Origin of the sequence: Lactiplantibacillus dongliensis, from assembly GCF_005405105.1 — a bacterium.
Classification (GTDB): Bacteria; Bacillota; Bacilli; order Lactobacillales; family Lactobacillaceae; genus Lactiplantibacillus; species Lactiplantibacillus dongliensis.
In genome coordinates this window covers 57,672-101,705 of record NZ_BJDK01000010.1, presented here as the reverse complement: position 1 = coordinate 101,705, position 44,034 = coordinate 57,672, and the positions used below count along the sequence as shown (strand labels likewise).

Below are 44,034 nucleotides of genomic sequence, written 5' to 3'. Positions count from 1 at the left end.
TAAATCCAATGAACTATTAGAGAATATCACGCAACGTCTAAGCTGTTAATTGATTGATTATTTATATAATACGAGGTTACGTTGATATGATGCCAGGCTATGTCTCGTCAATAACCGTTTCTAAAGATGGTAAGGCTCATTGGGGAGCTAATCCATTTGTCTTTTTGAAAAAGCTTTCTGCTAAGCAACAGAAAAAGAATGCTAAATCTAAGCAAGCTGTGACGATTCATGGCAAGTTAGACTATTATGTTAAGGGGTCTACCAAAGATCGAAAGGTTAAATATACAGTTAAAGGTCTAGTAGGTACTAGGGTTAAAATCAAGGCGCCTAAAGTGGCTGGCTATAAGTGTGCCAAGAAAAAAATCTATGTTGGTATTATAGATAAAAAGACAGGTTTTACCGGGGGTAGCATGCAACTCTATGTTAAAAAATAGTGAGGGGGCGCATATTAAATGAAACGACTAGTTAGGCTATTAGGCATAACAGTAATCGCGAGTGGGGTCATGGTACTGGACCTTGGCATTAACACGCCAGTAACCGCCCAAGCAGCAGTGAAGACTCACAAAGTAACGGCATTGCCCAAAACTTTTCGTGGTCATTGGTACACGACTGGTGGCAAAATGTTTAACAAGAAAGTAAGCGGCAAGAAGTTTGGTAGATCTAAGTATCGCAAAAGTCACGATAAACAGTCCATGTCAGCGACCAGTGAACAGTATTTTACACCCTATAAGGTCAGTGGTGCTGGGACGTATAAGAATACCATCTATCTGCTAAATGGTGAGGGGATAAATACGATTCGGCGGACGACGATTAAGGGTAAAGCTGTATTGATTAGCTATAATGAGCAACAGCACGGCACTGGTTTTACGATCTATACCAAGTCAAAAAAATCTAATTTACAACGAAACATTGGGGGGGTCTAACCCGTTTGGTATGGCTGTAACTGATCGAAAGACGGCCAAGGAAAATCGGACTTTTTATAACAAGATTAATCCAAAGGTAAAAAGATATTTAGGTAAGGCAGTTGTAAAAAGACATGCTAGTGGCGGCAAAACTGGTATGTTTAAAGGGATTAACATCAACTCCTATTCGGCTTATTATTTTTGGGAACGAGTCGTCAACAACTAAATCTATGAAGGAATCGGGGACAAAAAATCCTCGATTTTTTTATTTTAAAGTCGAAATAAGCACCCTTTGATGAAAAAGAATTTCTTAAAATCCGATAATTTTTGAAACTTTTTTGATAAATCGTGACAATATTCTTTAATTAACATTCTTTTTTTGGTACGATAATGACGTAGTTAAATTTGGGAGGCAAAACATCTTATGAGTAATGAAAAACCACAAATTGGCGTCATTGGTATGGCTGTCATGGGTAAGAACTTGGCTTTGAACATTGAAAGTCGCGGTTACAAGGTTGCGATCTTTAACCGGACCGGTTCTAAGACTGAAAAGGTTGTTAAGGATCACGCGGACAAGCAATTAGTCCCAAGTTATAAGATTGAAGACTTCGTGGCATCCCTTGAAACGCCACGTCGGATTATCATGATGGTCAAAGCTGGGAAACCAACTGATATGGTCATTGATGAATTATTACCATTATTAGATAAGGGCGATGTTTTGATTGATGGTGGGAACACCAACTTCAACGATACGATGGCTCGTAATGCTCGCTTAGACAAGTCCGGCATTAACTTTATTGGTATGGGTGTTTCTGGTGGTGAATTAGGAGCCTTACAAGGCCCTTCATTGATGCCAGGTGGCCAAAAAGAAGCGTATGATTTAGTTGAACCAATCTTGAAGAAGATTGCGGCTAAAGCGCCTCAAGATGGCGAACCATGTGTCACTTATATTGGCGACAACGGTGCCGGTCATTACGTTAAGATGGTCCACAACGGGATCGAATACGGCGATGAAGAATTAATCGACGAAAGCTACAACATTATGCGTAATGTGGCTGGGTTATCCGTTGATGAAATGTCCGACGTCTTCACTGACTGGAACAAAGGCGAACTCAGCAGTTACTTAGTTGAAATCACCGCTGATATCTTGTCACGTAAAGATGACTTAGGCGACGACAAGACGAAGCCAATCGTTGACATGATCTTAGACCGTGGGAACAATAAAGGGACTGGTAAGTGGAGTTCCGAAGATGCTTTGAACGTTCAAGTACCACAATCAGTGATCACTGAAGCCGTTTATGCCCGTTACATCTCAATGATGAAGAACGAACGGGTTGCGGCTTCTAAGAAGTTAGCTGGTCCTAAGAACGATGTGAAATTACCAGCCAAGGAAGAATTGGTTGAAAAGATTCGCCAAGCCCTCTACTTCAGTAAGATCATGAGCTATGCTCAAGGCTTCGAACAATTACGTTTCGCCGCTGAACATTACGGCTGGGATTTGAAGTTCGGTGAATTAGCACAGATCTGGCGGGCTGGCTGCATTATCCGGGCGCAATTCTTACAAAACATTACCAATGCGTTTGATAAGAAACCAGACTTAAACAACTTATTGATGGATGATTACTTTGCTGATATCGCTGCTAAGTATCAACAATCAACTCGTGACGTCTTAAGCTTGGCCATCCAAGCTGGCGTTCCAGTGCCATCGTTTAGTGCTGCTTTGTCATACTATGACTCATTCCGGGCCGAAGTTTTACCTGCTAACTTGTTACAAGCACAACGGGATTACTTTGGTGCCCATACCTACGAACGGACTGACCGTGAAGGCATGTTCCATTACACTTGGTATGAAGAACAATAAAAATCACGATTAATTGAAAACAAGCTTGAAACGCACCTAATCATTAGGTACGCTTCAAGCTTGTTTTTTTCGTTAGGGTTAAATTACCAGAATAGGCCACTTAAAATGGTTGTCGCCGCCACGCCCCAGTAATATTCAGAGGTTCGGGCTGTTTGGTTGTAGAGCGTTGTTAAGGCTTGAATCGGGTGATTCATGTGGGCTCGCATGGCGTTGAGGGCAACGGCATTGACCCGTGAAGCGGTTAATAGGACATTTTCGTACTTAGCAAGTTCCATCGCACACCTTAATAAATGGGCGGCTAATTCAGTGTCTTTAGCGACCTCGGGATCATTATAGGCAACGCAAATTTGTTGCAATAGGTGCTCAGCTTTTGGATCTTTTAACATGGTCATCATCCCCCGTCTGACCAGAGTATAGCACCATGATACCCAAATAGGTACTGGGGTGATCAAGTATTCAAGCTTGAAGTGGTCACTTTTGTATCGAACATCTGTTTGCGATATAATTAGATTATCATGCTAAACGGAGGTGTTGGCGGTGCGCCAAGAATCATTATTCAAACCGGAGCGGGGGACGAGTAGCCCGCTAGCTTATCGAGTCCGGCCGACGACCTTAGATGGGTTCAAAGGTCAGGACCATTTACTCGGGCCGGGTAAACTATTGCGGCAACTTATTGCTGAAGACCAAATCCCATCACTGATTTTTTGGGGGCCGCCGGGGGTTGGTAAGACCACGTTGGCTGAAATCATTGCCCAACAGACCAAGTCGCACTTTATTACATTTAGTGCCGTGACCACTGGCATCAAAGAGATTCGGCAGATTATGGATGAAGCGGAAGCTAATCGGGATTTTGGTGAGCGGACCATCGTGTTCATCGATGAAATTCACCGGTTCAATAAAGCCCAACAGGATGCTTTTTTGCCGTACGTTGAACGTGGCAGTATCACTCTGATTGGGGCAACGACTGAGAATCCGTCGTTTGAGATTAATGCGGCACTATTGTCGCGTTGTAAGGTATTAGTGTTAAAAGAATTAACCCCGGCTGCGTTAGTCGAGATCCTACAGAGTGCGCTTAAAAACGAGAATGGGTTTCCTAAGTTGACCGTACACCTACAGCCTGACACGTTACAGTTGATTGCGGAATTTGCCAATGGGGATGCCCGGATGGCGTTAAACACACTGGAGATGGCCGTTTTAAATGGTGAGCGTGATGGCGAATCCGTCACGGTGACGGCGGCTGGATTACATCAACTGATTAACACCAAGTCGTTGCGCTACGATAAGAATGGTGAAGAGCATTATAATTTGATTTCAGCGCTTCATAAGTCGATGCGCAATAGCGATGTCGATGCCGCCATTTATTGGCTGATGCGGATGTTAAAAGGCGGGGAAGACCCGTTGTACATTGCGCGGCGCCTGATTCGCTTTGCCAGTGAAGATATTGGGTTAGCTGACCGGCAGGCGTTGCCGTTAGCGGTGGCCGTTTATCAAGCTTGTCAGCTGATTGGCATGCCCGAGTGTGATGTGAATCTGACTGAAGCGGTGGCTTATCTATCATTAGCCCCGAAGTCGAATGCCTTATACATGGCGAAAGCGGCGGCTCAAGCAGATGTTCGTGCGAAAGGCAATCTGCCGGTGCCATTGCAGATTCGCAATGCGCCAACCAAATTAATGAAAGATTTAGGTTATGGCGATGATTATCAATATGCGCATGATACCGCGGCTAAATTAACCAATATGACCACGATGCCGCCGGAATTAGCGGGACAGACGTATTATGAACCGACTGATCAAGGCCAGGAAAAGGCGTGGCGGCAACGATTAGCTGCGATCAAAGCTTGGCATGCCCAACATCCCGATGCCCCGAGCGATTAAATTGCTTTTTAGTCAATAACCGTTAAAATGAGATTTAGATTAAGGTTCCTACAGCTTTCAGTGGTAGGAAAATTAGCGTATTCATGTTAAAATAACATGTTGTACCTGTTGATGAGGCGTCGTTCTCATTAAACATCGTGAGTACGCTTGTTAGATAAGTTGAATATTAGGAGTGACTAAAAGTAAATGAGTCGAATATTAATTATTGAGGACGAAAAAAATCTCGCCCGCTTTGTCGAACTGGAATTAAAGCATGAAGGTTACGACATTCAAGTTGAATATAATGGTCGTAAGGGATTGGACGCGGCTTTAGGTGAAGACTTTGACGCGATTCTGTTGGACTTAATGTTGCCCGAATTGAACGGGCTAGAAGTTTGTCGCCGGGTGCGGGAAGTTAAGAACACCCCAATTATTATGATGACGGCGCGTGATTCTGTGATTGACCGGGTTTCAGGGTTAGATCATGGGGCTGACGATTATATCGTTAAGCCATTCGCCATTGAAGAATTATTGGCGCGGCTCCGGGCTTTACTACGGCGGATTGATTTGGAAAGTGAACAACAAAGCACTAAGCAAACAACGGTCACCTATAAAGATTTAACGATTGAAAAGGAAAACTTAGTCGTTAAACGTGGTGATGAAGTTATTAACTTAACTAAGCGTGAATATGAGCTTTTATTAACGCTAATGGAAAATATCAATGTCGTTTTAGCTCGAGACGTCTTGTTAAACAAGGTCTGGGGTTACGAATCCGAAGTTGAAACTAACGTGGTCGATGTCTATATCCGGTACTTACGGAACAAGATTGATCGTCCTGGTGAAAAGAGTTATATCCAAACCGTTCGTGGGACAGGTTACGTGATTCGCTCGTAATGTCTGAACCAACAGCAACAACAACGGTGACGACACCGCGACCAAAGAAACGTTGGTCATTGAAGTGGAAATGGGCGCTGGGGACCGCAATTGGGACCGCGCTCCTTTTTATTTGTTTTTCAATCTTAGTGTATAAGAGCTTCACGAACCTCTTAATGCGCCAAGAACAACGTGACGTGGTCAGTGCCGTGACAACGGTTCAGCAATCATTGCGGACTGAATCGACGGGTTTAACGATTAAGTCCGTCGCTGCCAAGCTACAGCCGGAAGCCAATATTGAGCCGGCCTCTGGGATGGAAGCCCGTAAGCACGGGGCGTTACAAACGAAGATCTTTTCAGACTCAGAATTGACCGCCTTGTCGCGGACGAATTTGGCCGTAACTGTTTATGATCCCAAAGGCGTTACGCTGTACATTTCACGGCAGGATGCGCATGAGTTTAAGAAGAGTGCTTCACGTCAGTTGTCGATGATTGGGCATGGGAGTGCGTCCGAGTTAGTTGGTCGCGCGCCCATCTATGCCGCCAGTCATCATAAGCTGATTGGGTACGTCCAGATTACCGATAATTTAGCGGATTATCATAATACCACGCATAATCTGATGTGGATTTTTATTGTAATGACGCTGATTGCCATCTTTGGCTCGACATTGTTAGGGTACTTCTTAGCGGCTTTCTTATTACGACCAATGCGTAAAATTACGCAGACGATTAATGCGGTCCAAGATGATCCGCAGACGGATTCACGGGTACCGGCGCTTAATCGTAACGATGAGTTATCTGATTTAGGGACACTCTTCAATGATATGTTGGACCAGATGCAACGCTATATTACCCAGCAGCAGCAATTCGTGGAAGATGTCTCCCATGAGCTGCGGACGCCGGTTGCGATTATTCAAGGGCATATGGAACTCTTGAATCGTTGGGGCAAGGATGATCCGCAAGTTTTGGCGGAATCTTTGACGGCCTCGTTAGCTGAAACCAAACGGATGCAAAGATTGGTTCAAGAAATGCTGGATCTATCGCGAGCTGAACAGTTGGAGATTAACTTTAGCCATGAAACGACTGATGTTCAGAAGTTGGTCACGCAGGCGTTTAATGATTTTAAGATGATTCATCCTGATTTCATTTTTACGTTTGACGATGATGTGAAACAGCCGGTTTATGCGCAGATTTATCGGAATCATTTGGAACAGATTTTGATTATTCTGTTGGATAATGCCGTTAAATATTCCACGAAACGCCAAGAAATTCACCTGTCGTTGTCGACGGATATTCGCTATGTCGAAGTGGCGGTTCAAGACTTTGGTGAAGGGATTTCCAAGGATAACTTGGACCGTGTCTTTAATCGCTTCTATCGGGTTGATAAAGCCCGTAGTCGGGATAAGGGCGGTAATGGGCTCGGCTTATCGATTGCCCAACGGTTAGTTGAAGGCTATCATGGTAAGATTAGTGTTGAATCCGTGGTTGGGCAAGGCTCAATCTTCCGGTTCCAATTGCCAATCTTGAAAGATTCCAAATTGTTAGCCAAGGCGGAAGCTGATACAAATGCGGTTGAAAAGATCGCTAAGTCAGAGTTACCAGCGGGGATTAAGCCGGCAAGCCGCGATCTTGATGAGCCACCGTTGGATGATCATGAACATGCAGATAAATAAAAAATAGAAGTGGTAGTCAGGCAGTTTGTCTGGCTACTTTTTTGGTTACTCTGGGCAGTTGAGCTATCTTCTGTTAACATTAAAGGGTTACGTTTGGTGCTAGTTGAAATTGCCACCTGCCGGTTGGTTCCTAAAATGCTGGAACGCCATGGGCCATTTTGAAGCCAAACCCGGTCTTCAAAACTGACCTTGGCCTAAGTCCGAGCAGATCATTCGCACTAAGGCCAACGACACGGCTGAGCATTTTAGGAACCAACCTCTCGGCTAAATGACTGAACTTAAAATAATCAATCATTAATTTTTCAGTCCCGTTAGTTAACGTCGAGCGGGCCAGAATTGGCTCAGTGGTGTCGTTTATCTTGGTCGGTGACTTTCCGACCTAGATAAAGCCCGGCTTGGAAGACCGTTCTTCGGCTTCCAAACGCGGCCACCACGTTCCAGCCGATTCTGGACCAACCAGAGTGGCAATTTAATCCAACTAGCACCAAGTGTAAGGGGTGTTAATGACTTCGAGGGGGATGTTTTAATTGAGTGACCAACCAACTTATCAGCCGATGACGCTGAAGTTGTTTTTAGAGTTTATTCGCTTGCCAACAAAATCGGCGAGTGCGGTGCCGTGGGTGATGGGGGTCTTATTTAGCTGGTATTATTTTCATACGGTTAATTGGCTGAGTGCGGCAATTTATTTAGTCGCACAAATTTCAGTGGCGTTTTTTGTGACGGGATTCAATAATGTTCAGGACTATCGGTTAGCGGTCGATACGCATTATCGTGATACTTACAATATTATTGGGCGCGAACATTTATCGCCGCAACAGGCGTACCGGTTAATGTGGAGAACGCTAGCATTGGCTTGTGGGTTAGGGTTGATCCTAGTGTTACGGACGAATCTGTTACTACTCTTCATGGGAGCCGTTGCGATTGCCATCAGTATCTTGTATACGGCGGGACCCGTACCATTTTCTCGGTTTCCGGTTGGGGAAGTTCTATCTGGCTGGGTGGAAGGCTTTGGCGTCTTTTTTCTCACCATCTATATGAGTGTGACCCCAGCAACTTTGATGGGAATCACGATCAACTGGCCAGCCTTCGCGGTGGTGGGCAATCTCAAAAATATTTTGATCTTACTCTTAGTTGGCCTCCCCAATGTGATTTTAGTGGCCAACATTATGTTAGCGAACAATATTGGCGACGTGCCACAAGATATTAAGAATCATCGCTACACCTTGCCGTATTATTTAGGCCATACACGAGCGATGCAACTGTATCGGGTCTTAGTTTTTGCCAGCTATGTACCGGTGATTATCAGTGTGGGGTTGCAGTTGTTACCAATTTATCAACTGGTGACGCTGGTCGCGATTCCGAAGTTGATTAAAAATGTCCGGTTATTCAATCAGACTCAAGTACGTGAAAAGACCTTCTATACGGCACCCCAAAACTTGATGTTATTTCAAGGCTTGCAAATGTTAGGCTTGATTTTAGGGCTGGTTTTTGGCGGTTAAATCCGCATGATAAGGTTTTCACGTCAACGAAAGACTGTTATAGTGGAATAGCAGTAAATTTATTCAGGGGGCGGACCGGTTGTCAAACGAAACCACATATCGGCCAATGACAGTTAAGATCTTCTTGCAGTTCATTCGGCTGAATGCTAAAGCGGCGAGTGTTGTGCCGTACTTTATTGGTATTTTATTTTCTATTTATTATTTTCATGCATTTAATTGGGTTAATTCGTTAATTTATTTAATTGCCCAAGTGTCAATCGCTTTATTTGTGACGGGGTTCAATAACGTGCAAGATTACTTTTTAGCGGTCGATCTGCATTATCGTGATACGTATAACATTATTGGGCGGGAACATTTATCACCCAAGCGTTCCTTGCATCTAGTGCTATGGATGTTAGCGACTGCCATTGTACTTGGCATCGTGCTCGTTTTCAAAACGAATTTGCTATTATTATTTATGGGAGCGGTGGCCATTGGGGTAGCCGTCTTCTATACTTACGGGCCGGTACCATTTTCACGTTTTCCATTAGGGGAGCTCTTATCTGGGACGGTTGAAGGTTTTGGGGTGTTCTTCTTAGCGGTCTATATGAACGTGGCCACCCCAGTTTTGATGGGCTTTACGTTCAACTGGCCACACTTTGCCGTTGTCGGGAACTTGCAGAACATCTTGGTGATGATCTTAGTTGGTTTACCTAACATCTTCTTAGTCTCTAATATCATGTTAGCCGACAATATCTGTGACTTGGACCAAGATGTCCGTAACAAGCGTTATACGGTGCCATATTATATCGGTAAACCGAAAGCTTTGCGGACATATGATACGCTGGCATTGTTAGCTTATATCCCAGTCTTGATTAGTGTTGCGTTACAATTATTACCACTTTATCAATTACTAGTACTCTTGGTTTTACCAAAAATGTTGAAAAATATTAAAGCGTTCAATGCGGTTCAGATTAAAGAAACCACTTTTAATACGGCACCGCAAAACTTGATGATGTTTCAAGGGATGCAATTGATTGGCTTAATTATTGGCATTATTTTTTAAAGCAGGCCACTAAAAAAGGCAACTACCGTCATTGGCAGTTGTCTTTTTAGTTGTACTCATTAATCGCGATGATGGCGTTGCTGTTTACCAGCATTCCGGCCTTCATTTGGATGGGCATTGCGATTTGATAATTGATTGTCGACAGCCTGTTCCGTTGCTTGGACGGGTTTAGCAGTCACGGGAGTACGAGTCTTGATTGGATGTTTCTTCAATTCAGCCTCAACTTCGCGACGAATCCGGGGCCGGAAGAAGTTGATAATCAACGTTTGTAAGCAGGCGAATAACCCACCAACGAAGAAGTACAAGCCTAAACCAGCAGGCGCAGACATCGTCACGAACAAGATCATAACTGGACTCAAGACTAACATTGTCCGCATGGTCTTCTTTTGTTCTGGCGGCAAGCCGATCATTGACAAGTAACCTTGGGCCAAGTAGGACAAGAACGCTAAGACGGCTAACAAGAAACTGGATTTCCCTAATGGAATGCCAACAAAAGTGGCACTGGAAAGTTCCGGTGAGAACCGAATCGCGTAATATAAGGCCGAGAAGATTGGAAATTGGATCAGTAACGGTAAACAACCGATCCCACCAGTCATACTAATACCATTGTCCCGATAAAGCTGCATCATTTGGTTGCTAACCGCCGTTTTTTCTTCGGGGGTCTTAGCAGCCTTTTGTGCGGCTTGAATTTTCTTTAATTCAGGTTGGACCGCGGACATCTTTTCTTGTTGATACGTTGATTTTCGTTGTTGATTGACCATCATTGGTAATAAGACCAATCGTACCAACACTGTTAACCCAATAATGGCCCAACCGTAGTTGTTACCGAAAAGGCTAGCCATCCATTGCATGACGGCTTGACCGGGCCGGGCGAGGTAGTCATAGACAAAGCCATAAGGTTTACCGGTCTTTGTAGTTTGCACACAGCCGCTTAAGAACAGCGCCAAACTGGACAGCGCCAATGTAACGGTGAGGCCTTTTTTATTTTTCAATTGCTCATAATCCCCTTTATTTTTAATCATATAAACTAGATGATACTAGAGACCACCCGGGATTTCAATTAGTTATCCGAAAATTATGGTAGTTTTGGGGTTCCGCTTCGTGGACGGTTAATTGGTCGACGCGACCAAAATCCGTTGGTGATTGGCGAATCACGTCGATAAAGACTTGCACACGCTGATCTTCACCTTCTGCTTCAATAAACACGGAGCCGTCCATTAGGTTCCGAACGATACCGTTAACGCCGCACTTATCAGCGGCGGCCTTAGTTGCCCAGCGAAAGCCAACGCCTTGAACGCGGCCACTGGCTTGCAGTGTTACTGCTCGCATACTGTCACTTCCTATCTATCAAATGTCTACATTATATAATAGCATGGAAATGGACGGTTGTGATGGTTAGAAGTGGGTGGTGTTAGCTAAAATTACCGCTTACCAGTTGATTTTTTAAATGCCGAAACGTTATGGGTCGGGTTTAGGCCTGGCCTTTTCAAAACTCGCCTTGCTCTAGCCGCTCGTACTAAGGCCAACCAGCGTGGCAACTTAATCCAACTGGGACTAAGCATATGCTATACTTAACGTTAATGAGATTCGGAAAGAATTGGAGCTAAGTTAAACATGGAAAAAATTAATTCATTACAAAATGCCCACGTTAAGATGTGGAAGAAGTTACAAACGAAAAAAGGTCGTAAGCAACAAGCCTTGTACTTATTAGATGGTTGGCACTTAGTCAACGAAGCGGTAAAGGCCAAGGTCTCGATAAAAACGTTACTGATTACGGAGAAACAATTGGCAACTAATCCCGACTTGACCAAGTTTCCAGCCGTGATTGAGATTTCAGAAGAAGTTGCTAGTCACATCAGTGCCACCGTGACGCCACAAGGGGTCTTTGCCTTGGTCAACTTACCGAAAGCAGCCGCTGACCCGCTGGCTAACTTAGATTTGTCGCGGCCCTGGTTACTATTGGATAATGTGCAAGATCCTGGCAATATTGGGACAATGGTTCGCACCGCGGATGCCGCTGGCTTTGCGGGGGTGGCTTTCGGGACGGGGACGGTTGATGTTCACCAGCCTAAAGTTGAACGGGCGATGCAGGGAAGTCAATTCCATTTGCAATTATTGAGTACGGATCTCACTGATTTAGTGGCCCGTTTTCATGCTGAAGATAAGCCAGTGTATGGTTCTGAACTGAATCCGGAGGCGGCCCAATACTTAGATATTGATGCCCCGGCCAGCTTTGGTTTAGTGATGGGTAACGAAGGCAACGGCATGAGCGACGAATTATTGGCATTGACCGATAAGAATCTGTATATTCCAATCAAAGGTCGCGCTGAATCCTTAAACGTCGCCATCGCGGCCGGTATTTTGATGTTTGGGTTATATCGGTAGCTTGCTGGTGCTTAAACTGCTTGATGGATTGAAAGTAGATTACGATTGGGCGACTCATTAATGCTGACCCAACCAGAGTGGCAATGAATCACTAACCATAAGTTAGTTAATTTCCAACCGGAATTGAACAAAATACTTTCAAATTCACTTACTTTTTAGTAGAATAGCGGTAGTTATTAGCAAAGGGAGCTTTCAATGAAAAACAAGGTATGGCAACAAGATTCCGAATACGTGGCAATTGTGGCTGATTTATTAGCACAACCAGCCGTGCAACACTTGGCCGACTTTACACAACACCACCATTCGAATCGTTTAGATCATTCAATTGCAGTTTCATACGATAGTTACTTATTGGCAAAAAAATGGCACCTCAACACGACCGCGGTTGCGCGCGGCGGGTTATTACATGATTTGTTTTATTATGACTGGCGCGAAACCAAGTTTGATCTGGGGTCGCATGCCTTTATCCATCCACGGGTCGCTTTGCGGAATGCAGAAAAGTTAACCAAACTAACACCGATGGAAAAGGATATCATTTTAAAGCATATGTTTGGGGCGACCTTGGCCTTGCCAAAGTACCGTGAAAGTTTGTTAGTCTCTTTAGTCGATGATTATGAAGCAGAACATGAATTTTTTGGACCATTACGTACGAAGGTGGCCAAACAGTTAGACCGGTTTCGGGGGAAAGCCTCCGCTGAATAGCCGGTCAGCAGGACGTTTTTGGAGGTCATGAGAATGTCAGAAATGATGCTAGATACGGTTGCAGACACGACCGCAGAATCCCAATTTGAACTGTGTCCGAAATTTGAAAAGACGTTTTCCATCTTAGGTAAGAAATGGAACGGTTTAATTATCGATGTCTTACTTGAAGACGGACCACAGCGGTTTAAAAATTTAGCGCGCCGGGTACCGAAATGCAGTGACCGGGTGTTAGTTGTGCGCTTAAAAGAATTGGAAGAAAATGGCATCGTTAGTCGCGTGACCCATGCCGATTCGGCGTTGATCGAATACCGTTTGACCGCTAAAGGGGCGGACTTACGGCAGGTGATGAACACTGTCCACAATTGGTCTGATAAATGGTTTAGCCCAGCCCAAGGTTAATTGCACTTGACGCTGGCGTTGGTTTGCCATAAACTGGCATATGTAAACAGAAAAGCATTGACGAGAACTAGTAGCTAGTTAGCGGCGTCATAGGGACGAGTGTCATCGATTGTAAGCACTCCGGCGACCAAGATTAGTGAATTCACTCTCTGAGCTGAAATTGGGCGTTTAAAACAAATAATTTTCCGGTCTCCCGGCCGTTATTCGGTGAAAGTGCGTTGGCTTAGGTGAACTAGGTCGACGAACAAGGGTGGTACCGCGATGACCTCGTCCCTTTTAGGATGAGGTCTTTTTTGTGTCTAAACGCGATTATAAAATTTGGAGGAACAGTATGAGCTTACAAGATCGGTTAACCGAACTACGCGACCAAGGCTTGGCAGATATTAAGTCTGCGGATGTCTTGAAAAAAGTCAACCAAGTCAAAGTAGATTTACTTGGTAAAAAAGGTCCCATTACCGAAGTTTTACATGGGATGCGGGACTTAACACCAGAAGAACGTCCTAAAGTTGGGGCTTACGCAAATGAAGTGCGCGATAAGTTACAAGCGGCGATTGACCATCGCCGTGATGAATTGGAACAAGCGGCTGTTAATAAACAATTAGTGGCGGAAACGTTGGACGTCACCTTACCTGGCCGTCAAGTGCCCCAAGGTCAACCCCATGTGATTACCCAGATTATTACCGAACTCGAAGATTTATTTATCGGGATGGGGTATCAGATCGTGGATGGGGATGAAGTTGAAGAAGATTACTACAACTTCGAACGCCTGAACTTACCTAAAGACCATCCAGCGCGGGATATGCAAGATACGTTCTATATCACCAAGGATGTCTTATTACGGACCCAAACGTCAGCGGATCAACCGCGGTCACTGGAAAACCATGATTTTTCTAAAGGGCCGTTAAAAGTCTTATCACCAGGCCGCGTTTATCGGCGCGATACCGATGATGCGACTCATTCACATCAATTCCACCAAATTGAAGGATTAGTCGTTGATAAGCACATTACGATGGCCGACTTAAAGGGGACGTTGACGTTAGTTGCCAACGAACTCTTCGGCGATCAATTTGAAGTCCGCTTGCGGCCAAGTTACTTCCCATTTACGGAACCTTCCGTTGAAGCCGATGTCACTTGCTTTAACTGTAATGGGAAAGGTTGTGCCATCTGTAAACAAACGGGCTGGATTGAAGTCTTAGGTGCCGGCATGGTGCATCCACACGTCTTAGAAATGTCCGGGATTGATCCGGAAGTTTACGGTGGGTTTGCCTTTGGCTTAGGCCCAGATCGGTTTGCAATGTTGAAGTATGGCGTTGATGATATCCGGAATTTCTACTTAAACGATGTCCGGTTCTTGTCACAGTTCTATAAGAAAGGTTAGGACGTCCAATATGAGAATTTCTTATGCGTGGTTACGAGATTATTTAAAGCTGGATTTGCCAGCCGATGAATTAGCAGAAAAAATTGAACGGACTGCTGTCGAAGTCGACGGTGTTATCCGCCCAAGCGAGGGCTTGAAAAAAGTAGTCGTTGGGCATGTCTTAGAATGTGTGCCGCATCCTAACTCCGATCATTTACACATTTGCCAAGTTGATGTTGGCGAAGCTGATCCGATTCAAATCGTTTGTGGTGCGCCCAATGTGGCGGCTGGACAAATGGTGATTGTGGCCTTACCAAACTCTTGGATTGGTGGTCACACGAAGATCAAGCGCAGTAAGATGCGTGGTGAAGTCTCTAACGGGATGTTATGTGCGTTGGATGAATTAGGCTTTGATGAAAAGCTAGTGCCCAAAGAAGTTGCGGATGGCATCTTTATCTTGCCAGCCGACGCTACCCCTGGCGAACCGGTCTTCTCCTATTTAGGGATGGACGATGAAATCATTGACATGTCGGTTACGCCTAATCGTGGTGACATGTTGAGCATGAACGGCACAGCTCATGAATTGGCGGCTATTTATGACCAAACCCCAACGATGCCTAAAGTTGACTTAACTGAAGATGCAGCTGATTTGGCTGATGATGACTTGAACATTACGGTTCAAGCCGATGAACAAGCGGTGCCACAATACAAGATGCGGTTGATCAAGCATGTCACAATCAAGCCAAGTCCATTATGGCTCCAAATTCGCATCTGGAATGCTGGCATGCGCCCCATCAATAATGTGGTCGATGCCACCAACTATATTTTGATGCAATACGGCCAACCTTTGCATGCGTTTGATTTCGATCAATTGGATGCTGGTCAAGTTAATGTGCGTTTTGCGAAAGCCGGCGAACAATTAACGACGTTGGATGGTGAAGAACGCGACTTGTTAGCAACTGATTTAGTTATTTGCAGCAATGATAAGCCAATTTGTTTAGCTGGGACGATGGGTGGTTTGGCGACTGAAGTTACTGACCAAACCACGAGTATTGCCTTAGAAAGTGCGATCTTTGATGCCGTTAAGATCCGGAAAACGGCGCACAATCATAACTTGCATAGTGAAGCATCGATGCGTTACGAACGGGGCATTGATCACGGTGCGACCGAAAAGGCTTTAGATGCTGCCGCAGCGATGATTGCCAAGTTAGGTAATGGGACCGTCACTAGTGGTGTGGTGGTAGGTCGCGATGAAGACGTTAAGCCCGTTGAAGTGGCAATTACGTTAACGCGAATCAACCACGTTTTAGGCACCGACTTGTCATTAGACACGGTTAGTGACCTCTTCAAACGGCTTGACTTCCCAACCACTGTAACGGACGATACTTTCAACGTGACGGTGCCTTCACGTCGTTGGGATATTCATATTCCAGCTGACCTGATTGAAGAAGTCGCTCGGTTATACGGCTATGATAACTTACCATCGACGTTACCAACTGGACAACCAACCATTGGTAAGTTGAATGAAACCCAACAAGCCATTCGCGATGCGCGGAAATTAATGGAAAGTGCCGGTTTAACACAAGCGATCAGTTATTCATTGACCACGGACAGTAAAGCGCGGGCCTTTGCCTTACATGCGAGTGATGTGACGACCTTAGACTTCCCAATGAGTTCTGAACGGACCACGTTACGGTTGAGCTTGATTGCCGGATTATTGGATGACTTAGCCTATAACAATGCCCGTAAAGAACAAGATGTGGCCTTGTATGAACAAGGGCGGGTCTTCTTCAGCCAACCAGAACAAGTTCGCCCTAAAGAAGTGGAACATTTAGCTGGTGCGATTACCGGTTCGATGGTTAAGACTGCCTGGGATACGGCCGCTACACCAGTTGATTTTTACCAAATCAAAGGTATTGTGGCTGGTTATCTGAAGAGCTTAGCCTTGGTTGATCCGATTAGTTACGTCGCGACCACGGCCCATGCTGAGATGCACCCTGGTCGGACCGCTGATATTTATGTTGGCGACCAGTTAGTTGGTTTCGTCGGTCAGATTCATCCAACGACAGCCAAAGCTTATAAGATTCGCGAAACGTATGCCTTCGAATTGGACTTGGCGGCCTTGATTGCTTTGCCAAAAGCGCGTCAACAATACCAGCCAATCTCGAAGTTCCCAAGCATTACCCGGGATGTGGCGATGCTAATTGATGATACGGTCACTAATGCCGATATCGTGGCCTTGATCCATGACAAAGGTGGGGCTCACTTACAAGATGTCCACTTGTTTGACTTATACAATGGTAAACACGTGCCAGAAGGTAAGAAGTCCTTAGCTTATACGTTGACATATCAAGATCAAGCCGCCACGTTGGTTGACGAAGATGTGACTAAAGCCTTTGATAAGGTCTTGAGTGCTTTAACTGAAGACTTAGGTGCTGAAATTCGTTAGTGAGCGTTGATTTTTGCCACGTTGGTTAGTAGTGTTCTGGCAAGTACCTAGTCACAAATGAGTTTAAAAATAGAATTTCCAAGTAACAGCTCGTAACGATGAGGTTACGGGCTGTTTGCTTAGATTACAATCGCACTAAAAAAAGTTAAAAGTCTTGAAGAGTTCGTGCAATGCACCGGTCGTTTTTGTATAATTGAAAAGATGAATAATTAGATGGAGGGGCGAAACTTGAATAACGACCAAAACAAACCGGATCAATCTGATCCGCAAGACCACGGCACGACCGAACAGGCCAAACGAGTGGTCCAGAAGCAACGTAAATCATTTTCCAAGCATGTCATTGGTGGCGTTATTGGGATTTTAGTGATTTTATTAATCATTGTCGGCTTTTTAGGTTATCGATACTTTGATAATGCGACCCAGCCGTATAATCGGCATGATAATCAAGTGGTTCAAGTTGATATTCCTTTTGGGGCCAACAGCAAAAAGATTGCGGAAATTTTGCAATCCAAGAAGATTATCAAGAGCGGCTTTGTGTTTGACTATTGGACGAAAGCCCATAACTTGTCGAATTTCCATGCCGGTTATTACCAATTAAAGCCGTCGATGTCGTTGGCGCAAGTGGCGAAAGCCTTGAATAAAGGCGGGTCATCCGAACCAATTCAGAGTTCAACGGGGCGGGTGTTAATCGTTGAAGGTAGTCAGATCAAGACGATTGCGAACACCGTTCAAAAGCAGACCGACTTTACGTCGAAAGAATTCTTAGCGTTAATGAAGGATCAGGCTTTCATTAAGTCTTTAGCACAGAAGTATCCTAAGCTGTTAGGCTCTGCGATGCAAGCTAAGCATGTTCGGTATCGCTTGGAAGGTTACTTATTCCCAGCAACGTATCGGGCTGATAAGAAGACAACGTTGAAGCAGCTGGTGACGCAAATGGTTGGCAAGACCGATGCGGAATTGGAACCATATTATAAGCAGATCAAGAAGTCGAAGATGTCGGTTCAAGAGATTATGACTTTAGCCTCATTGGTTGAACGTGAAGGTAGTACGACGAAGGATCGTCAGATTATCGCCGGGGTCTTCTTAAACCGATTAGCTGCGAAATGGCGCCTAGATTCTGATATCTCCGTGTTCTACGCGATTAACTCAACGAAATCAACGTTGACGAATAAAGATCTTCAATCCACCTCGCCTTACAACCTCCGTTTACACTTGGGTTATGGGCCAGGACCGTTCAACAGTCCAAGCTTAGTCTCCATTAAGGCCGTCTTAGATCCAGCTAAACGTAGTAAGGACTACATGTATTTTGTGGCTGACTTGAAGACTGGTAAAGTCTACTATGCCAAGGATGACGCGGGACATGCGGCGAATATTCAAAAAGTTGCCAAGCACAATGAATCTAGTAATTAAAATCGAGGCTAATTAATCAAATGAGTGAAACTAAACATCGCCGGCCCATCGTTATTGGTGTGACCGGGGGCTCTGGTAGTGGGAAAACGACTGTCAGCAAGGCCATCTATAACCAATTATCAGGTCAATCGCTACTAATCTTGCAACAAGATTCTTATTACAATGATCAAAGTGACATGACGATGGCTGAACGCCGCGCCGTCAACTATGACCATCCGTTGGCGTTTGATACCGACTTGATGATCGATCAAATCAAGACGTTATTACGCTACGAACCCATTGAAAAGCCGGTCTACGATTACGAACAGTCTACTCGTAGCAGTGAAACCATCCATCAAGAACCACGCGACGTGATCATTGTCGAAGGGGTCTTGATCTTAGATGACCAACGGCTACGTGATTTAATGGATATTAAAGTGTTCGTTGATACCGATGACGATATTCGGATTATTCGCCGGATTCAGCGGGATATTAAGGAACGTGGGCGGACCCTTGATTGGGTGATTGAACAATATTTAGCGACCGTTAAACCGATGTATCACCAGTTCGTTGAACCTACGAAACGTTATGCCGATATCATTGTTCCTGAGGGTGGCGAAAACGAGGTGGCCATTGATTTGTTAACGACGAAAGTACGTTCAATTCTATAAACCAGTGACTGTGGCGGGCAAATTTTTGCTTTTAGAGTTTACAATTAAAATCCGGCATGGTAGGCTGGTCAATGTTAACGATTTAATGAAATAGAGGAGTGGAACAAGTGGCTGAAGATAAAACATACCCAATGACGGCGGAGGGGAAAGTCAAGCTCGAACACGAACTTGAAGACCTTAAGATTAACCAACGCCCAGAAATTATTAATCGGATTAAGATTGCCCGGAGTTATGGCGATTTATCCGAAAACTCAGAATATGAATCAGCAAAGAATGAACAAAGTTTGCTTGAAAACCGGATTAAAACGGTTGAACACATGTTACAATACGCTGAAATTATCGATAGCGATCAGATCGATGCAACCGAAGTTTCAGTTGGTAAAGTCGTGACTTTTAAAGAATTACCCGATGAAGATCCTGAAACCTACACCATTGTTGGTGCGGCTGAAGCTGATCCGATGGAAGGTAAGATCTCAAATGATTCACCAATTGCCAAGGGCTTGATTGGCCATCATATTGATGAAGAAATCAACATCAATATTCCAGCTGGCTCCATGAAAGTTAAAATCTTAAAAGTTGAAAATGCTTAAGTTTTGCTGACAACTTGAACTTAAAAGCGCGCCTCAATTAGCTTGATAGCTAACTGGGTCGCGCTTTTTTGCGGTTAAATGTAGATGATGGTGATACTTCCTAATGAGACGCCACCAGTCAGATAAAGGACTGGTCCCGCCGTACCTACGTCGGGTTTACCATCATCAAAGTTGGCTAGGCTGACATCGAGATCACTCTTAACTTGCCAATTCTGCGGGATATAGAGTTCAGCGCTACCGAGCGAGACATCAAGCTTGATGGTCGCCTGATTATCCTGCAATTGCACGTCATCAAAGTAAACTTTGACGCCCCCCATAGCGACCGTGATGTTAGCGGCACTTAAGTTGGCACTGTGTAAGTAACGAATCGAACTCGTCATACTGACGTTGATGGCCGCGATATCATCGTTAATCGTTGCCTGATCAGTATGATCGTCGTGAAATTGACGGTGGTGATGATGGTAATAACTGTGACCACGCGCCCAATGTTGCCAGCGCCGAGGAAAAATTAAGGTTAAACCGAAGCTTAATAGTAGTCCCGCGACAATCATCGTCCACGGGGTTAAAGCGGTAATCCCAAGTGGCCGCGCGTAAATGACGGCTAAAAAGACTAATGACATGATGATACTGAAAAAGTCTAAGTAGCGTAACCCTTTAATTAAAAATCCCGCTAAGACTAAAGTTAAAAATAGGGTGAATAGGTTGACACTAATGGCCAGTAAGCCTAATTGATTCGTAATTAGGAGTCCCGCACCAATGATTAAAAAGCCACCCCAAAACCAACGTGGTTGCATAAGCATTACCTCTTTTTCTCTAAAGTTTGTTTTAGTTGTTTGTAATAGCGTCGTGACGCGTAAAGCTGTTTCGGTGAATCTTGAAACCCAATCAGATTACCAGTCAGTGATTTGGTCAGTGCATAGATTGCGGCGGTATTAACAATTGCTGATTTAGAGACGCGTAAAAATGTTGATGGTAGTTGCGCTTCTAATTGATACAGCCGGGTGGTCGTGGTGTAAACGGCCGTGGTGGTGTGTACGCGAACGACGTGTCCGTCAGCTTCGAAAAATAAAATAGTTGTGACTGGTAATTGTGTGGTCTGCCCACGCTGTGAAACGGTTAACGTAGCTGGGGACTGATCAACTTTTTTTAGGGCGTCAATCAGTTCAGCAGTCGCCGCTTCGGCAGTAGGAACGTGCAACGTTAGTGTCGGTTCCGTTAGCCGCGGGTCGACCTGAATGTGCAGTTGCAAGCGTCCCACCTCCTTGGTGTTATTAGTACACCATAATTTAAAGGACCTGTAAATACTTTTAGCCTGAGTGGTCATTAACGGGGCATAAGTGGTCACTGGCTTTGTTCAATAATCGGCAAAGTTGCTTTTTAGCCTTGAATAGTGGACAATACCTGTAAACGATTACACTGATGGGGTGACAACATGCAAATAACAATTACGGATGCAGCTAGCAAATGGTTTCATGATGATATGGGGGTGACAACGGGCAATGGGGTCCGTTTTTATGGCAAAACTTATGGGAAGACCGCGGTCCATAGTGGCTTTTCAATTGGGGTCATGCGTGATGATGACCCGCACAAACCGATTACGACGACGGCTAAAGATGGCGTGACGTATTACGTCAATGATCGGGATGAGTGGTTCTTTAAAGGCTATGATTTGACGGTTGATTATGATGCGGATAATGACGGCCCTAAATACGAGTATCTTGCAAATCATGAAGGGTAAATTGACCGTCTCCGTCGATCAGCAGATTCGCGATGGGGCGGACCTGCAGCCTAGGTCCTCGACACGGCGAACCTGCTGGTCACTACGACCAAAACTGATTTTGGTCTGGCTTTTGAAACTTTTGTACTAAGGTCAACAGTGTGACTGAACACTTTAGTTAGTTTTACTGATTAAAGTGAACGGTCGTTAATACAGGCGTACTTAACGTCGGGCGGTCCAGAATTGGCTCAGTGGTGTCGTTTGACTTAGACGAGTGATCTTCTCGGCTTAGTCAAAGCCCGGCTTGTGAGACCGAACTGTGGCTCGCAAACGCGGCCACCACGTTCCAGCCAATTCTGGGCCAACCAGAGTGGCAAATTTAGCATGACATACAAAAAATGTGTTACAAAATCATTATCGATTTTGTAACACATTTTTTTACTAGCGATTAATCAGTTTTGCGACGGCGTTTAACACCAAACCAAGCAAGGGTCCCAACTATCCCGATGCCGCTGGCGATTAAGCCAGGAACCAGTAATGGTGGCCGATACGTTAAGGTGACCTTGTGTTTACCTTGACTTAACGGCACGGCGACAAAGGTATGAATAACTTTCTTGGTGGCGACGGGCTTGCCATCAACTTTGGCATGCCAGCCAGCAGAGTAGGGGATCGTCGTCATTAAGACTTGGTGTTTTTGCTTAATATTGATTGTCCCAGTCAACTTGCTGCTGGAATGCTTAGTGATCGTCCATGGTGACTGTTGTAGCTTGCGTGCAGACTTGGCAAATTGTTGATTGTCAAGTTTGTAAAGCGTGAAGTTTTGCAACCACAAGGACGTTTTCTTCATTTGAATCCCAAAGGTAACCGTCTTACCTTTACTATTAGTGGCCACATTGACCGCAATCGTATGGCGATAAGTTGGGTATTGTTTGAGTTCTTTGCCGTTCAGATAAAAGCTGGCGTTCGACGGTGTGAGATTCTGTCCCAGTGTAATGTAGTAAGAATCATTCGTCTGCGGCGTGAATTTAAAGTAAATTGAGCCGGTCTTCGCCAAGTTTTGCTTATTAACGACTGAACCAGTTAACGTGACGACTTTCTTCACGTTTTGGAAGACGACCTGATCAAAATTCTCCGCTGAAATCAGCGCGGAGGTTGATCGATTGGCTAACGTTTGATAGAGCAGCTCTTGACGCGCCACGGGATCACCGGTCGTTTTGGATACTTTAAGCTTGAGAATCTTATCGTTGGCACCAAAGCCTAAGCCTAGTGCGTAAGGATTCTTGTAGACGGTGGCCTGACTATTACTCAAGGTAATTTGCTTGCTGTAATGCTGCAGGTCGGGCTTGGTACTCGTAACGGGAATATAACTATTGTAGTTGTTATTGTCCGCTTGGGCACTCGGTACCGTCTTATCCATAAAGTATTGCATATCCAGTAGTGAATCGGTTATTAACGTCCCGTTAGAATAAGTGACGACCCCATCACCATCCGGTTGGCCAATCGAGCCGAAGAAATTCGGGATGATGCTTTCAAAGGTCGAACTAAAATGATCAGCGCCGTTATAAGCGGCTTGCAAGGGATCATCCTTAGTCCGGGTGAACGTCTTACCAATCCGATAGAAGTTGTGGTCTTGTTTTTGAATGCCACTGACAGTCGTGTCCAAGGCTTGTGTATACTGGCCGAATTCAGCTTGTGACACGTAAGAAATATTATTTAGCGACGCCACTGCATTGATTGTCATGTCAGTCGCAACTAGTAATAAGGCGACGACTTGATACAGCCACAGTCGGCGTTCTTTGGGCAACACAAGTAAGACCAATGAAATGGCGGCTAAGCCAACTGTAATCATGAGATTAGCGGCATCGACATAGCTCACGTGTTTTAAGTTTAAGGCGACGGTGATCAGACCGGCAGCAATTAAGCCTAACGCGATAACCGCCTGCCACAACTTGATGGTTAGTTTCTCAGTCAATGTCTGTGCTGCAATCCAGACGACCCAGAAGCTAAAGACAAAGGAGAAGCGGTACGGATACCAGACTGGAAATTGATCGGCGTGCCAGAATAAGTCCAGCGGGCCGTAACAAAATGACAAGAGTAAGAAGGCCGTGATGAGACCGACACTGACTTTTAAGGACCATTTGAATTGGCGACTTAAGAAGAAGACGATAAAGCCAATGATGGCTAACCAAGCAATGTAAACATTGGGTTGTCCAGCAGGCATCTGGTCAAAGTTGAAGCTGCCAATCACGTACTTGGCAAGCATCTTCCATGGCTTGTATTCAAATTTCCAGCTGATTTTAGTCACGTTATACTGGGCTTTACTTTGTAGCAACGCATAGAGTGTTGGTAATAGTAGCCAAGCTGATAAAAGTACTGAAAGCAGCCCACCCCAAGCAAATTTAGCGGCTTGGATCAACATCGTTTTAAAGTTTTGCCAATATTTGGTGGCCGCGTAAAGCCAGTAGAGACAACTAAAGAGGATGACCATGTAACCCATATAATAGTTGTCAATCAGCATGACCGTTAACCAGCCGGCAAACCAACGAATCTTGCCGGTCTTAAATAAACGTTCAAGTCCGAGAATAACTAGTGGTAAAATAGCAGTAGTGTCTAGCCAGATTAAGTTCAACTGGTTAGCAACCATCCAGCCCATCATGGCATACGCGGTACTGAAAATTGGCACGAGCCAGCCGCGTTGGGTACGGGTCTTAGTTAATAGCCAGGCGAATGCGAGACCGGCGCAGCCATATTTTAATATGGTCATTATGAAGATCCCAACGGTAATCGATTGACCTGGGAAGGCCAGTAAGATTAAATTAAAGGGACTCATTAAGTAGTAGGCCCAGACGCCCATCATGTCGCCCCCGATGGTCTTCGAGAATGAATAGAAGAACGCACTCGGGTCGTGCAAGAGGGTGTGTCGGAAGTAGGAGAAGAGATCAACGTATTGTTGCCCCATATCGACGGTCAGCAGACTGCTGGAACCAAAGGGCGCCATGTGTCGATAAATAAAATAGCCGGTCATTAATATTAATGGCAGCCAAAAACTTAGCCAAAGCGGCCAAGTACGCTTGTCAAAAATACGACGGATTTTCAAAATGCCACCTCAATCTTTTTAAAATATTCAGCCAATTATTTAGAAAAATCAAAAAAACATTAAAATCTAGAATAACGGCTGAAATTTTTATGCCTATCGTATAGAATAGCATAAGTAGCGCAATTATCTAGGATTGCTAGGGGCATCTGACGAAATTTTGTTAAATGTTTACTAAAGTTTAAGAACGGGAGCTTGAGAATTGAAACTGTTTAAAAAGATTTCTGCAAACCGTGACCCTAATAAGTCACATATTCCTTTTCGATTGAATTTTTTATTTTTCATCGTCTTTCTGTTGTTTGCAGCCTTGATCGGTCAGTTAGCCTATTTACAAGTTGATTATGGTCAGAAGTTTGCAACCGAAGTTAACTCCGCTAACAACACGACGGCCACGGCGAGCGTGCAACGGGGGTCAGTCTATGATTCAACCGGCCGGGTCTTAGTTGGGAATAAGTCGCATCAAGCGATTCAATATACCAAGGGCCTGAATGTGGCGGCTGATAAGATGTATACGATTGCCACTAAGCTGGGTCAATACCTCACAATTTCAACGTCGAGTTTGACGGATCGTAATCGGGCGGATTATTACTTAGCTAACAAAACCAACCTCAAGGCGGTGGCGAAGCATGTTAAAAATTCGACTGATTCCGATGTCTTGTATGACCGCGAAGTGAAATATACGGAGCAAAATCTCATTAAATCGATGACGTCCAGTGAAAAGAATGCGGCGGCTATTTATGCGAAGATGAGTGGCGCCTATTCCTTGTCAACCGTCAATCTGAAGTCGACCGGGGTTTCAAATACCGAGTTGGCTGAGATTGGGGAACATCAATCCGAAATGCCCGGGGTCAAAGTTGGGACAAGTTGGACACGGAGTTATCCGAACGGAACGAGCTTGAGTAGTGTGCTTGGGGCGGTTACGACTGAAAAGCAAGGGCTGCCAAGTGATGATGTGAAGACTTTGTTGGCAGAAGGCTATTCTCGGGATGATTCCGTGGGTCAAAGTCAATTGGAAAAGCAATACGAAAACGTCTTAAAGGGGACGAAATCTCAGACTGAGGTGAAGACCCAAGATGGCGTGATTCAAAAAGAAATTAAGAAATATGGTGGTCAAAAGGGTGATAACCTGAGCCTGACCATCAACTCGAAGTTCCAAAAAGCCGTTCAAAGTATCATGATGTCGCAAACGAAATCTGTTGGGAGCGGTAATCCTTATCTACCAGGAGCTTATGCTGTTGTCTTGAACCCGCAAACTGGGGCAATCTATGCCTTAGCTGGGGCGAGTCGTGATCTGTCGACAGGTAAAGTCACTGAAAATGCTTTAGGAACCATTAACCAAACCTTCGTTATGGGGTCGGTTGTTAAGGGTGCCACGGTTATGGGTGCGTTACAGTCGGGTGTCATCACGCCAACTAGCAGTACGATGACGGATACCCCAATTAAGTTGGCTGGGACGGCAACCAAGAGTTCTTGGTTCAACAAGTCTGGGAGTGCCAGCATTCCATTGACTGCTTCAGAAGCAATGGAAGTTTCTTCTAACTCGTACATGATGCAGTTGGCGATGAAGGAAGGTAACTTTAATTATGCTTCTGGTCGGGGCTTGACGATGTCAACGTCAGTCTTCTCTAAATTACGTGGCTACTTCAACGAATTTGGCTTGGGTGTAAAGACTGGGATCGATCTACCAGGTGAAGCAACCGGGTTCCAAGGGGACTCAAGTCGTAAAAGCATTGGTAAAGCGTTAGACTTGTCCTTCGGGAACTACGATGCGTATACCACGATCCAAGTTGCCCAATATATTGCCACGATGGCTAACGGCGGCCGCCGGATTGCGCCACACATTGTGTCATCGATTACTGGGACTAACGCGGATGGTTCACAAGGTAAAGTGCAAACTAACGTGACGCCGCGCGTCTTGAATACTGTTGATGTGCCATCATCGTACTTTGATGTCGTCCAGAAAGGGTACTACTTGGTGGTTCATGGGACGAGTGCTTATAAGACGGGGTCTGATTTAGCTAGCTTGTCACCACAAGTGGCCGCCAAGTCTGGGACGGCCGAAACGTTCCATGGGTCGACTTCAACGGAAACCTTGAGTCTGGCAACTTATGCACCATACAATAATCCAAAAGTTGCTATGGCGATTGTCTTCCCCGGGATTTCTAGTGGTGGGGTTGCTAACACCACGACGGCTAAGTTAATCTACAAAGAGTTCTGGAAGTATTATTCTAAATAAAAAAATCACTGCTTTTAATGTCAGTATCTTAATTGATACTGGCATTTTTTAACCATTAATGGTATAGTAATTCAAGTTAAGGGTTCCGGCCCTGTATTATGCGAATGAGTTTGGAGGGTCAACAACATGCGGGTACACATTACACTTGAATGTACAGAATGCCATGAACGTAACTACTTATCTTCAAAGAACCGTCGGAACAATCCGGATCGGGTTGAATTTAAGAAGTATTGTCCACGGGATCATAAAGTAACATTACATCGTGAAACGAAATAACAGCAGGGTAACCTGTTGTTTTTTCTGCGACATTGTCAGTTGGCAATGTGACGCTCATTTGTTGGCAAATGCGGGTTGGTCTTCCAATCACGCCTGTTGATGAATGAGTTTTTTTAGTTTTAACCTAAAATAAACTGGGGGCCCGACAAATGGAGAAAAAAGCCTTTCGACAACAGCAGATTCAACGATTAAGCCAGCTCACTGAAGCTGACCGTGACCAGCAGAATGCGTCTTTGCAACAGCAGTTGTTTGCAACTGACGCTTGGCAACAGGCTCAGACGGTGGCCATCACCATTAGTAGTGCTATTGAAGTTGCGACGCAGCCATTGATTGAAGCAGCTTGGCAAGCAGGTAAGCAGGTTGTCATTCCGAAGACCTTACCACATCGGCAGATGGCCTTTATCCCGTATACGTCGACCAGTCAGTTGGCGCGGACTAAGTTTGGCATTTTAGAGCCGACTGCGGGTGACCCGGTAGCTAAGGCTGACATTGATGTTATCTTAGTGCCAGGCTTGGGCTATAGTCGAACGGAACATGCTCGCATCGGTTTTGGCGGCGGTTACTACGATCGCTATTTGGCAGATTATCCGGGTACTAAACTAACTTTGGCTTACCGCGAGATGGCGTTTGATCACGCCGAATGGCCAGTCGATGCGTATGATATTTTATTAGATGAGTTATTAGTAGCAGAGGATGGTGTTAATGACAGAGATTAAACGATGGTGGCAGACGCAACCAGCCGTGACCCATATCTTATTAGGACTCACTGTGGCGGTCTTTTTAGTTGAATGGCTATTAGGCGGCAGTACGGTTTCTTACGTGCTATATATGTTGGGCGCTAAGAATGATCAGGCGATTATAGCTGGCCAATGGTGGCGCTTGTTCACGCCGATTTTCTTACATATGGGTTTGATGCATATTGTAGTCAATGGCGTGGTGATTTACTTTATGGGGATGCAGATTGAAGCACTGTTTGGCCATTGGCGGATGTTATTACTGTATCTACTAGGTGGGATCAGTGGCAACGTGATGAGCTTTGCGTTGTCACCGAATCAATCAGTCGGCGCTAGTACCGCTATTTTTGCCCTGTTTGGGGCGTTCTTAATGGTTGGCGAGTCTTTCTGGGAAAACCCGGTAATTCGACAATTAACGCGGCAGTTCTTACTTCTGACAGTCATGAATTTGGTCTTTGATATTTTCTCAACGGGGATTGATATCTGGGGCCATGTCGGCGGATTAGCGGGCGGTTTCTTATTGGCTTACGTTGTCGGGGTGCCGCGGATCGGTCAGATTCCACGGACCAAACGAATTCTGGCAGGGATTACCTTAGTAATCGCATGGATTGCGCTAGTAAAATTAGGTTTTACAAACTGGCAATAAACTGTATAATTAATCGAGGATATGCACATGAAGACACTTTACGATGTCCAACAATTACTGAAGAAATTCGGCGTTTATGTCTACGTGGGCAAGCGGATTTGGGATATTGAGTTGATGGCGATCGAGATTGATCATTTGTATCAAGCTGGGGTCATTGATGCCAAGTTGTACGCTCGCGTAAAGGTCGTCTTGAATCATGAGCACCGAGTAGAAGCAGCACATGAGCAATCAGCTGACGGTGATGAGCACCGTTAACTAGGGCTTTAGTAAGTTGATATTCGGCAATAACCAACACGACTGGTTGATTCAGTCGCATCACTTAGATGGAGGGATTTTGTAACATGGATCGCAAATTAATCGGAGTCGACCTTGGTGGGACGACTACTAAATTCGCTATTTTAACTGAAAATGGTGACATTCAACAAAAGTGGAGCATCGAAACAACGATTTTAGATGAAGGGGCACACATCGTGCCCAACATCATCGACTCTATTAACCATCATATCGACTTATATAAGATGGATAAGTCAGACTTCGTCGGCATCGGGATGGGAACTCCTGGGACGGTTGATCTAGACGCTGGGACCGTTATCGGCGCCTACAACTTGAACTGGAAGACCTTACAACCTGTTAAGAAGCAGATTGAAGCTGGAACTGGGATTCAATTTACTTTGGACAACGATGCGAATGTCGCTGCTTTGGGCGAACGCTGGAAGGGCGCTGGCGAAAACGGTAACGATGTTGTCTTTGTGACCCTTGGGACTGGTGTCGGTGGCGGTGTGATCGCTGGCGGCCACTTATTACACGGGGCAGCTGGCGCGGCTGGTGAAATCGGTCATGTGACTGTTAAACCAGATGGCTATATGTGTACTTGTGGCAAGCGCGGTTGTTTGGAACAATATGCTTCCGCAACCGGGGTTGTGCACGTTGCTCGCGATATGGCTGAAGAATTCTCTGGCGTCTCAAAGTTAAAGCAACTCTTAGATAATGGTGAAGAAATCAGTTCTAAGATTACCTTTGATTTAGCTAAAGAAGGCGACGTCTTGGCACAAAGTGTTGTTGACCGGGTCAGCTTCTACTTAGGCTTAGCTTTAGCCAACGTTGGTAACACGATGAACCCGTCATCCATCATTATTGGTGGCGGGGTTTCCGCAGCCGGCGACTTCTTATTACGTCAAGTCGACCATTATTTCAAACAAAACACATTCCCAACCGTTCGTAACACGACTGAATTGAAGTTAGCGGTGTTAGGTAACGATGCTGGGGTTATCGGTGCGGCTTCATTAGCGCAACGGTTTATCTAAACTAGATACTGATTAAGTCTGGAGATTGAGTTCTTCAGGCTTTTTTCGTATTGAAAAATTTTAGGATTAAAGCAGTTTTGATGTTCAAAAATGAATATGACGCTTGGTGCTAGTTGGTTTAACCTGCCACTCTGGTTGGCCCAGAATCGGCTGGAACGTGGTGGCCACGTTTGGAAGCCAAGGAGCGGTCTTCCAAGCCGGGCTTTATCTAAGTCGGAAAAAGCGCCGACTAAGATAAACGACACCACTGAGCCAATTCTGGCCCGTCCGCCGTTAGTTAACGGATATTAAAAAATAAACGATTGATTATTTTTAATTCGGCTATTTAGGTAATCAGCAGGCGGTAATTTCAACTAGCACTAAGCGTGGATATGGTATTTATAATGATTTCTAACAGTTGGCACGGATCGAATGACAATTAGTGTCTTTTTATAATAGGTCTGACTTGCCCCCGAAAGTCAGCGTAAAAAAGGTATCTCCCCAGTCTAAAGTGGTTGATGGATTCAATGACTTTAATAATGTGAACTCGTTTAATCAGTTAGCGAATGGTTTTTGATCATAACCAACAATAATCAGCCATCGCTTTAGCGTAGGGCGGGCTGGATGATGCTCAGTGGTGAAATTTCACTTGAGCGGGTGGTTTTCCCGGTCTAGTGAAAGCCCGGCTTGTGAGACCGCACTGTGGCTCACAAACGCGGCCACCACGTTCCAGCATCAATCCAGACCAACCGGAGCGGCATTATCAGCACGTTCGGTCATTGTCTTGAATTGTTCAAGTGTAATTAATGTCAGGGTTTACAAACCGCGGTTTACAGGGCTGCAAGATATGTGTAAAATATAGAAGTAGAAATTAGGAGGGATACTGTGGTTTTAGGTGCGATTAGTGGTTTGACTTATGTCAACATCGTTTTGCTGGTCTTAATTGCGGCTTATTTTATTTGGTCATTATACAATTATATTCGGCGGCGGCAAGTGTCAAAGATGTTAGAAGAAGATGAGTTCCAAGCAGGGATGCGTAAGGCTCAAGTGGTTGATTTGCGTGAAAAGAAAGATTTTGACGCGGGCCACATTTTAGGTGCGCGGAATATTCCGTTCACGTCGTTAAAGATGCGGATGAATGAATTACGGGCAGACATGCCGATTTATCTTTACGATCAGACCCATAGTTTGAGTACCCGGGCCGTAGTTTTGTTAGCTAAAAAAGGCTACAAAGAGTTATATATCTTGAAGCCCGGCTATGCAAAGTGGGAAGGTAAGACGAAAAAAGCGAAGTATTAAAAAAATGGCGGCCAGAACAATGCTCTTGTTCATGCCACCATTTTTTTGTTTAACCGTTATGAGCACTACGGCTTTTGCGTAACGCACGTTTGCGGTTTTCTTCAAATTTGTTTTCTTGGTCTTCAATTGGATCAACGACCTGCTTCTTGAACGATAGTACGGAACCGATAACGGCGCCGGCAGTTGCGACAACGCCGAATAAGAAACCGCGTGTAAATGATTTCATAGTTAGACCCTCCTAGTAAGTTCTTAGTTTCATTATGATTGTTTTGCGATTAGATATCAATATTAAAAGCTTGAAATATTTTGGGGTAAGTAGAGGTGGTCACATGTTAACACAGATTATTGCTCATCGCGGCAGTAAGGGGACTCGGCCGGAGAATACCTTGCCATCCTTTGCGGCGGCGCTAGCGGATGGGGCCGATGGGATTGAAACGGATGTCCATTTATCAAAAGACGGTCATCTCATCATCATGCATGACGAACGGGTCGATCGGACAACGAATGGCGAAGGCCGGATCGTTGACCTGACGTTGGCCGAACTCAAGCGTTTAGACGCGGGGGCTAAGTTTGATGCCAGTTATGCTGGGACCCGTATTCCAACGTTGGATGAAGTCGTGCAGTTGTTGATTGAAAAAAAGTTCACGGGTATTTTTAATTTAGAATTAAAGACGAATAAGATTCATTACGACGGAATTGAAGCCTTAGTAGCTGATTATTTTAATCATCATCAGGTCCCGTTCAAATTGGTCTATTCGAGTTTTTATGGTAAATCCATCGAACGGCTGCATGCTTTACAACCGGAAGCCGAATTCGATAGTTTATTTCAGACAAAATTCAAAACAGCTAAACGGCTACATGCAGAACAAGTGATTATTGGCTACCATCCAGATATTCGTTGGGTGCGACGTCACTGGCTGCTATTGCCCAAAGTACAGTTGCGGCCCTGGACGGTGAATACCGAACGGGATATGAAGTTTTGTTACCGCCATCGTTTTGCCGGGTTAATTACGGATTATCCGGGTTTAGCATATCGGTTGCGCATTAAGATGCAGGGAGGTTAATCGTGAGTCAGAAAGTGTTATTAATCGCCGGACCCACTGCGGTCGGTAAAACGGCGCTCTCATTAACATTAGCAAAACAATTTAATGGGGAGATCATCTCAGGGGATTCGATGCAAGTTTATCGGCATCTGGATATTGGAACTGCCAAGGTCTTGCCAGCAGAGCGGGCGGGTATTCCGCATTATTTAATTGATATAAAAGCCGTTGATCAGCGTTTTACGGTCGCGGAGTTTGTGACGCGGGCGACGGATCTGATCAATCAGATTCAATCCCGGGGTAAGTTACCGATTATTGTTGGCGGGACTGGTTTTTATTTGCAGTCTTTGTTAGCTGGCTATCAATTTGGACCGACTGAAGCTGCCCCGGACATGGCGTATCGGCAACAATTGTTCGATTTAGCGGCGGCAGAAGGTCCAGACGCCGTTTGGCAGCAGCTACAAGCGATTGATCCAGTGGCAGCGGCCACAATTGAGCCGCAGAATACGGTCAGAGTGGTGCGTGCCTTAGAGTATCAGCGGACGAGTGGCCAGTTATTTTCCGCGCAGGCCGATACGCCCGCCACGGCTTTAGATGCGCTGACCATCTGTCTAACCGCTGATCGTCAGCTGGTCTACGATCGCATTAATCAGCGGGTTGATCAGATGATGACGGCAGGTTTAGTCGCTGAAGCTAAATGGCTCTATGATCAAGGTGGTCGTGACCTGCCCGCCGGTAAAGGGATCGGCTATCATGAGCTATTTCCATACTTTGTTGGGCAGACCGACTTGGCGACAGCCGTTGACCTCATTAAGCAGGATTCACGGCACTATGCCAAACGTCAGCTGACCTGGTTCCGCAACAAGATGACGGTAGACTGGTTCAACTTATTGGAACACCCCGACCAGCAGCAAGATATCCAAGCCCAGTTAGCTAGTTGGTTGAACTAAAAATAAATTGGTATACCTAATATAAATGATGTGATATTTTCTTACATGTATGATTGACATTCTGGTATGACATTGCTAATATTAACCATGTATTAAAGAGGAGGGTCGTCATGAAGGAAAAGGAATTGCGTCGTTCGTTAGCTGTCCTACCAATTGGTACAGTTATGAAGTTAGCTAATTTAACCGCCCGACAGATTCGTTATTATGAAGAACAAGGGTTGAGTCATCCGGAACGTAACGCCGGTAATCGGCGGATGTTCTCCTTAAACGATGTAGATCGCTTATTAGAGATCAAGGATTATTTAGCTGATGGGATTAACATCGCTGGCATTAAAGAGATTTATGCCCAGCAACAGCAAAAAGCCGAACAACAAGCCGCTGATTTAGCGCGGCCATTGACTGACAACGATGTACGCCAAATCCTACATGACGAGTTTCTGAATATCGGGGGCTTTAAGTCCAAACATGGTCCAGAATTTCCGACTCATTAATTCGTCTGCATCCATTAGTCAATCAATTTAAGGAGCGATTTGCATGGCAAAACAGCAGTATACAAAGGACGACATTCGTAAGATTGTTAAAGATGAGAACGTTAACTTTTTACGTTTAATGTTCACTGATTTATTTGGGACCATCAAAAACGTTGAGGTGCCCGTATCTCAACTAGATAAGTTATTAGATAATAAATTGATGTTTGATGGTTCTTCAATCGACGGGTTCGTTCGGATTGAAGAAAGTGACATGTATTTATATCCAGACTTATCGACTTGGTTAATCATGCCTTGGAATACTGAACATGGGAAGATTGCTCGGATCATCTGTGAAGTTTACACGTCCGACCGCCAACCATTCGAAGGTGATCCACGTAATAACTTGATCCGGGTCTTAAGCGACATGCGTGATGCCGGCTACACGGCTTTCAATATCGGGACAGAACCTGAATTCTTCTTATTCAAGATGAATGATAAGGGTGAACCAACCACTGAACTTAACGATAAAGGGAGCTATTTTGACTTGGCCCCAATGGACTTAGGTGAAAATTGCCGGCGCGATATTGCCTTGGAACTCGAACGCTTAGGCTTTAATGTCGAAGCTAGTCACCATGAAGTCGCTCCTGGCCAACATGAAATTGACTTTAAGTATGCGGACGCCTTAACGGCCGCTGACCATATCCAAACGTTCAAATTAGTCGTCAAGACGATTGCGCGCAAGTACAACTTATGGGCAACCTTTATGCCAAAACCATTGAATGGGGTTAATGGCTCCGGGATGCACGTGAATATGTCCTTGTTCCATGATCAAGGCAATGCGTTCTACGACAAGAGCGAACAAGATGAATTACAATTATCAACCGATGCCTATCACTTCTTAGGCGGCTTGATGAAGCATGCACGCAGTTATACGGCGGTGACTAACCCAACCGTTAACTCATACAAACGTTTAGTTCCTGGCTACGAAGCCCCAGTTTACGTGGCTTGGTCTGGTTCTAACCGTTCACCAATGATTCGAATTCCAAGTGCCCGTGGCTTGTCCACTCGTTTGGAATTACGGAGTGTTGATGCCTCAGCTAACCCTTACTTAGCCTTTGCAGCCGTTTTGGAAGCTGGTCTTGATGGGGTTAAGAACAACATCGAACCACCGAAGAGTATTGACCGGAACATTTACGTGATGAACGAAGACGAACGGCAAGCGGCTGGAATTGAAGACTTACCATCAACGTTGCACAATGCGTTGAAGGAATTCCAGACTGACCCAACCATGAAGAAGGCGTTAGGACCACATATCTATCAAAGCTTCTTGGAAGCTAAACGCTTAGAATGGGCGTCATATCGTCAACAAGTTAGTGAATGGGAACGCGAACAATACATGGAATTGTATTAAACGCGCGTTTGCTTAAAGGAAGTCCTGTTAGGGGCTTCTTTTTTTCGGATGAGTTAAATGACAATCGAAATCGACGTAACTTGTTATAAAATTGAAAAATTACCAGCACAAACCTTTATTATTGGCTGGTTTTTCGGTAACATGAGTATTAGAAACGCAATTCAGCAATTTGCCAATTATCAATTGATTGCAAGGAGATTATCATGGAAAAACAAAGTCAGCCTGATCTTGAACAAAATGAACAAGATCAACCTACGCGCGAGCTAACGAATAGCTTACAGCAAAAACTGGACTATTTATCAACGCTGCGCCAAGCAATTTCGGCTGGTGATGACCGATTGATTTACGAATTGATCGATGGTGACCATTATCATCAAGCCTTATTAAATGAAGAACCAAATCCCGCCCGCAATACGCAGGTCAATTTGATTACGGATGTGCATCCAGCAATCAGCCATTATTTAAGTACCAAGCTCATTGATTATTTGGCCCATGAATACCCGTTCTTTTATTATGAAGAGACCCAGCTCGGCGAGTTCCAGATTTACTTTGGTAACTGGTGGGATCGGCGGCGGTTTGGTAAGCTTAACGCGTTAAAAGTCGCCTTTGAATTCAGCCAAGAGGAATTCAACAAATTACAAAAAACGTTTGAATTGGCAGCCAGCCACAAACGATTCAATACCGATGCGATTCAACGGATTTCAGCGGCTAATGATCAATTGCAAGCGTTGATTGATGCCCAGGGGGATCGTGATCAGCAAAAAGATAAATTACGGCAACAGTTAAAGGAAAATGGCCAACGGAATTCATTATTTGATTCTGGTCGCATTAAAGATGAACGCCAACAAATCATTGATCAACTGACTAAGTTAGCTGATCAAGATGAACAGGCCAACAATGCCCACGCCACGATGAAGGACAACGAAGCCAAGATTTTGACCCTTTCTAAGGAGGACACGATTTTGGCTTATGAAAAACAAGCCATTGAAAAATCCTTCAAGAGTTTTGAAAACTTTAATGAGCGCAATCGTAGCCTCTATGTTGACTACTTGACCACGCTGATTGGAAAGGCACAGGTCGATGCTGATGACGAATGATGCTAAAAAAATTGATTCGGCAACGCTCAGTACCCATGGTAAGTTGTCGATGTTTAACGAGGGACTTAAAAGCGGGCTAGCGAACGGTCAAAAGTTCACCAAGTTAATGGATCAATTGATTGATACGAACGATGGGGAAACTTTGTTGGCCGCGGCTAAGGAATTGTCTGACTTTAAGCTGGACTCCGCGTACGTGACGTTCCCACATCAATATCAAAATGCGGACTACTATCTGATCTTTATGAGTCGGTTGTTAGGGATGCATGATGATGAGCACGCCATCTTAAATACCCGGGCGCACAGCGAATCACTGTACCATGTTTTTAATGAGTTGTCCGATGATTATACGTTCTTGTACCAAGTTGTCGATAACGATAATGGCGGGGCTTACTATCATGAGCAGACGACCGGTGAAAACTTGTTCTATATTCATTTGGAACGCCGGTTGCTGCGGTTTAATAGTACCGCTTTCACAAATTTATTTATTAACAAATTATTGTTAAAAGGCGTTGGGGTTGACCAAATTAATACCGTGCTTGCCACTTTAATTAACTTTGGTCATTATTTACAAGATGACTTCGGTTTTAACGTCGACTTCAATATCTTGGATGTGGCCAATGCGGCGAAGTACGAATTACATGAGGCTGATTTGAGTGGGGAAGTCGTTGATAAGTTGTTTGTGACGGCGGCTAAAAATGACTACATGTTGCAAAATTCACCCCATGGGCATGGCGCCCAGATTCAATTACCAGGAAACTTGTTGATCGACATCTTTGATGCTGGGTCGGCTGGGACTGCCAAGTGGGTCATCACCGTCCATGATGATGATCAACGCGTGTCGTGGTTTGACGTCTTATTACACTTTGACTTCATGCGTGACTGGTACTTAGAAAATATTGAGTCCTTGGCGATTAAAGCTGACCCATTAGTTTTTGCGTAGAGGTGTGTTGATGTTAGATTTAACGAAATTACAACAACAATCGATTCGATTGGATCAAGACATTACGGCCAAACAAGCGATTCACTGGCGGCCGGCCGAACGCCTACAGAATGCGATGGTGTCGTTAGATGTTGAGCTGGCTGAAATGGCCAACACGTCCGAATGGTTCAAAGTTTGGAAGATTCATAAGGGCAAGGCCGATGCGGGTAAGACGCATCGTGAGACCCTTTTAAATGAATACGTCGATGCGATGGATTTCTTCTTCTTAGTCGCCGCGATTCAGCAGTGGACGCATTTGATGCCACTGACGGCCGATGCCTTGACTGAGCTGGGTGACAAGCAGGCGACTGATTTAAATAAGCAGTATTTGGCAATTAAACATTTGCTGTATGATGCTTATTTCGATCATCGTCAAGTGAGTTATCAGCATGCTTGGCATGTCTTTTTGAAGATTGGATTGGTTGATTTTGGCTTTAAGCAGGACGAGATTCAGGCGGCTTTTGAAGCTAAGAACCAAGTGAATGAAGAACGACAGGAAAATAATTATTAAAGGAAGTGCGACTGGCTGGGGCTGGTTGCACTTTTTTGTTTATACATATAGAAGTATTGGGCAAAATAGTTTACAATAGTGTTTTTTAACACAAACAAAAAAGCAGGAGCCACCGTAAACGTTGATTTAACGGGATTCCTGCTTTTTTGAAGTGTTCTAATTTATGCGAATATGTCATGAGTGAGACTTGAACTCACAACCCTCCGCTTAGAAGGCGGATGCTCTATCCAGTTGAGCTACCATGACAACAACAGATATAATTATAGATAAGAACGTTCGGACTGTCAATTTTTATTTGAAAACAATTACGATGACAATGCCTTGTAAGATGGATTCTTAGTTCGTGTGAATAGTGTTATTTGAGACGTGGTTAATTTTGTTTGCTGATTGATTTCATTTAAATCGTCCCTACATACGTGGGGAATACACGAAATTCAAGCACTACGAAGAAGTTGACGAGGGATCATCCCTACATACGTGGGGAATACGTCTTTTGCGGCTAATAGGCTATTTAAACTACGGGATCATCCCTACATACGTGGGGAATACCCATCGCTAAGGCGTCTTTTTTTGTCATCAAAGGGATCATCCCTACATACGTGGGGAATACGTTTCGGCAGCGGTCTTAATCGCGTTCCAGACAGGATCATCCCTACATACGTGGGGAATACCTAGCTTGTCCTTACGGTACTTGGCGTTATACGGGATCATCCCTACATACGTGGGGAATACACTAAGAGATCCTTGATATAACAGCATTCTGATTTTGCATAACTGCCAAAATAAATCAGTTTGCACCTAAGCCAATCTATTGTCTAAAGCATACCCTAGCAATAAATTATTGACAATAGTTTAAAGAACCTTTTTCAACTGAACAGGTTTTATTGTTTCTCCAACAGATTAAATTCCATCTGTAATTAGTAATGGTTTGATGGTGATGAGATACATATTTTTCTTTATCAAAAGTTAATTATTTTTGTCGTTTAATCCTGGTAAAGGCGAGCGACATAGGACGACGTTATCCTACCAAAATAATTGTGAGTTAATATAAACAAATTTGATTACCGCCAATACATAACGATGAATTGTTCTCGTTACAATGAGCGATATAAGCCAGTTTAACGGTAGTCCGATGACGAGTAAATGATTGATGCTATAATAAGATTTATTAAAAAGGAGGAGTTTTTAAGATGAGAAAATTTATAAAAGCTGGTTTGATGCTGGTACTAGGCTTGACATTAGTGGCACCGGGGATGACTACTCCAGCTAATGCAGCTAGTAAAGTAAAAGTTGTCTCGACGTCTAAGATTGCGAAGAAAGCCTATCATGGTAAAAAAGGGTACATTTACAGCAGCGCCAAGCTAACTAAGAAAAAGCATAATATGAAGAATTATAAGTATACGACTTGGTATGGCACTAAGAAAGCGACGATTAAAAGGGCTGGTAAGAAGCGAGCTTCTTTAACTTATATTAAAACTGGAAAGAAAAAGGGCTGGATTTATAGTAAGTATTTGACTGCTGGTAAAGCACCAATTAATAAAAATAAAAAGTTGAAAGATGATATTGCTTCGTTTAATAGAGCGGCTATGTTAGGGGATTCCGGGTTTCAGTATTTTGTGAATTTTTCAGCTAAGAACTATGAAGAATTGGGCAATAGTCTTGGTTATGATGGGCTAGGTCAATATAATGGATCTACTGAAGAATTAACGATGACAAGAAAAGCCCTCTTAGGTATCTATGATATATTCAAGGGGCGTTTCTCAAAGATTCAAAATGCAAATTTAAAAGCAATGGCAAATGATTTGGAAAACTTTTCAATTTCGTCAGACAATGACTTAGCATCAGAAAAATTAAGAAGTTTTGCAGAAACGTTAGAAAATTTAATTCAATCGCTAGACTAATTTTAAAAGGTTAATATAAAACTGAAAGACTAAGGGTGACTTAGTCTTTTTTGGTATAATGTTTCGTTCAATAACTTAAGAAACATTAAAGAATCCAAACATTTCCCAAAACTAACAAAAAATTAGTACATTTCCCTTGAAATATTCCTGTAACATAACGATAATATAAATGTAACAGGGAAGGAGAAACGCTTATGGGTCCAGTATTAGCAATTGTCGGCATTATTGCCATTGCCGGTGGCGTGCAATATTATACAAACTTTGTTGCTAAGGAGAATGCAAGCAGTAAACATTTTACCGCCTCCCGTAATAACCGCTAGGCATTCGGGAGTTTCTTTAGTAACCGCACACCGTGCACGTTAATTACAATCAAACAATCAAAAAAAGAACTGACCATTAACTGGCCAGTTCTTTTTTTGATTGATTACTTGATTTTTGGGGTTGCTTCGATCGTTTCAGTTTTACCAGCAGCAAAACGTTGGATCGCAGCAGTTTGCTTTTCGCGACGAATCCGCTTTTGCTTGTCAGCAACTGGACGACGTGATGCCCATGTGTTATATGGTTTACGTACTTCAGTCATGAGAGAAATTCCTCCTTCTTTTAGTCCAATGATAATTATTGTAAAGCATAAACGACATATATTGCAACTAAAATTAAGAAAAAACCGATTTTTTTTGAAATTAATGGTTAAATGATGAACGCTTTATCAGGTTTCGTCTTGATTATCGCAATAAATAGACGACTTTTACTTTTGATGTTATATTTATTTTAGAAAGTAGGGAAGTCGAATGAGTCATGAGATTGATCCGCGCGTGGATAAAACCCGGCGGCGGTTGCGACAGGCGCTAATCACGTTGCTGCAAGACCATAAAGTTGAAAACATTTCGGTCCAACAATTAACATCCACAGCCGAAGTGACCCGCGGAACTTTTTATTTACATTATAAAGATAAATCTGATTTTGTGAACCACGCTTTAAATGATTTGGTGACGGAATTATTTGAACAGGCGATTGTGACGGTGGCGATTAGTGAAGTCATTACGAACCCGGCTGATCCGTTACGGCGTGTCCAAGTCCTCTCTTTATCCAAGGCCTTAACGTACATCGATCGGCACGCCGATGCGTTTAAGACCTTATTGTTGAATCAAAGTCAGTTGGCTGTTAATCGGCGGATTGATGAGCAGCTGAGTGATTGGATGCAACGATTCTATCGTGATTTTGAAGATCAGTTTGCCGATTTGGAGGTTCCGGTCAGCATTCAGATTGCGTACTATGTGTCTTCGACAGTCGGCTTGATTACTGACTGGTTGGCGAATGACATGATCTATACGCCGCGATATTTGACTAAATGTATCAAAAAATTACATCATTTAATGACGGTTGGTAATATTACCTTTACTGATTTTTTTGTGCAGTAGCATTTATAGCTTGACTACTGGCCAGTAATTTGATAATATTTTCATGTTGTATTTGTGGACTTCTGCAGCTACAACCGCACGAGTTGAGTCTTAAGTTCAGCAATGACGCTTAACTTGGCGAGTCTAAGTGATTCATAATTTAAGGAGGTGCACAAACGTGTACGCAATTATTGTAACTGGTGGTAAACAATATAAAGTTGAAGCAGGCCAAGCAATCTATGTTGAAAAGCTTGATGCTGCTGCAGGCGAAAAGGTTACTTTTGATCAAGTAGTCTTTGTCGGTGGCGATTCAACCAAGATCGGTACCCCTACTGTTGATGGTGCGACGGTCGAAGGTACTGTTGAAAAACAAGGCCGCGAACGTAAAGTGATTACTTTCAAGTACAAGGCTAAGAAGGGCCAACATACTAAGAAAGGTCATCGTCAACCATATACCAAGGTAACGATCGACTCAATTAACGCATAAATAAGAAAGTAGGCATTACTTATGATTCAGGCCATGATTACTCGCAACCCAACTGGTCAAGTCACCAGTTTTCGTTTGACGGGTCATGCTGATTCAGGTGCTTATGGACAAGACATCGTTTGCGCAGCGGTTTCGGTGTTAGCAATTAGTACAATCAATGGGATTGAACAAGTTGCGCACCTCAAACCAGCGATTCAAAGTGATGAGACTAACGGCGGGTTGTTGATTGCAGATTTTACTAAGCTCGACTTAGCAAATTCGCAATTACAAACGTTGCTGGCGAGTTTCACACTCGGATTAAACGATGTGGCCACGAACTATGCGGATTATATTCGGGTTCGTGAGCAAATACGATAACCACATTTCGGAGGTGGACTTACTATGAAAATGGATTTGCAATTCTTCTCTCACCATAAAGGTGGCGGTTCTACTGCCAACGGTCGTGATTCAGCTGGTCGGCGTTTAGGTGCCAAGCGGGCTGATGGCCAAACTGTTAAAGGTGGTAACATCCTTTACCGTCAACGCGGGACGCATATTTACCCTGGTGTTAACGTTGGCCGTGGTGGCGACGATACATTATTTGCAAAGGTTGACGGTGTCGTTCGTTTCGAACGTAAAGGTCGCGACAAGCGCCAAGTTTCAGTTTACCCAGCAAAATAATCTTTTGAAAGAGCCTCTGCGTGAGGCTCTTTTTTTAACGCTTAGCACGACCAAATTTAACGAAACTGCGCGTTATTGCCGAAGTTTGGTATAATGGACGGTGTTAATGATGGGAGTGACAACATGTTAAGTCGAATTGCACGCTTACAAGCTAGGTTTGACCAGCTTAAGATTGACGCCTTTTTAGTCGCCAGTGATAGCAATTTACAATATTTAACCGCCATGCCGGATTTGGCAGGTGCCGGTTATTTATTGGTGCTACATGACACCGTTTACTTGATTACCGATTCTCGGTATCAGACGGCGTTTGCAGATCAGTATGACGATCAGCATTTGATCATCACCCGGGACTATCTAGCTGCGGTCTGTGATGTGATTGCGCAGACGCAGACCGGTGTGATGGGCTTTGAAGATGACTTACCTTATCAGGCTTATAGTTATCTGGATGAGAACCTCACCAGTGACCTCGTTGCTTTACCAGCGGTAGTCGATCAATTACGTGAGACTAAAAGTGCCGCTGAGATTGACGCTTTACGTGCCACCGCACAATTGGCCGATGCCGGTTTTGAGTATGTCACCAGTCTCGTACGGCCAGGAATGCGTGAGATTGATGTCAGTAACTTGTTAGATGCTTTTATGCGGTCACGTGGTGCTAGTGGGCCATCTTTCACGACAATCGTGTTAGGTGGTGCGCGGGCCGCGTTGCCGCATGGCACAGCCTCGCAGGCCCGGCTGACAGCTGGTCAACTAGTAACCTTGGATTTTGGGTACTTTTTGAATGGCTATACCTCGGATATGACCCGGACTTTTGCCCTCGGTGAACCCGATGCAAAGCTCAAAAGGGCTTACCAAGTCGTGCAATCGGCGCAACAGGCCGTGATTGACCAAGTTCGTCCTGGTGCGATTGGGGCGGATCTTGATCAGATTGGTCGTGACTTAATTACGGCCGCTGGCTATGGTGAAGCCTTTAACCATGGCATGGGCCATGGGATTGGGTTAGCGATTCATGAAGCCCCGTTAATTTCAAAACGCAGTCCGGAAATGTTAGTTGCCGATAGTGTTGTGACCGTAGAACCGGGCGTTTATTTCCCAGATCTCGGCGGGATGCGAATCGAAGATGACATTTTAGTCACTGCGACGGGTCACGAACGGTTAACGCAAGCAACCCGCAATTTACTAATTTTGTAACAAGACAGTTGCCACAACGGCGCTCACTTGTTATAGTAATAAAGATATCTTCATAGGAGGACTTTAAATGATTTCAACAGCAGATTTTAAAAACGGTTTAACAATTGAAGTAGACCATGCCATTTGGCGTATCGTGGAATTCCAGCACGTTAAGCCTGGTAAGGGTGGCGCCTTTGTACGTTCAAAGCTTAAGAACTTGCGGACAGGTGCCGTTCAAGATAAGACTTTCCGTGCCGGTGCTAAGATGGAACAAGCCCCAATCGAAAAGAGCACGATGCAATATCTTTATGAAGATGGTGACAACTATGTCTTCATGAACACGGATACTTACGAACAAATCGAAATTCCTGGGGACCATATTCAAAATGAATTGAAGTTCTTGAAGGAAAACATGGAAGTTCAAGTAACCTTATATAACAACGAAGTGTTAGGAATTGAATTACCTAATACCGTTACGCTTGAAGTTTCTGATACGGAACCTGGCATCAAAGGGGACACCGCTTCTGGTGGTTCTAAGCCAGCAACGTTGGAAACTGGTGCGATTATCCAAGTGCCATTCTTCGTTAAAGCGGGCGACAAGTTAATCGTCAACACCGTTGATAGCACTTACGTTTCTCGGGCTTAAGGTGATCTAGTACCGACAAACATGGAATTGGAGGAATGTCAAAATGGCTGAAAGTAGCAACATTACGTTACAAAGTAAAGAACCCAGCTTAGGACAAATTCAAATTGCACCTGAAGTGCTTGAGATAATCGTTGGTATCGCGGTAAGCCAAATTGATGGCGTCAACCGCATGCGCGGCTCGATTTCTTCCAGTGTAAATGAGTTGTTCGGTCGCAAGAAGAGTCTTGGTAAAGGTGTTAAGTTAACGATTGTCGATGATCGTATCAGTGTCGATGTCTATGCTTACTTAGATTACGGCGTGTCCGTACCGAAAGTCGCTTTAGCGATTCAGGATAAGATTAAGCAACAGATTTTATTCATGACTGATTTGGCCTTGAGTGAAGT

The 44,034-nt window shown here is 44.3% G+C and carries 48 protein-coding genes, 1 tRNA gene, 1 CRISPR repeat array and 2 other annotated features (1 of these 52 cut by a window edge); of the genes, 40 read left to right on the top strand and 9 right to left on the bottom strand.

Translation table 11 applies throughout. The features are described from left to right. Positions 1–86: 86 nt before the first annotated feature. The 3 genes from FFM80_RS05375 (at position 87) to gndA (ending at position 2,763) form a co-directional block, all read left to right on the top strand. Positions 87–434 carry a hypothetical protein gene (locus tag FFM80_RS05375; RefSeq protein WP_137639859.1) on the top strand — a complete coding sequence of 116 codons (348 nt, stop codon included), beginning with the start codon at positions 87–89 and terminating at the stop codon, positions 432–434. Positions 435–452: 18 nt separating this feature from the next. Continuing rightward, positions 453–923 carry a hypothetical protein gene (locus FFM80_RS05370; protein ID WP_137639858.1) on the top strand — a complete coding sequence of 157 codons (471 nt, stop codon included), beginning with the start codon at positions 453–455 and terminating at the stop codon, positions 921–923. Between the two features lie 403 nt (positions 924–1,326). Further along, positions 1,327–2,763: an NADP-dependent phosphogluconate dehydrogenase gene (gene gndA / locus FFM80_RS05365; RefSeq protein WP_137639857.1), complete on the top strand. Its 1,437-nt coding sequence runs from the start codon at positions 1,327–1,329 to the stop codon at positions 2,761–2,763. An 83-nt stretch (positions 2,764–2,846) separates the two neighbouring features. Here gndA and FFM80_RS05360 read toward each other — a convergent pair whose 3' ends face one another. After that, positions 2,847–3,149: a bacteriocin immunity protein gene (locus FFM80_RS05360; protein WP_137639856.1), complete on the bottom strand. Its 303-nt coding sequence runs from the start codon at positions 3,147–3,149 to the stop codon at positions 2,847–2,849. Positions 3,150–3,300: 151 nt separating this feature from the next. Here FFM80_RS05360 and FFM80_RS05355 point away from each other — a divergent pair, with 151 nt between their 5' ends. The 5 genes from FFM80_RS05355 to FFM80_RS05335 all read left to right on the top strand — a co-directional run bounded on the left by FFM80_RS05355 (position 3,301) and on the right by FFM80_RS05335 (position 9,707). Continuing rightward, complete coding sequence (locus FFM80_RS05355) at positions 3,301–4,638, top strand: replication-associated recombination protein A (RefSeq protein ID WP_137639855.1); 1,338 nt, start codon at positions 3,301–3,303, stop codon at positions 4,636–4,638. Positions 4,639–4,824: 186 nt separating this feature from the next. Further along, positions 4,825–5,511: a response regulator transcription factor gene (locus tag FFM80_RS05350; RefSeq protein ID WP_137607436.1), complete on the top strand. Its 687-nt coding sequence runs from the start codon at positions 4,825–4,827 to the stop codon at positions 5,509–5,511. Beyond that, positions 5,511–7,163, top strand: coding sequence for a HAMP domain-containing sensor histidine kinase (locus FFM80_RS05345; RefSeq protein WP_137639854.1), 1,653 nt, complete (start codon positions 5,511–5,513; stop codon positions 7,161–7,163). The genes FFM80_RS05350 and FFM80_RS05345 overlap by 1 nt, the downstream gene beginning before the upstream one ends. Positions 7,164–7,690: 527 nt before the next feature. Continuing rightward, complete coding sequence (locus tag FFM80_RS05340) at positions 7,691–8,662, top strand: UbiA family prenyltransferase (RefSeq protein WP_223877303.1); 972 nt, start codon at positions 7,691–7,693, stop codon at positions 8,660–8,662. A 106-nt stretch (positions 8,663–8,768) separates the two neighbouring features. Continuing rightward, positions 8,769–9,707, top strand: coding sequence for a 1,4-dihydroxy-2-naphthoate polyprenyltransferase (locus FFM80_RS05335; RefSeq protein WP_137639861.1), 939 nt, complete (start codon positions 8,769–8,771; stop codon positions 9,705–9,707). Between the two features lie 59 nt (positions 9,708–9,766). On the opposite strand, the gene yidC is transcribed toward FFM80_RS05335, so the two are convergent. Both yidC and FFM80_RS05325 read right to left on the bottom strand, forming a co-directional pair. Then, the gene (yidC, locus tag FFM80_RS05330; RefSeq protein WP_137639853.1) at positions 9,767–10,699 is read right to left on the bottom strand and encodes a membrane protein insertase YidC; all 933 of its coding nucleotides are present in this window, start codon (positions 10,697–10,699) and stop codon (positions 9,767–9,769) included. 64 nt (positions 10,700–10,763) lie between these two features. Next, on the bottom strand, positions 10,764–11,036 hold the full coding sequence (locus FFM80_RS05325) for an acylphosphatase (RefSeq protein ID WP_137639852.1): 273 nt from the start codon (positions 11,034–11,036) through the stop codon (positions 10,764–10,766). 285 nt (positions 11,037–11,321) lie between these two features. Between FFM80_RS05325 and FFM80_RS05320 the strand changes: the two genes are divergently transcribed. From FFM80_RS05320 to greA, 8 genes are all read left to right on the top strand, one after another. Beyond that, positions 11,322–12,092: a TrmH family RNA methyltransferase gene (locus FFM80_RS05320; protein ID WP_137639851.1), complete on the top strand. Its 771-nt coding sequence runs from the start codon at positions 11,322–11,324 to the stop codon at positions 12,090–12,092. Positions 12,093–12,287: 195 nt separating this feature from the next. Beyond that, positions 12,288–12,794: an HD domain-containing protein gene (locus FFM80_RS05315; protein ID WP_137639850.1), complete on the top strand. Its 507-nt coding sequence runs from the start codon at positions 12,288–12,290 to the stop codon at positions 12,792–12,794. 33 nt (positions 12,795–12,827) lie between these two features. Then, entirely contained in the window at positions 12,828–13,193 is a 366-nt protein-coding gene (locus FFM80_RS05310) for a winged helix-turn-helix transcriptional regulator (protein ID WP_137639849.1), read from the top strand. A gap of 48 nt (positions 13,194–13,241) precedes the next feature. Next, positions 13,242–13,471 (top strand) — a binding site (T-box leader). 53 nt (positions 13,472–13,524) lie between these two features. Next, the gene (gene pheS / locus FFM80_RS05305; RefSeq protein WP_137639848.1) at positions 13,525–14,571 is read left to right on the top strand and encodes a phenylalanine--tRNA ligase subunit alpha; all 1,047 of its coding nucleotides are present in this window, start codon (positions 13,525–13,527) and stop codon (positions 14,569–14,571) included. Positions 14,572–14,581: 10 nt separating this feature from the next. Then, positions 14,582–16,999 carry a phenylalanine--tRNA ligase subunit beta gene (pheT, locus tag FFM80_RS05300; RefSeq protein ID WP_137639847.1) on the top strand — a complete coding sequence of 806 codons (2,418 nt, stop codon included), beginning with the start codon at positions 14,582–14,584 and terminating at the stop codon, positions 16,997–16,999. A 213-nt stretch (positions 17,000–17,212) separates the two neighbouring features. Then, entirely contained in the window at positions 17,213–18,409 is a 1,197-nt protein-coding gene (mltG, locus tag FFM80_RS05295; protein WP_137639846.1) for an endolytic transglycosylase MltG, read from the top strand. Between the two features lie 20 nt (positions 18,410–18,429). Further along, on the top strand, positions 18,430–19,059 hold the full coding sequence (udk, locus tag FFM80_RS05290; RefSeq protein ID WP_137639845.1) for a uridine kinase: 630 nt from the start codon (positions 18,430–18,432) through the stop codon (positions 19,057–19,059). A 107-nt stretch (positions 19,060–19,166) separates the two neighbouring features. Continuing rightward, positions 19,167–19,649 (top strand): transcription elongation factor GreA, encoded by a 483-nt coding sequence (gene greA, locus FFM80_RS05285; RefSeq protein ID WP_137639844.1) that lies wholly within the window; start codon positions 19,167–19,169, stop codon positions 19,647–19,649. A gap of 74 nt (positions 19,650–19,723) precedes the next feature. On the opposite strand, the gene FFM80_RS05280 is transcribed toward greA, so the two are convergent. Then, positions 19,724–20,443: a LiaF transmembrane domain-containing protein gene (locus FFM80_RS05280; RefSeq protein WP_137639843.1), complete on the bottom strand. Its 720-nt coding sequence runs from the start codon at positions 20,441–20,443 to the stop codon at positions 19,724–19,726. Between the two features lie 5 nt (positions 20,444–20,448). Then, positions 20,449–20,907 carry a LytTR family DNA-binding domain-containing protein gene (locus FFM80_RS05275; protein WP_223877301.1) on the bottom strand — a complete coding sequence of 153 codons (459 nt, stop codon included), beginning with the start codon at positions 20,905–20,907 and terminating at the stop codon, positions 20,449–20,451. Between the two features lie 174 nt (positions 20,908–21,081). On the opposite strand from FFM80_RS05275, the gene FFM80_RS05270 reads away from it, so the two are divergent. Further along, positions 21,082–21,387, top strand: coding sequence for a HesB/YadR/YfhF family protein (locus FFM80_RS05270; RefSeq protein WP_137639841.1), 306 nt, complete (start codon positions 21,082–21,084; stop codon positions 21,385–21,387). A gap of 427 nt (positions 21,388–21,814) precedes the next feature. On the opposite strand, the gene FFM80_RS05265 is transcribed toward FFM80_RS05270, so the two are convergent. Beyond that, positions 21,815–24,463, bottom strand: coding sequence for a YfhO family protein (locus FFM80_RS05265; RefSeq protein WP_137639840.1), 2,649 nt, complete (start codon positions 24,461–24,463; stop codon positions 21,815–21,817). 199 nt (positions 24,464–24,662) lie between these two features. On the opposite strand from FFM80_RS05265, the gene FFM80_RS05260 reads away from it, so the two are divergent. The 7 genes from FFM80_RS05260 to FFM80_RS05230 all read left to right on the top strand — a co-directional run bounded on the left by FFM80_RS05260 (position 24,663) and on the right by FFM80_RS05230 (position 30,934). Next, positions 24,663–26,696: a peptidoglycan D,D-transpeptidase FtsI family protein gene (locus FFM80_RS05260; protein WP_137639839.1), complete on the top strand. Its 2,034-nt coding sequence runs from the start codon at positions 24,663–24,665 to the stop codon at positions 26,694–26,696. A 126-nt stretch (positions 26,697–26,822) separates the two neighbouring features. After that, positions 26,823–26,972 carry a 50S ribosomal protein L33 gene (gene rpmG / locus FFM80_RS05255; protein ID WP_137607457.1) on the top strand — a complete coding sequence of 50 codons (150 nt, stop codon included), beginning with the start codon at positions 26,823–26,825 and terminating at the stop codon, positions 26,970–26,972. A 149-nt stretch (positions 26,973–27,121) separates the two neighbouring features. Beyond that, positions 27,122–27,688 carry a 5-formyltetrahydrofolate cyclo-ligase gene (locus FFM80_RS05250; RefSeq protein WP_137639838.1) on the top strand — a complete coding sequence of 189 codons (567 nt, stop codon included), beginning with the start codon at positions 27,122–27,124 and terminating at the stop codon, positions 27,686–27,688. Next, positions 27,675–28,352, top strand: coding sequence for a rhomboid family intramembrane serine protease (locus tag FFM80_RS05245; protein ID WP_137639837.1), 678 nt, complete (start codon positions 27,675–27,677; stop codon positions 28,350–28,352). Before FFM80_RS05250 ends, FFM80_RS05245 begins: the two co-directional genes overlap by 14 nt. A 27-nt stretch (positions 28,353–28,379) precedes the next feature. After that, positions 28,380–28,607 carry a YqgQ family protein gene (locus FFM80_RS05240; RefSeq protein ID WP_137639836.1) on the top strand — a complete coding sequence of 76 codons (228 nt, stop codon included), beginning with the start codon at positions 28,380–28,382 and terminating at the stop codon, positions 28,605–28,607. A gap of 86 nt (positions 28,608–28,693) precedes the next feature. Next, positions 28,694–29,656: an ROK family glucokinase gene (locus FFM80_RS05235; RefSeq protein WP_137639835.1), complete on the top strand. Its 963-nt coding sequence runs from the start codon at positions 28,694–28,696 to the stop codon at positions 29,654–29,656. 864 nt (positions 29,657–30,520) lie between these two features. Beyond that, entirely contained in the window at positions 30,521–30,934 is a 414-nt protein-coding gene (locus FFM80_RS05230; protein ID WP_137639834.1) for a rhodanese-like domain-containing protein, read from the top strand. A 49-nt stretch (positions 30,935–30,983) separates the two neighbouring features. Here FFM80_RS05230 and FFM80_RS05225 read toward each other — a convergent pair whose 3' ends face one another. Beyond that, positions 30,984–31,160: a DUF3042 family protein gene (locus tag FFM80_RS05225; RefSeq protein ID WP_137635232.1), complete on the bottom strand. Its 177-nt coding sequence runs from the start codon at positions 31,158–31,160 to the stop codon at positions 30,984–30,986. A gap of 103 nt (positions 31,161–31,263) precedes the next feature. Between FFM80_RS05225 and FFM80_RS05220 the strand changes: the two genes are divergently transcribed. The 7 genes from FFM80_RS05220 (at position 31,264) to FFM80_RS05190 (ending at position 37,392) form a co-directional block, all read left to right on the top strand. Further along, positions 31,264–31,998, top strand: coding sequence for a glycerophosphodiester phosphodiesterase (locus tag FFM80_RS05220; RefSeq protein ID WP_137639833.1), 735 nt, complete (start codon positions 31,264–31,266; stop codon positions 31,996–31,998). Between the two features lie 2 nt (positions 31,999–32,000). Then, the gene (miaA, locus tag FFM80_RS05215) at positions 32,001–32,924 is read left to right on the top strand and encodes a tRNA (adenosine(37)-N6)-dimethylallyltransferase MiaA (protein WP_137639832.1); all 924 of its coding nucleotides are present in this window, start codon (positions 32,001–32,003) and stop codon (positions 32,922–32,924) included. 110 nt (positions 32,925–33,034) lie between these two features. After that, on the top strand, positions 33,035–33,415 hold the full coding sequence (locus FFM80_RS05210) for a MerR family transcriptional regulator (RefSeq protein ID WP_137639831.1): 381 nt from the start codon (positions 33,035–33,037) through the stop codon (positions 33,413–33,415). Positions 33,416–33,458: 43 nt separating this feature from the next. Beyond that, positions 33,459–34,805 carry a type I glutamate--ammonia ligase gene (gene glnA, locus FFM80_RS05205; RefSeq protein ID WP_137639830.1) on the top strand — a complete coding sequence of 449 codons (1,347 nt, stop codon included), beginning with the start codon at positions 33,459–33,461 and terminating at the stop codon, positions 34,803–34,805. A 203-nt stretch (positions 34,806–35,008) separates the two neighbouring features. Beyond that, on the top strand, positions 35,009–35,902 hold the full coding sequence (locus tag FFM80_RS05200; RefSeq protein WP_137639829.1) for an exonuclease SbcC: 894 nt from the start codon (positions 35,009–35,011) through the stop codon (positions 35,900–35,902). Next, complete coding sequence (locus tag FFM80_RS05195; RefSeq protein ID WP_137639860.1) at positions 35,892–36,842, top strand: hypothetical protein; 951 nt, start codon at positions 35,892–35,894, stop codon at positions 36,840–36,842. The genes FFM80_RS05200 and FFM80_RS05195 overlap by 11 nt, the downstream gene beginning before the upstream one ends. 10 nt (positions 36,843–36,852) lie before the next feature. Next, entirely contained in the window at positions 36,853–37,392 is a 540-nt protein-coding gene (locus FFM80_RS05190) for a dUTPase (protein ID WP_137639828.1), read from the top strand. Positions 37,393–37,564: 172 nt separating this feature from the next. Here the strand turns inward: FFM80_RS05190 and FFM80_RS05185 are convergent. Next, a tRNA-Arg gene (locus FFM80_RS05185) sits at positions 37,565–37,638 on the bottom strand. Between the two features lie 153 nt (positions 37,639–37,791). After that, positions 37,792–38,124: a CRISPR direct-repeat array (repeat unit 28 nt; unit sequence GGATCATCCCTACATACGTGGGGAATAC). Between the two features lie 458 nt (positions 38,125–38,582). On the opposite strand from FFM80_RS05185, the gene FFM80_RS05180 reads away from it, so the two are divergent. Beyond that, entirely contained in the window at positions 38,583–39,293 is a 711-nt protein-coding gene (locus FFM80_RS05180) for a hypothetical protein (RefSeq protein ID WP_137639827.1), read from the top strand. Between the two features lie 194 nt (positions 39,294–39,487). After that, positions 39,488–39,613 (top strand): hypothetical protein, encoded by a 126-nt coding sequence (locus FFM80_RS14710; RefSeq protein WP_263390483.1) that lies wholly within the window; start codon positions 39,488–39,490, stop codon positions 39,611–39,613. Between the two features lie 104 nt (positions 39,614–39,717). Here the strand turns inward: FFM80_RS14710 and FFM80_RS05175 are convergent, their stop codons facing one another. Then, entirely contained in the window at positions 39,718–39,873 is a 156-nt protein-coding gene (locus tag FFM80_RS05175) for a hypothetical protein (protein WP_137607473.1), read from the bottom strand. 208 nt (positions 39,874–40,081) lie between these two features. On the opposite strand from FFM80_RS05175, the gene FFM80_RS05170 reads away from it, so the two are divergent. The 7 genes from FFM80_RS05170 to FFM80_RS05140 all read left to right on the top strand — a co-directional run. After that, positions 40,082–40,711, top strand: a complete 630-nt coding sequence (locus tag FFM80_RS05170; protein WP_137639826.1) for a TetR/AcrR family transcriptional regulator — start codon at positions 40,082–40,084, stop codon at positions 40,709–40,711. A gap of 62 nt (positions 40,712–40,773) precedes the next feature. Continuing rightward, positions 40,774–40,846, top strand: a sequence feature (ribosomal protein L21 leader region). Between the two features lie 22 nt (positions 40,847–40,868). Next, the gene (rplU, locus tag FFM80_RS05165; protein WP_137635221.1) at positions 40,869–41,177 is read left to right on the top strand and encodes a 50S ribosomal protein L21; all 309 of its coding nucleotides are present in this window, start codon (positions 40,869–40,871) and stop codon (positions 41,175–41,177) included. Positions 41,178–41,198: 21 nt separating this feature from the next. Further along, positions 41,199–41,534 (top strand): ribosomal-processing cysteine protease Prp, encoded by a 336-nt coding sequence (locus tag FFM80_RS05160; protein WP_137639825.1) that lies wholly within the window; start codon positions 41,199–41,201, stop codon positions 41,532–41,534. 24 nt (positions 41,535–41,558) lie between these two features. Beyond that, positions 41,559–41,837, top strand: coding sequence for a 50S ribosomal protein L27 (gene rpmA, locus FFM80_RS05155; RefSeq protein ID WP_130843822.1), 279 nt, complete (start codon positions 41,559–41,561; stop codon positions 41,835–41,837). 123 nt (positions 41,838–41,960) lie between these two features. Further along, positions 41,961–43,025 (top strand): M24 family metallopeptidase, encoded by a 1,065-nt coding sequence (locus FFM80_RS05150; protein WP_137639824.1) that lies wholly within the window; start codon positions 41,961–41,963, stop codon positions 43,023–43,025. A gap of 67 nt (positions 43,026–43,092) precedes the next feature. Beyond that, on the top strand, positions 43,093–43,650 hold the full coding sequence (efp, locus tag FFM80_RS05145; protein ID WP_137639823.1) for an elongation factor P: 558 nt from the start codon (positions 43,093–43,095) through the stop codon (positions 43,648–43,650). A 43-nt stretch (positions 43,651–43,693) separates the two neighbouring features. Beyond that, positions 43,694–44,034: the 5' portion of an Asp23/Gls24 family envelope stress response protein gene (locus FFM80_RS05140; protein ID WP_137639822.1), read on the top strand. Its footprint extends 118 nt past the window's final position; 341 of the gene's 459 nt are visible here — the first part of the coding sequence; it begins with the start codon at positions 43,694–43,696; its stop codon lies beyond the right edge, outside the window.

Coding starts and splice junctions, on each gene's coding strand:
- FFM80_RS05280 (WP_137639843.1), bottom strand. CDS start 20,443: ATGCAACCACGTTGGTTTTGGGGTGGCTTTTTAATCATTGGTGCGGGA.
- rpmG (WP_137607457.1), top strand. CDS start 26,823: ATGCGGGTACACATTACACTTGAATGTACAGAATGCCATGAACGTAAC.
- FFM80_RS05345 (WP_137639854.1), top strand. CDS start 5,511: ATGTCTGAACCAACAGCAACAACAACGGTGACGACACCGCGACCAAAG.
- FFM80_RS05220 (WP_137639833.1), top strand. CDS start 31,264: ATGTTAACACAGATTATTGCTCATCGCGGCAGTAAGGGGACTCGGCCG.
- FFM80_RS05195 (WP_137639860.1), top strand. CDS start 35,892: ATGACGAATGATGCTAAAAAAATTGATTCGGCAACGCTCAGTACCCAT.
- FFM80_RS05315 (WP_137639850.1), top strand. CDS start 12,288: ATGAAAAACAAGGTATGGCAACAAGATTCCGAATACGTGGCAATTGTG.
- rpmA (WP_130843822.1), top strand. CDS start 41,559: ATGAAAATGGATTTGCAATTCTTCTCTCACCATAAAGGTGGCGGTTCT.
- FFM80_RS05310 (WP_137639849.1), top strand. CDS start 12,828: ATGTCAGAAATGATGCTAGATACGGTTGCAGACACGACCGCAGAATCC.
- glnA (WP_137639830.1), top strand. CDS start 33,459: ATGGCAAAACAGCAGTATACAAAGGACGACATTCGTAAGATTGTTAAA.
- FFM80_RS05200 (WP_137639829.1), top strand. CDS start 35,009: ATGGAAAAACAAAGTCAGCCTGATCTTGAACAAAATGAACAAGATCAA.
- FFM80_RS05160 (WP_137639825.1), top strand. CDS start 41,199: ATGATTCAGGCCATGATTACTCGCAACCCAACTGGTCAAGTCACCAGT.
- pheS (WP_137639848.1), top strand. CDS start 13,525: ATGAGCTTACAAGATCGGTTAACCGAACTACGCGACCAAGGCTTGGCA.
- FFM80_RS14710 (WP_263390483.1), top strand. CDS start 39,488: ATGGGTCCAGTATTAGCAATTGTCGGCATTATTGCCATTGCCGGTGGC.
- FFM80_RS05240 (WP_137639836.1), top strand. CDS start 28,380: ATGAAGACACTTTACGATGTCCAACAATTACTGAAGAAATTCGGCGTT.
- gndA (WP_137639857.1), top strand. CDS start 1,327: ATGAGTAATGAAAAACCACAAATTGGCGTCATTGGTATGGCTGTCATG.
- FFM80_RS05350 (WP_137607436.1), top strand. CDS start 4,825: ATGAGTCGAATATTAATTATTGAGGACGAAAAAAATCTCGCCCGCTTT.
- FFM80_RS05180 (WP_137639827.1), top strand. CDS start 38,583: ATGAGAAAATTTATAAAAGCTGGTTTGATGCTGGTACTAGGCTTGACA.
- pheT (WP_137639847.1), top strand. CDS start 14,582: ATGAGAATTTCTTATGCGTGGTTACGAGATTATTTAAAGCTGGATTTG.
- FFM80_RS05325 (WP_137639852.1), bottom strand. CDS start 11,036: ATGCGAGCAGTAACACTGCAAGCCAGTGGCCGCGTTCAAGGCGTTGGC.
- FFM80_RS05245 (WP_137639837.1), top strand. CDS start 27,675: ATGACAGAGATTAAACGATGGTGGCAGACGCAACCAGCCGTGACCCAT.
- FFM80_RS05235 (WP_137639835.1), top strand. CDS start 28,694: ATGGATCGCAAATTAATCGGAGTCGACCTTGGTGGGACGACTACTAAA.
- FFM80_RS05225 (WP_137635232.1), bottom strand. CDS start 31,160: ATGAAATCATTTACACGCGGTTTCTTATTCGGCGTTGTCGCAACTGCC.
- FFM80_RS05210 (WP_137639831.1), top strand. CDS start 33,035: ATGAAGGAAAAGGAATTGCGTCGTTCGTTAGCTGTCCTACCAATTGGT.
- FFM80_RS05270 (WP_137639841.1), top strand. CDS start 21,082: ATGCAAATAACAATTACGGATGCAGCTAGCAAATGGTTTCATGATGAT.
- FFM80_RS05375 (WP_137639859.1), top strand. CDS start 87: ATGATGCCAGGCTATGTCTCGTCAATAACCGTTTCTAAAGATGGTAAG.
- FFM80_RS05370 (WP_137639858.1), top strand. CDS start 453: ATGAAACGACTAGTTAGGCTATTAGGCATAACAGTAATCGCGAGTGGG.
- FFM80_RS05320 (WP_137639851.1), top strand. CDS start 11,322: ATGGAAAAAATTAATTCATTACAAAATGCCCACGTTAAGATGTGGAAG.
- FFM80_RS05150 (WP_137639824.1), top strand. CDS start 41,961: ATGTTAAGTCGAATTGCACGCTTACAAGCTAGGTTTGACCAGCTTAAG.
- mltG (WP_137639846.1), top strand. CDS start 17,213: ATGGAGGGGCGAAACTTGAATAACGACCAAAACAAACCGGATCAATCT.
- FFM80_RS05170 (WP_137639826.1), top strand. CDS start 40,082: ATGAGTCATGAGATTGATCCGCGCGTGGATAAAACCCGGCGGCGGTTG.
- FFM80_RS05360 (WP_137639856.1), bottom strand. CDS start 3,149: ATGTTAAAAGATCCAAAAGCTGAGCACCTATTGCAACAAATTTGCGTT.
- FFM80_RS05190 (WP_137639828.1), top strand. CDS start 36,853: ATGTTAGATTTAACGAAATTACAACAACAATCGATTCGATTGGATCAA.
- FFM80_RS05250 (WP_137639838.1), top strand. CDS start 27,122: ATGGAGAAAAAAGCCTTTCGACAACAGCAGATTCAACGATTAAGCCAG.
- efp (WP_137639823.1), top strand. CDS start 43,093: ATGATTTCAACAGCAGATTTTAAAAACGGTTTAACAATTGAAGTAGAC.
- udk (WP_137639845.1), top strand. CDS start 18,430: ATGAGTGAAACTAAACATCGCCGGCCCATCGTTATTGGTGTGACCGGG.
- FFM80_RS05175 (WP_137607473.1), bottom strand. CDS start 39,873: ATGACTGAAGTACGTAAACCATATAACACATGGGCATCACGTCGTCCA.
- FFM80_RS05335 (WP_137639861.1), top strand. CDS start 8,769: ATGACAGTTAAGATCTTCTTGCAGTTCATTCGGCTGAATGCTAAAGCG.